General features: G+C 34.2%; 59 protein-coding genes and 1 tRNA gene (2 of these 60 cut by a window edge). 31 read left to right on the top strand and 29 right to left on the bottom strand.

Annotated elements, in window-relative coordinates:
* The 3 genes in view from ES724_RS04075 to ES724_RS04065 are tightly spaced (at most 10 nt apart) and all read right to left on the bottom strand, a layout consistent with a single transcriptional unit that may run on beyond the window.
* On the bottom strand, positions 1–114 hold the start of the coding sequence (locus ES724_RS04075) for an HlyD family secretion protein (protein WP_146929891.1). The gene continues 1,236 nt to the left of window position 1, outside the view; 114 of the gene's 1,350 nt are visible here — the first part of the coding sequence; it begins with the start codon at positions 112–114; the stop codon falls past the left edge of the window.
* Positions 115–124: 10 nt separating this feature from the next.
* Positions 125–1,780, bottom strand: a complete 1,656-nt coding sequence (locus ES724_RS04070) for a peptidase domain-containing ABC transporter (RefSeq protein ID WP_146929889.1) — start codon at positions 1,778–1,780, stop codon at positions 125–127.
* A gap of 1 nt (position 1,781) precedes the next feature.
* The gene (locus ES724_RS04065) at positions 1,782–2,459 is read right to left on the bottom strand and encodes a TetR/AcrR family transcriptional regulator (RefSeq protein WP_146929886.1); all 678 of its coding nucleotides are present in this window, start codon (positions 2,457–2,459) and stop codon (positions 1,782–1,784) included.
* 217 nt (positions 2,460–2,676) lie between these two features.
* Here ES724_RS04065 and ES724_RS04060 point away from each other — a divergent pair, with 217 nt between their 5' ends.
* Positions 2,677–4,716, top strand: a complete 2,040-nt coding sequence (locus tag ES724_RS04060; RefSeq protein ID WP_146929883.1) for an LTA synthase family protein — start codon at positions 2,677–2,679, stop codon at positions 4,714–4,716.
* A 12-nt stretch (positions 4,717–4,728) separates the two neighbouring features.
* Here the strand turns inward: ES724_RS04060 and ES724_RS04055 are convergent, their stop codons facing one another.
* Together ES724_RS04055 and ES724_RS04050 are read right to left on the bottom strand one after the other, a co-directional pair.
* Positions 4,729–5,880, bottom strand: coding sequence for a hypothetical protein (locus tag ES724_RS04055; protein WP_146929880.1), 1,152 nt, complete (start codon positions 5,878–5,880; stop codon positions 4,729–4,731).
* A gap of 2 nt (positions 5,881–5,882) precedes the next feature.
* Positions 5,883–7,238 (bottom strand): YaiO family outer membrane beta-barrel protein, encoded by a 1,356-nt coding sequence (locus ES724_RS04050; RefSeq protein WP_146929877.1) that lies wholly within the window; start codon positions 7,236–7,238, stop codon positions 5,883–5,885.
* 407 nt (positions 7,239–7,645) lie between these two features.
* Between ES724_RS04050 and ES724_RS16590 the strand changes: the two genes are divergently transcribed.
* The 7 genes from ES724_RS16590 (at position 7,646) to ES724_RS04015 (ending at position 12,698) form a co-directional block, all read left to right on the top strand.
* The gene (locus ES724_RS16590) at positions 7,646–7,855 is read left to right on the top strand and encodes a hypothetical protein (protein ID WP_211362743.1); all 210 of its coding nucleotides are present in this window, start codon (positions 7,646–7,648) and stop codon (positions 7,853–7,855) included.
* A 267-nt stretch (positions 7,856–8,122) separates the two neighbouring features.
* Positions 8,123–8,196 (top strand) — tRNA-Pro (locus ES724_RS04040).
* A gap of 397 nt (positions 8,197–8,593) precedes the next feature.
* Positions 8,594–9,997, top strand: a complete 1,404-nt coding sequence (locus ES724_RS04035) for an NAD-dependent succinate-semialdehyde dehydrogenase (RefSeq protein WP_146929874.1) — start codon at positions 8,594–8,596, stop codon at positions 9,995–9,997.
* Positions 9,998–10,161: 164 nt separating this feature from the next.
* Positions 10,162–10,794, top strand: coding sequence for a Crp/Fnr family transcriptional regulator (locus ES724_RS04030; RefSeq protein ID WP_146929871.1), 633 nt, complete (start codon positions 10,162–10,164; stop codon positions 10,792–10,794).
* Between the two features lie 78 nt (positions 10,795–10,872).
* Positions 10,873–11,673: a sulfite exporter TauE/SafE family protein gene (locus tag ES724_RS04025; RefSeq protein ID WP_146929868.1), complete on the top strand. Its 801-nt coding sequence runs from the start codon at positions 10,873–10,875 to the stop codon at positions 11,671–11,673.
* Between the two features lie 11 nt (positions 11,674–11,684).
* Positions 11,685–12,065 (top strand): rhodanese-like domain-containing protein, encoded by a 381-nt coding sequence (locus tag ES724_RS04020; RefSeq protein ID WP_246136812.1) that lies wholly within the window; start codon positions 11,685–11,687, stop codon positions 12,063–12,065.
* 9 nt (positions 12,066–12,074) lie between these two features.
* Positions 12,075–12,698 (top strand): class I SAM-dependent methyltransferase, encoded by a 624-nt coding sequence (locus ES724_RS04015; protein ID WP_146929865.1) that lies wholly within the window; start codon positions 12,075–12,077, stop codon positions 12,696–12,698.
* Between the two features lie 196 nt (positions 12,699–12,894).
* Here ES724_RS04015 and ES724_RS04010 read toward each other — a convergent pair whose 3' ends face one another.
* From ES724_RS04010 to ES724_RS04000, 3 genes are all read right to left on the bottom strand, one after another.
* The gene (locus ES724_RS04010; RefSeq protein ID WP_026838943.1) at positions 12,895–13,323 is read right to left on the bottom strand and encodes a sulfur reduction protein DsrE; all 429 of its coding nucleotides are present in this window, start codon (positions 13,321–13,323) and stop codon (positions 12,895–12,897) included.
* Positions 13,320–13,727 carry a DoxX family protein gene (locus ES724_RS04005; protein WP_146929862.1) on the bottom strand — a complete coding sequence of 136 codons (408 nt, stop codon included), beginning with the start codon at positions 13,725–13,727 and terminating at the stop codon, positions 13,320–13,322. The genes ES724_RS04010 and ES724_RS04005 overlap by 4 nt, the downstream gene beginning before the upstream one ends.
* A 73-nt stretch (positions 13,728–13,800) precedes the next feature.
* Positions 13,801–14,151 carry a hypothetical protein gene (locus tag ES724_RS04000; protein WP_146929859.1) on the bottom strand — a complete coding sequence of 117 codons (351 nt, stop codon included), beginning with the start codon at positions 14,149–14,151 and terminating at the stop codon, positions 13,801–13,803.
* 75 nt (positions 14,152–14,226) lie between these two features.
* On the opposite strand from ES724_RS04000, the gene ES724_RS03995 reads away from it, so the two are divergent.
* The 8 genes from ES724_RS03995 (at position 14,227) to ES724_RS03960 (ending at position 22,371) form a co-directional block, all read left to right on the top strand.
* Entirely contained in the window at positions 14,227–14,925 is a 699-nt protein-coding gene (locus ES724_RS03995) for a nitroreductase family protein (RefSeq protein ID WP_146929856.1), read from the top strand.
* A gap of 139 nt (positions 14,926–15,064) precedes the next feature.
* The gene (locus ES724_RS03990) at positions 15,065–15,961 is read left to right on the top strand and encodes a sterol desaturase family protein (protein WP_146929853.1); all 897 of its coding nucleotides are present in this window, start codon (positions 15,065–15,067) and stop codon (positions 15,959–15,961) included.
* Between the two features lie 14 nt (positions 15,962–15,975).
* Positions 15,976–17,310, top strand: a complete 1,335-nt coding sequence (locus ES724_RS03985) for an MBL fold metallo-hydrolase (protein ID WP_146929851.1) — start codon at positions 15,976–15,978, stop codon at positions 17,308–17,310.
* Between the two features lie 199 nt (positions 17,311–17,509).
* On the top strand, positions 17,510–17,995 hold the full coding sequence (locus tag ES724_RS03980) for an acetyl-CoA carboxylase biotin carboxyl carrier protein subunit (protein WP_146929848.1): 486 nt from the start codon (positions 17,510–17,512) through the stop codon (positions 17,993–17,995).
* Between the two features lie 64 nt (positions 17,996–18,059).
* Entirely contained in the window at positions 18,060–19,502 is a 1,443-nt protein-coding gene (gene accC, locus ES724_RS03975; protein WP_146929846.1) for an acetyl-CoA carboxylase biotin carboxylase subunit, read from the top strand.
* 206 nt (positions 19,503–19,708) lie between these two features.
* Entirely contained in the window at positions 19,709–21,250 is a 1,542-nt protein-coding gene (locus tag ES724_RS03970; protein ID WP_146929843.1) for an acyl-CoA carboxylase subunit beta, read from the top strand.
* Between the two features lie 144 nt (positions 21,251–21,394).
* On the top strand, positions 21,395–21,952 hold the full coding sequence (locus ES724_RS03965) for a YeeE/YedE family protein (protein ID WP_146929840.1): 558 nt from the start codon (positions 21,395–21,397) through the stop codon (positions 21,950–21,952).
* A gap of 2 nt (positions 21,953–21,954) precedes the next feature.
* Positions 21,955–22,371: a DUF6691 family protein gene (locus tag ES724_RS03960; RefSeq protein ID WP_026838933.1), complete on the top strand. Its 417-nt coding sequence runs from the start codon at positions 21,955–21,957 to the stop codon at positions 22,369–22,371.
* Between the two features lie 2 nt (positions 22,372–22,373).
* On the opposite strand, the gene ES724_RS03955 is transcribed toward ES724_RS03960, so the two are convergent.
* Complete coding sequence (locus ES724_RS03955) at positions 22,374–23,012, bottom strand: trimeric intracellular cation channel family protein (protein ID WP_034886417.1); 639 nt, start codon at positions 23,010–23,012, stop codon at positions 22,374–22,376.
* Positions 23,013–23,182: 170 nt separating this feature from the next.
* Between ES724_RS03955 and trxB the strand changes: the two genes are divergently transcribed.
* Positions 23,183–24,163, top strand: coding sequence for a thioredoxin-disulfide reductase (trxB, locus tag ES724_RS03950; protein WP_146929838.1), 981 nt, complete (start codon positions 23,183–23,185; stop codon positions 24,161–24,163).
* Positions 24,164–24,242: 79 nt separating this feature from the next.
* Here the strand turns inward: trxB and ES724_RS03945 are convergent, their stop codons facing one another.
* The 5 genes from ES724_RS03945 to ES724_RS03925 all read right to left on the bottom strand — a co-directional run bounded on the left by ES724_RS03945 (position 24,243) and on the right by ES724_RS03925 (position 28,362).
* The gene (locus ES724_RS03945) at positions 24,243–24,557 is read right to left on the bottom strand and encodes a hypothetical protein (RefSeq protein WP_146929836.1); all 315 of its coding nucleotides are present in this window, start codon (positions 24,555–24,557) and stop codon (positions 24,243–24,245) included.
* A gap of 65 nt (positions 24,558–24,622) precedes the next feature.
* Complete coding sequence (locus ES724_RS03940; RefSeq protein WP_146929833.1) at positions 24,623–25,444, bottom strand: GIN domain-containing protein; 822 nt, start codon at positions 25,442–25,444, stop codon at positions 24,623–24,625.
* A 224-nt stretch (positions 25,445–25,668) separates the two neighbouring features.
* Positions 25,669–27,504, bottom strand: coding sequence for a PspC domain-containing protein (locus tag ES724_RS03935; RefSeq protein ID WP_146929831.1), 1,836 nt, complete (start codon positions 27,502–27,504; stop codon positions 25,669–25,671).
* Positions 27,497–27,841 (bottom strand): PadR family transcriptional regulator, encoded by a 345-nt coding sequence (locus ES724_RS03930; protein ID WP_146929829.1) that lies wholly within the window; start codon positions 27,839–27,841, stop codon positions 27,497–27,499. The genes ES724_RS03935 and ES724_RS03930 overlap by 8 nt, the downstream gene beginning before the upstream one ends.
* Positions 27,838–28,362: a DUF4870 domain-containing protein gene (locus ES724_RS03925; protein WP_146929826.1), complete on the bottom strand. Its 525-nt coding sequence runs from the start codon at positions 28,360–28,362 to the stop codon at positions 27,838–27,840. The genes ES724_RS03930 and ES724_RS03925 overlap by 4 nt, the downstream gene beginning before the upstream one ends.
* A 145-nt stretch (positions 28,363–28,507) precedes the next feature.
* Between ES724_RS03925 and ES724_RS03920 the strand changes: the two genes are divergently transcribed.
* From ES724_RS03920 to ES724_RS16680, 3 genes are all read left to right on the top strand, one after another.
* Positions 28,508–28,984, top strand: a complete 477-nt coding sequence (locus ES724_RS03920) for a DUF4442 domain-containing protein (protein WP_146929823.1) — start codon at positions 28,508–28,510, stop codon at positions 28,982–28,984.
* A 51-nt stretch (positions 28,985–29,035) separates the two neighbouring features.
* A complete protein-coding gene (locus tag ES724_RS03915) occupies positions 29,036–29,836 on the top strand; it encodes a TIGR00266 family protein (protein WP_146929821.1) in 801 nt (266 codons plus the stop codon).
* A 138-nt stretch (positions 29,837–29,974) separates the two neighbouring features.
* Entirely contained in the window at positions 29,975–30,169 is a 195-nt protein-coding gene (locus ES724_RS16680) for a hypothetical protein (RefSeq protein WP_026838207.1), read from the top strand.
* A 24-nt stretch (positions 30,170–30,193) separates the two neighbouring features.
* Here the strand turns inward: ES724_RS16680 and ES724_RS03905 are convergent, their stop codons facing one another.
* On the bottom strand, positions 30,194–31,150 hold the full coding sequence (locus tag ES724_RS03905) for a LysR family transcriptional regulator (protein ID WP_146929818.1): 957 nt from the start codon (positions 31,148–31,150) through the stop codon (positions 30,194–30,196).
* A 76-nt stretch (positions 31,151–31,226) separates the two neighbouring features.
* A complete protein-coding gene (locus tag ES724_RS03900) occupies positions 31,227–31,652 on the bottom strand; it encodes a DUF2141 domain-containing protein (RefSeq protein WP_146929815.1) in 426 nt (141 codons plus the stop codon).
* Between the two features lie 783 nt (positions 31,653–32,435).
* Between ES724_RS03900 and ES724_RS03895 the strand changes: the two genes are divergently transcribed.
* Positions 32,436–35,000 carry a glycoside hydrolase family 3 protein gene (locus ES724_RS03895; protein ID WP_146929812.1) on the top strand — a complete coding sequence of 855 codons (2,565 nt, stop codon included), beginning with the start codon at positions 32,436–32,438 and terminating at the stop codon, positions 34,998–35,000.
* A 411-nt stretch (positions 35,001–35,411) separates the two neighbouring features.
* Here the strand turns inward: ES724_RS03895 and ES724_RS03890 are convergent, their stop codons facing one another.
* Positions 35,412–36,152: a peptidylprolyl isomerase gene (locus ES724_RS03890; protein WP_170249845.1), complete on the bottom strand. Its 741-nt coding sequence runs from the start codon at positions 36,150–36,152 to the stop codon at positions 35,412–35,414.
* Between ES724_RS03890 and ES724_RS03885 the strand changes: the two genes are divergently transcribed.
* Together ES724_RS03885 and ES724_RS03880 are read left to right on the top strand one after the other, a co-directional pair.
* Positions 36,151–36,792, top strand: a complete 642-nt coding sequence (locus tag ES724_RS03885) for an NUDIX hydrolase (protein WP_146929809.1) — start codon at positions 36,151–36,153, stop codon at positions 36,790–36,792. The genes ES724_RS03890 and ES724_RS03885 overlap by 2 nt on opposite strands.
* 62 nt (positions 36,793–36,854) lie before the next feature.
* On the top strand, positions 36,855–37,658 hold the full coding sequence (locus ES724_RS03880) for a lysophospholipid acyltransferase family protein (RefSeq protein ID WP_026838213.1): 804 nt from the start codon (positions 36,855–36,857) through the stop codon (positions 37,656–37,658).
* Positions 37,659–37,738: 80 nt separating this feature from the next.
* Here the strand turns inward: ES724_RS03880 and ES724_RS03875 are convergent, their stop codons facing one another.
* From ES724_RS03875 to ES724_RS03865, 3 genes are all read right to left on the bottom strand, one after another.
* Positions 37,739–38,659, bottom strand: a complete 921-nt coding sequence (locus ES724_RS03875; protein WP_146929806.1) for a sterol desaturase family protein — start codon at positions 38,657–38,659, stop codon at positions 37,739–37,741.
* Between the two features lie 397 nt (positions 38,660–39,056).
* On the bottom strand, positions 39,057–39,692 hold the full coding sequence (locus ES724_RS03870; RefSeq protein ID WP_146929803.1) for a hypothetical protein: 636 nt from the start codon (positions 39,690–39,692) through the stop codon (positions 39,057–39,059).
* Positions 39,693–39,695: 3 nt separating this feature from the next.
* Positions 39,696–40,190, bottom strand: coding sequence for an RNA polymerase sigma factor (locus tag ES724_RS03865; RefSeq protein ID WP_146929800.1), 495 nt, complete (start codon positions 40,188–40,190; stop codon positions 39,696–39,698).
* 185 nt (positions 40,191–40,375) lie between these two features.
* On the opposite strand from ES724_RS03865, the gene ES724_RS03860 reads away from it, so the two are divergent.
* Positions 40,376–41,680 carry an NAD(P)/FAD-dependent oxidoreductase gene (locus ES724_RS03860; RefSeq protein WP_146929797.1) on the top strand — a complete coding sequence of 435 codons (1,305 nt, stop codon included), beginning with the start codon at positions 40,376–40,378 and terminating at the stop codon, positions 41,678–41,680.
* A gap of 114 nt (positions 41,681–41,794) precedes the next feature.
* Here the strand turns inward: ES724_RS03860 and ES724_RS03855 are convergent, their stop codons facing one another.
* Positions 41,795–42,229, bottom strand: a complete 435-nt coding sequence (locus tag ES724_RS03855; protein ID WP_146929794.1) for a hemerythrin domain-containing protein — start codon at positions 42,227–42,229, stop codon at positions 41,795–41,797.
* A 207-nt stretch (positions 42,230–42,436) separates the two neighbouring features.
* On the opposite strand from ES724_RS03855, the gene ES724_RS03850 reads away from it, so the two are divergent.
* From ES724_RS03850 to ES724_RS03840, 3 genes are read left to right on the top strand one after another with little or no spacing between them, the layout of a single operon-like run.
* On the top strand, positions 42,437–43,765 hold the full coding sequence (locus ES724_RS03850) for a 2TM domain-containing protein (protein ID WP_146929791.1): 1,329 nt from the start codon (positions 42,437–42,439) through the stop codon (positions 43,763–43,765).
* 2 nt (positions 43,766–43,767) lie between these two features.
* On the top strand, positions 43,768–44,061 hold the full coding sequence (locus ES724_RS03845) for a 2TM domain-containing protein (protein WP_146929788.1): 294 nt from the start codon (positions 43,768–43,770) through the stop codon (positions 44,059–44,061).
* A gap of 16 nt (positions 44,062–44,077) precedes the next feature.
* On the top strand, positions 44,078–44,833 hold the full coding sequence (locus tag ES724_RS03840; RefSeq protein WP_146929786.1) for a LytR/AlgR family response regulator transcription factor: 756 nt from the start codon (positions 44,078–44,080) through the stop codon (positions 44,831–44,833).
* A 587-nt stretch (positions 44,834–45,420) separates the two neighbouring features.
* Here ES724_RS03840 and ES724_RS03835 read toward each other — a convergent pair.
* The 5 genes from ES724_RS03835 to ES724_RS03815 form a co-directional block, all read right to left on the bottom strand.
* Entirely contained in the window at positions 45,421–46,212 is a 792-nt protein-coding gene (locus tag ES724_RS03835) for an anti-sigma factor (protein WP_146929783.1), read from the bottom strand.
* Positions 46,212–46,742 carry an RNA polymerase sigma factor gene (locus tag ES724_RS03830; protein ID WP_146929780.1) on the bottom strand — a complete coding sequence of 177 codons (531 nt, stop codon included), beginning with the start codon at positions 46,740–46,742 and terminating at the stop codon, positions 46,212–46,214. Before ES724_RS03830 ends, ES724_RS03835 begins: the two co-directional genes overlap by 1 nt.
* Before the next feature lie 95 nt (positions 46,743–46,837).
* Complete coding sequence (locus tag ES724_RS03825; protein WP_146929777.1) at positions 46,838–47,419, bottom strand: superoxide dismutase family protein; 582 nt, start codon at positions 47,417–47,419, stop codon at positions 46,838–46,840.
* 121 nt (positions 47,420–47,540) lie between these two features.
* Positions 47,541–48,758, bottom strand: coding sequence for a bifunctional alpha/beta hydrolase/OsmC family protein (locus ES724_RS03820; RefSeq protein ID WP_146929775.1), 1,218 nt, complete (start codon positions 48,756–48,758; stop codon positions 47,541–47,543).
* Positions 48,759–48,788: 30 nt separating this feature from the next.
* The gene (locus ES724_RS03815) at positions 48,789–49,682 is read right to left on the bottom strand and encodes a diacylglycerol/lipid kinase family protein (RefSeq protein WP_146929772.1); all 894 of its coding nucleotides are present in this window, start codon (positions 49,680–49,682) and stop codon (positions 48,789–48,791) included.
* Between the two features lie 63 nt (positions 49,683–49,745).
* Between ES724_RS03815 and ES724_RS03810 the strand changes: the two genes are divergently transcribed.
* Positions 49,746–50,714 carry an App1 family protein gene (locus ES724_RS03810; protein WP_146929769.1) on the top strand — a complete coding sequence of 323 codons (969 nt, stop codon included), beginning with the start codon at positions 49,746–49,748 and terminating at the stop codon, positions 50,712–50,714.
* Positions 50,715–50,883: 169 nt separating this feature from the next.
* On the opposite strand, the gene ES724_RS03805 is transcribed toward ES724_RS03810, so the two are convergent.
* From ES724_RS03805 to ES724_RS03795, 3 genes are all read right to left on the bottom strand, one after another.
* A complete protein-coding gene (locus ES724_RS03805) occupies positions 50,884–51,717 on the bottom strand; it encodes a 3-keto-disaccharide hydrolase (RefSeq protein WP_146929766.1) in 834 nt (277 codons plus the stop codon).
* A 128-nt stretch (positions 51,718–51,845) separates the two neighbouring features.
* Positions 51,846–53,324, bottom strand: coding sequence for a Gfo/Idh/MocA family protein (locus ES724_RS03800; protein WP_146929763.1), 1,479 nt, complete (start codon positions 53,322–53,324; stop codon positions 51,846–51,848).
* Positions 53,325–53,564: 240 nt separating this feature from the next.
* Positions 53,565–54,548 (bottom strand): sugar phosphate isomerase/epimerase family protein, encoded by a 984-nt coding sequence (locus ES724_RS03795; protein ID WP_146929760.1) that lies wholly within the window; start codon positions 54,546–54,548, stop codon positions 53,565–53,567.
* 142 nt (positions 54,549–54,690) lie between these two features.
* Here ES724_RS03795 and ES724_RS03790 point away from each other — a divergent pair, with 142 nt between their 5' ends.
* From ES724_RS03790 to ES724_RS03780, 3 genes are all read left to right on the top strand, one after another.
* Entirely contained in the window at positions 54,691–56,391 is a 1,701-nt protein-coding gene (locus ES724_RS03790; RefSeq protein WP_146929757.1) for a GMC oxidoreductase, read from the top strand.
* Between the two features lie 10 nt (positions 56,392–56,401).
* Positions 56,402–57,058, top strand: a complete 657-nt coding sequence (locus ES724_RS03785; RefSeq protein ID WP_146929755.1) for a gluconate 2-dehydrogenase subunit 3 family protein — start codon at positions 56,402–56,404, stop codon at positions 57,056–57,058.
* 253 nt (positions 57,059–57,311) lie between these two features.
* Positions 57,312–57,490, top strand: the beginning of a protein-coding gene (locus ES724_RS03780; protein WP_146929752.1) for a SusC/RagA family TonB-linked outer membrane protein. Its footprint extends 2,953 nt past the window's final position; only the first 179 of its 3,132 coding nucleotides appear in the window; it begins with the start codon at positions 57,312–57,314; its stop codon lies beyond the right edge, outside the window.

Here is a 57,490-nt window from a genome sequence, read left to right as displayed (position 1 = left end):
TAACAAAAATCTATTGAAGTATTTGAAATGTCTAACCTGGTGCGCTTTTGCATATGCAGAATACTTAGTGAGATTAACTTTTTTATTCAATTGGTTATAAGATATATTGAGCATTGAATTGGTATTATAATGTGAAACTACCGTTGTTGAGTCTTAAATGTTTATTACATACTTTTTTCCAATTTTCGTTCTGACCAGAAACGATGAGAAGCCAAGGTTTGTCTGGATGAGCCAAATATTCCATCAAACTTAGAGATTCCTTTGCTTCAAAATGTTCTAGAGCATCTTTAAGTATAAGAATTTTGGGATTATGCACTATGGCTCTTGCCAGAAGAATGCGTTTAGAAACCGTATGCGGAATTCTCTGTCCTTGAGGAAAAATTGGGCTATCTATTCCTTTAGGTCTCGTTCTTACAAATTCCTGTAAACCTATTTCTTTTATAATACGGTTTACGCTATCGAGAGTAATATCCTTATTACCAAATGTGATATTTTCGAATATAGTTCCTTCAAAAGGCATTTGCTCTGGAAGCACTTGACCTACTTGAGATCTGTAAGCATTAATGCGCATTCCTTTAAAACTGAAATCATTTATATAGATCGTTCCAGAAGTTGGATCGATGAGACCAGACAGCAATTTGAGCAGCGTGGACTTTCCTGATCCGGACGGTCCTTGAATAAACAATCTATCTTTGGGGTCTATTTCAAGATTTATAGTGTCAAGAATACTACCACCATCAGATTTGGTGTAGGATACGTTTTCTAGGGAAATTGTTGCGGTATCATATAATTCAAATGGATCTACTCCATCTTGAGCTTCCAGTTTTTTATCTACTACCTGCCCAATTTTCTCTAAAGAGGTTAAAACATCATAAAAACTTTCCAGACCCGTGACTAATTTTTCTACGGAGTTAATTACGAGAATTATAATAATCTCTGCCGCGACAAATTGACCTATGTTCATCTCTTGATTAAGAACCAATAAGCCGCCTATTAATAGTAATCCGGCTGTTACTAGAACTTTGAAACCCACCATCTGAATAAATTGTGACATCAATACCCTAAAATGGCTTTCACGAGCTTCTAAATATTTTTCGGTTAATTTATTGTTGCGTTCCATGGCAAGCGACGTTCTACCTGAAAGTTTAAAGCTAGTGAGCGATCTGGCAATTTCTTGTAACCAGTGAGCTACAGCATATTTGCTTTTAGACTCATAGAGACTGGTTTCTAATCCCTTACGAGCGGTAAAATTAAAGACTAAGTAAACTAGAATAACCAATAGAAGACCATAGATTATGAAAAAAGGATGATAAAGTGATAGTAATATTAAACCAAATAAAATCTGCAAAATAGCTGATGGAAAATCTAATAAAATCTTAGATAATCCTTTTTGAACTGTTAGTGTATCAAAAAAGCGGTTAGCAAGTTCTGGGGGATAATGATTGCGAAGATCGCTCCATTTTATTTTGGGAAAACGATATGCAAACTCAAATGAAGATCGTGTAAATATTTTTTGTTGAATGTTTTCAAGAATGCGTATTTGCATTAGTTGTAAAATTCCTTGAAAGGCCACTCCCAGAGTTACAAGGATAACCAGAACAATCCATGATGTAGAGACTTCTGCCCCTTGAATAAGATTAATAATTGCCTGAATACCTAATGGAAGAGTAAGCGCTACAAGGCCAGAAAAAATCGCATAATAGAAGATTTGTCTAATATCACGTTTATCTAGTTTAAGTAGGTTTGTAAAACGTCGCCAAGGAGTAATTTCCTTCTTCATATTATTTGATTTTTAGAGCATTATAAATTAAATCGGAATAAAATTCAGTGGGAGTTACAGCATTACCACAATCTGTTAATGTAGGGAAATGTTCTGAAAGAAAATGTTGATGCAATGAACCTTCTACTAAATTACTTGCTAAAGATGCAGGATATGCATACTCTTTATTAACAGCTATTATAGCCTTTTCAATACGGGAGATAAGCCTTTTGTATATAGAAAAATAACCTTCTTTATTTTCTATATCTACTTCTTTGGTTAAAAAAGATTTTGAGTATTCGTTTATAATAATCCTGTTAAGGAGTTTCTCACTGATGTGTGAAAAATTAGAATCGTTTTCAGTTTTAGAAGTTATTATAGCTATTATTTTATTTAATTTCTTTGAAGGATCGGAAATACTGACAGTCTGTATAACAATTTGATATTCAACCCATACCCAATACCAAGATGTAAGGTAGAGCAATACCTTATGCTTATTTTCAAAATAACGATATATAGAACTTTCGTTTGAAGAGATCTTATTTCCTAGCTTTTTAAAAGTAAAAGCTTCAAATCCAATCTCATTTATTAATACAATACTATGTTCTACGATACGCTTTCCTAATTCGGACGTCTCAGGATCTTTGACATAGGTTTTGTCATTAACTTTTAATTGTAAATTCTTTAATAACTCCTGCATAGCTAAAAATTTAAATTTCAAAAGTAATAGTATTACTATTAATGTGCAATAACTTTACTCTTTAAATTGAAAATAAATGTTTTCTTAACTAACATAGAGTTAGATGATTCTAATTGTTATAAATCCAAAAACTTGTGCGACCTGTTCAAAAATAATTCTATTTTTGAATGTTTAAAAATACGGCTTACCCCAAATCACCTATTTCAAAGATTATAAAATGGCAAAGGATACAAATAGAGTCTCATTAAAGCAAAGATTAATTCATGCCACAAGAACATTTGCGAGTTTTTCACTTATTTGGTTGATATTAATGTTCGTATTTAGTGTTGTAGAATTAACCTTAAATTCCTTTACCAATGGATTACCTAGTGGGTTTTTCAATCTGATGCTTTGGAGCGGGTATTTAGATCTTTTGTTTTGGTTAAAATGGGTACTTATAATCTACATAATATATGTGCCTATTTATTTATTGTCTCCAAGATTGGCGAAGATCACATTTCAGGTATTAATGCTGCTCTTCTTCATTATTCAAATAATATTACTTAATTATTTTAACGCTGCCTTGGTAATGCTGGGAGCAGATCTTTTTGGATATAGCTTAGAAGACATAAAACAAACAGTTGGATCATCTGGTGGTTTAAATGCTATTTCTATTATTATATTCATTGTCCTTATAAGTATTGTTTTAGTTTCTACTCATTTCTTCACAAAAAAGGTGAGACCTTCGCTTTATGTAGCTTTGGGATTGCCTATATTTTCTCTAATATTCATGTCTTTTAGCGGATACAAAGCAGTTGGAAAGATTAATTTAGAATCAGATTTTGCCACCAGTTTGGTAACCAATAAATCCGATCATTTCTATAGCAGCGCGTATACCTATTATAATCCAGTTATTTTTGAAACTGATATTTATTCCGATAATTATATAGGTGATTTTTTCAACAAGTTTAGCGAAGGAATTGCTTTCAATTTTATAGATGAAGAGAATTACCCTTTTTTACATGAGGAGGTCACTAACGATGTATTAACTCCTTTTTTTACTCCAAAAGAGAAAGCACCAAATATTGTAATAATAGTGGTTGAAGGTTTAGGTAGAGCTTTCACTAACGAAGGAGCTTATCTAGGAAATTTCACCCCATTTCTAAGCGATCTAGCCGAAGACGGGATGTATTGGAAAAACTTCTTGAGTCAAGGAGGGCGAACCTTTGCTCTATTACCTTCCTTACTTGGTTCTTTACCTTTTGCAGAGAATGGTTATTTAGGGATGGGAAATGACATGCCTAATCAATTATCCTTATTAAACACACTTAAGTTTAATGGCTATAATACATCTTTCTATTATGCGGGTGATGCCCAATTTGATAACATGGCGCTCTATCTTAATGCGAATAAAATAGATGAATTGAATGATGAGAAAACCTTCCCTTCAGGATACAAGAAATTACCTGAAAACAACGGATTTTCATGGGGATATAACGATAAGGAACTCTACAGGTATTTTCTGAATTCAAGAAAAGAAGTAGAAGAAAAACCTCAACTAAGTGTCCTTCTAACGGTTACTACCCATAGTCCATTTTTAATAGATGAAGTAGATAAATACAATGCTAAGTTTGAGGAACGTTTGGATTACCTGAAGTTTGATGACTCTGAAAAGGAATCACATAGAAATTATTCAAAGCAATATTTGACCATTATGTATGCAGATGATGCTTTGAAAAATTTCTTCGAGGAGTATAAAAAAAGAGCAGATTATGATAATACTATATTCTTAATAACAGGAGATCATAGGATTCCAGAGATCCCAATGAGTACAAAAATAGATAGATATCATGTGCCTTTAATAATCTATTCTCCCTTATTAAAGAGAACAGCAGAAATTGAATCTGTTTCTACTCATTTTAATATCACTCCAAGTATATTGGCATACCTGAAAACCAATCATAATATAAAATTACCAAAATATACAAGTTGGGTAGGGCATGGGCTCGATACTACCAGAAGCTTTCAGAATATCCACAATTTACCATTGATGCAAACCAAAACAAATTTAGATGATTTTATCATGGGAGAATATCATCTAAATGGAACTAATCTTTTTAAACTGAATAAGGAGCTTGGAGAGGATTTAGTTGAAGATCAAACTGAAAAGAATAGATTAAAAGGAGCTTTTGAGCTTTTTAAGCAGCGTAACTCACAGATTATTAGAGGAAAGCAAATAATACCCGATTCAATTTATTCTAACTACACACCAAAATAAACAGGAATCCACTTATTCTTCAATATATTCCTCAAGAATTGTGTTCATTAAAGGACGGTAGTATTTCCAGAAAAAACTGGCTCTTTCTGTAATATCATCTTCATCGTAAAACATGCCTTTAAAATACCCTATTCCTTTAAAATAAGATGAATTATAGTTTATAGGATTATCACTAAAATCTCCGGAAAAGTAAAAGAAGCTATAATCCGAATCTTTATGCATTGTTATTGCCGGGAAGTTATTAGGAATACCATATTTGTTAAGTTCTTTAATTCCCTCCTTATTGGCTCTTATATCAAAAGATGATATTACTTGGTTAACATTTGTGTCAGGTTTCATAACATCAAACCAAAAGGAATATTTAATCTCTTTAGGCAATCCATAATGTTCCTGAGCAAACTGAGTGCTAATAATTTGCGGCATTGGATTAGTAAGATGTGTATCTTCTTCCAGGATCACCACTTGTTCTTTATCATTTACGAATGCAATTCCAGATTTTTTAAAAGGCCATTGATTGTTATGAGCCTTTTTATAATTTTTAATTAACCATTTTGGTAGTTCTTTGTTTACTTCCAGATCTAGATTATCAAAATATCGGGCAGTCCATCCTGTCCATTCTAAGGCAAACGTCTCTTCGAAGACTGTTCTATTTCTGTATTGGGTGGGAGAACCTATCGTATTGAATTCAGTAATTATCAGCTTTTTTTTCTCCTTCATTAAAGCTAATAATTCCAAATCCTTATCACTTAAACCACCATATAGCATTCCAGAACGTTCATTTAGGTTGGTGTGCTGAAACCATTCGTTATTATAAATCCCATAAGTATCTGTAAAATACACCATATCTGCATCATCACTTAATTGATCTAGCTGTTTGGAGGTAAATCGCTCCAGACCTTTTAACTTGTATTCCTCATCTTCCAAAGGAAAAAACCCAAAATAATCATGGTCTATCTCATAAGGATCTATGGATGTTTTTGTATATCTATTATAATTTAGGATCCAGTTAAAAGAGATGTGTTCCTGACCTTGTTTTGTTAGCACTGTCTTATCTATAATAGCTGCTACAAACTTAGTTTTAGGTGTAAACACCCAGGCAAGCCACATAAATAAAGGTAAAAAAAGGAGCAATAAAATAATTGTAAAGACAATGTTCTTTTTCATTTTTAAAACCTTTTGGTAAATCCTGCACCTACGGTGAATTGATATCCTTTTTTATCTAGTGCGTATTCTTGATTTTCTGCTCCTACATCTATAGATAATATATTAGTCTGTTTTATAGATTTTCTATAGCCTAAAGAAATATTGCTAGACTCTAAATTCTCTTGATCAAGAGATCCAATTACCTTGTTATTTTCATCTAACAAAATATAATTTTCAGGTCTATCTGGAGAAAGTCCTGTGCCTATTCTCAAACTTAAATAATCATCTGCTCCAGCTAAATAATACCTCACAGACAGAGAAATAGATTTAGAAAGTGAATTATTAGAGGGTGTTAAATAGGTTCTTAAATTGAACCAATAATTGCTGTAGTATTTCCCTATAGAGGCTGTATATATCCAAGTAGACCGGCTAAAGCTTAGGAATCTAAAGCCTAAATCTGCTTCAAAAGATTTTGGAAGATTGGCATACAAGGAAAAACCAGCACGATATCTAGGGAATATCCCTCCGTTTTCTGAAATCCCTCCACTTACATAAGCATAAAATGTGTCGGAGATCCTTGGGTAAGCATCTACTTCAAATTGTACCCCGTTAGTTGTAAATCTGTTTGCATAGTTAAGTCTTCCGGTAACCGAGCCTATTGGAGTTTGCCTTCCATAACTTACACTTGCCAAATGCCAAGGATCACTAAAACGCTCATCGAAATAGACAAAATCATAATCTACCCCAATTTGATTTTTTGAAGAAAGGTCTTTGATCTTCTGACTAAATGCTCGAGCTTCAGAATCCTTAGGATGAAAAACCAATAATTCTTCAAGAGTCTTATTTGCTTCAGCAAATTCTTCAAGATTATTTTGAATTTTAGCCTTCAACATTAAGAGGCCTTTAGAGTCTGGATTTTTTTCGATTCCTGGCTCAATAACTATTAAAGCTTTTTTTGGATTGTCGTTCCAATATTCTAAATAGCCATAGGCCAGATGTGCATCTTCATACCCAGGATCTGTCTCAATCACTCTGTCGAATTCCTTTCTTGCTAATTCCACTTCATCTGTCCACGTATAAAGTCTTCCCAAAAAAATTCTAATATCAGAGTAATCTGGACTAATCTCCAGAGCTTGTTTTGTAATTCTTATGGCTTTAGGATAATCATCTTCATCAAATGCTGCAGTTCTTGCATTAATGAACAATTCGTCTGAAGATGAAGATAAGGAGTCTTGGGCATTTAAAGATGCAGAAATAACTAGAAAAAATAATAATAAACTGAAGGGTGGATAAAATTTAATTTTTCCAGCAACTAAGTTGGGTAGGTGATATATCACTAAAGGGGCTTTTAGGGTAATTTTAATTAAATGGGTAAACATATTTTGAAATAACTATTGGATATAATGACAGTTATGTAAATGCTTAAACAAATAAAAAAATAAAGATAAATAAATTATAATGTCTCAAAAATTAGTTTGCACTTTATTTGAATCATTTTACACTAACATCAATTAAATTTGAATAGAGACAAAAAATAATTTTTAAAACTTAAACCCCTGTTTATCGTAGTTCTCTGTTTGTTATTTAATCACTGGTAAATAGAAGACGGTTATTTTTAAATCATCATGAATGCTAGACTATTACGCACCCATTCCTACGTAAACAGTTGACATGAGCAGAAAATTATATTGATATCTTGATCAAGCAAAGGGATAGATGGGCTCGGGAACTTTTGGAAACTATGAGATGACAAAAGAATCTGTTCTTTAATAGAAAGTATAGAGATATGGGGTTATTCTATTATCCATATTGGATGTTCTTTGAATTAGGTGCACCTATTGTAGAATTTGTTGGATTATTAAGTTTAATTGTATTTACAATACTGGGTCTTATCAATTGGAATATTGCAATACTCTTTTTTGTATGTGTATATCTTTTAGGTTGTATATTTTCTACTATTTCTATTTTTATATACGTTAAGAATTTTAAACATTAAAATACAGGTAAGGAAGTAGTGGAGCTTTTGCTTGCGGCTTACTTAGAACCTTTTATATATCATCCAATCTTAATTTTAGGGCAAATCCAAGGCTATTATAAAAAGATCTTTGGAGTTAAATCTGGATGGGGTAATATGGATAGAAAAGGTTTTCAAACACTTCCTAAATATAAAGCTGATAGCTTATAAAGCTTCAAATAAGCTGCTATGTTTTTGTTTACCTTATTGATGTTTGAGAATTAATATTAAATTTGAATCAAATAAATTCGGGACGTGGTGCAGTCCGGTAGCATGCACGGCTGGGGGCCGTGTGGTCGCAGGTTCAAATCCTGTCGTCCCGACTAAGTTGAAGATGATTCAGTCTTGACTGGACCATTTTTGTTTCCAACTGCGTCAAAAGCTAAACTTTTGTAAGTGGATGGAAATAAAAAGAGGACGCTGCAAGCGTTCATTTTCTATTTGCAACAAGGGTTTTTAGGATTCTTTAAATCCTGTCGTCCCGACCTCAACAAAAAGCGACACGAAAGTGTTGCTTTTTTTATTTTTGAGCTCTTCAGCTTTATTTATGAATTAAAATCCCCAAACCAGACCTAGTTAAACCTCATAAAAAATCTTAGTCAATTGTTAAATAGCTATTAAAAATTGCTTTTAAATAAAGCTTTAACGTCCATTTAAGAGCCATTACAGTCGCTTTATTTTACTTTTAAGTAAAAGATTGCAAACTTAAAATAAAACGATATGTCTTCAGAAAAAGAGAAAAATAAAGATGAAATAGTAACAATTAACCCTGCTACTGGTGAAAAAATAAATTCCTATAAATTAATGAGTACAAAAGAGGCTGAAGATGCTGTTAAAAAGTGTCATGAAGCCTTTTTAAAATGGAGACTAAAATCTCCTGAGGAAAGAGCAAAGGTAATTAAAGCAATTGGTAAGAGTCTTGGGAAATATAAAGATGAATTGGCTAAGCTAATGACTCAGGAAATGGGGAAATTAGAAACACAAGGTGGTGATGAGGTTGATCTTTGTGTTGGTATTTGTGATTGGACCGCAGCTAACGCTCCAGAAAGTTTAAAATCTGAAGAAAGAGAGCTTCCAGATGGTGGAAAAGGACATGTAACCTATTCTCCAATGGGAGTTGTATACGGAATCCAACCATGGAACTATCCAACTTACCAAGTAATAAGATATGCTATTGCTAGTTTAATGGCTGGGAATGGAGTGTTGTTAAAACATGCCGCTAATGTTACTGGATCCGGGCTTTTAATTGAAAAGGCATTTCTAGATGCCGGATTACCAGAACATCTGTTTACAGTTCTAAGAATCTCTCATGACACTTCAAATAAAATAATCGAAAATGATCTTGTCCGCGGAGTTACCTTAACTGGAAGTCCAACAGCTGGAAAAGTAATTGGTGAATTGGCAGGGAAAAATTTAAAGAAGTCTGTCTTGGAATTAGGGGCTAATGATGCCTATATGGTGCTGGAAGATGCAGATGTTGATTTAGCAATAGAAATGTGCGTGAAAGGTCGCCTTTATAATAATGGAGAGACCTGTATAGCTGCAAAACGTTTTATTGTTGTAGACGCAGTTTACGAGGAGTTTAAAAAAGGCTTTGTTTCTAAGATGAGTGCTATTAAACATGGTGATCCAACAAAAGAAGGTAGTGATATTGGGCCAATGGCAAGAAAAGATCTTCGAGAAGATTTACATGAACAGGTAACTGAAAGTGTGAAAAATGGAGCAGAGATCTTATGTGGAGGAAAAATTCCTGAAGGGAAGGGATATTATTATCCAGCAACTGTTTTAGGAAATGTAAAACCGGGGCAACCAGCCTACAGTGATGAGCTGTTTGGACCTGTGGCATCATTAATCCATGCCAAGGATGATGAAGATGCGATGAGACTTGCTAACGACAGTAGATTTGGACTTGGTGGTGGTATCTTCTCTAAAAATGAAGATAAAGCGATTGAGTTAGCTAGTAAGTACTTTGATACTGGAATGGTATTTATAAATTGCTTTGGATTAGCCATACCTAATATGCCTTTTGGAGGAGTTAAAGATTCTGGATATGGAAGAGAACATGGTGGTTTTGGATTATTCGAATTTGTAAATGTGAAATCTATAATGTTAATGAATAATTAATTTTCTCAAATAATACTGAAGTGAAAAGGTGATGGTAAAACATTACCTTTTTTTTTGTTTTAGTTTAAAAAATTGCTCGTTGGTTATTATAAAATTACTCACTTTGTATAATGCTGGAAATATCAATTAATTAATATTATTTTTAAGCTTTAGAAATATACTACATGTTACAAGAGGTGTTTGATGCATATTCGTTTGTCTTTGAAGAGGAACTTTTAGAAGAAATTTCAGAAGTAGGAATTCTTAAAGAGTTTAAAGAAAATGAAATGATAATAGCAATAGGGGATAGCGTTAGCTCTATGCCTTTATTATTAAGTGGAGCCATTAAAATATTGCGAGAAGATCAAGATGGAGATGAATTGCTGCTTTACTTTCTGGAACGTGGAGATACTTGTGCCATGACTCTTTCATGTTGCCTGGGACATGCCAAAAGTGAGATCCGTGCTGTAGCTGAAATGCCAACTAAGTTGATCATGATTCCCATTGAAAAAATGGAGGAATGGATCTCTAAGTATAAAAGCTGGAGAGATTTTGTTTTTGAAAGTTATCATTCCAGACTTTCAGAAATGCTGGACACTATAGACACCATTGCATTTTTGAATATGGATGAGCGTTTATTGAAATACCTTAGAGATAAAGCCAAGATCAATCAGAATGAATTGGTGCAAACAACGCATCAGCAAATAGCATATGATTTACACACATCAAGAGTTGTAATTTCTAGATTACTGAAGAAATTAGAGTTAAAAGGGACCATTGCACTTAACAGAAATAGTATTGAGGTAATAGACCTTTAAAATGAATTCAATGTGTAACCAATGTTACTGTATAGGGAAAGTAAGTGCAATACATTTGCCGTATTCTAAAAAACAATAATGGGTATTATCGAAATCTTAGGTTACGTTGGCGCTTTAGTAATAGGACTTGTATTAGGTTTAATCGGCGGCGGCGGCTCTATCCTCACAGTTCCAATTTTGGTTTATTTGTTAGCAGTAAATCCAGTGACTGCTACTGCATACTCACTTTTTGTTGTAGGTGCTACCTCTCTGGTTGGAGCAGTCAAAAATATAAGGAAGAAACAGGTAGATCTAAGAACCGCATTTGTATTTGCAGTACCTGCTTTTATTGCGGTATACGCTACTAGAATGTATCTAGTTCCAGCAATTCCAGACACTCTATTTTCTGTTGCGGGGTTTGAAGTAACCAAGAACATTGGTATTATGCTCTTTTTTGCCATTATCATGGTGGTGTCTTCTATTTCCATGATCTTGAATAATAAGGTTGAAAGTGATGTTGAAGAAAAAACAGTTTACAACTATCCATTAATAATTTTAGAAGGAATAGGTGTTGGGTTGCTTACTGGAATAGTAGGTGCCGGAGGAGGATTCTTAATTATTCCTGCTTTAGTGCTATTAGCCAAACTCCCTATGAAAAGAGCGGTGGCAACATCTTTATTGATCATTGCTATAAAATCTTTAATAGGATTTATTGGGGATATTCAGAATATGGATATAGACTGGTTGTTCTTACTTATATTTACTGGCTTGTCTATTGTAGGGATATTTATTGGAATGTATTTGAATAAATTTATAGATGGTAAAAAGCTGAAGAAAGCCTTTGGATGGTTCGTTTTAGTAATGGGAATCTATATTATTTGGAAAGAAATAAGCGCTTAAAAATTTAAGATATGTCAAAATTAAAATTAATTGTTATTATGGGATTCTTCGCTTCAATATTTGGTTTAAATGCTCAAAGCATAAAAGAGATCACTGTTTTAGATGCAACAGAATTCAAGGAGAGAATTTCTGAAGGAAAAGTTGCTTTGGTTGATGTTAGAACCACAAATGAATTTAATGCAGGGAAAATTAAGAATTCGGTAAATATAGATTTTTTCGATCCGCAGTTCATCACCTGTTTTTCAGAGTATGATAAAGATGAACCTATCTATGTGTATTGCCAAAGTGGTAATAGAAGCGGAAAGGCTTCAAGAAAGCTAGCTGCAATAGGCTTCACTAAGATCTACGATCTAAAAGGAGGGTATTCTGGTTGGAAGAATGCTTCAAAATAAATTATAAATATGGATCACGTTGAGTCTAAAAAGAAACATTGGGAAACTATTTATGACACCAAAAAATTAAACGAAGTTAGTTGGTATCAGGCGGTTCCTGAAACTTCTTTAAATTTCATTAACTCTGCTGAAGTATCTAAAGATGCTCAGATTATAGATATTGGTGGAGGAGATAGTTTTTTAGCAGATAATTTAATCAGCATTGGATATACTAACCTAAGTGTATTGGATATTTCAGGAAATGCTATAGAAAGAGCAAAAAAAAGATTGCGTGAAAATGCTGATGAAGTTACTTGGATAGTTTCAGATATCACCGATTTTAAACCAAGCATTTCTTACGATATTTGGCATGATCGCGCTGCATTTCATTTTTTGACCTCATCAGAAGATATTCGGAAATATTTGGATACTATGGAATCTGCGATAACACCAAACGGCTATTTGATACTTGGAACTTTTTCTGAGAATGGACCAACAAAATGCAGCGGTATTGAGATCAAACAATATTCTATAGAAGAACTAAAAACTGCTATCCCAGATACCTTTAAATTTATTGAAGGTAAAAACATAGATCATCCCACTCCTTCTGGAAGTATGCAGAATTTCACTTTTTGTAAATTTCAGAAAATTTAAACAGTAGGATATAATACAAGTTATTTTACAAGTCAAAATTTAAAGCCTCGATGATCTGGGGCTTTTTTCATTTACATTTTTTTTTGAATTATTGTAGAAGTTTCAACCTATAGATTCCCATATTACTATATTATAATTTTGAGTATTAAACTCCCTCAATTTTTATTAAAATGAGGGAGTTATTTTATAATAGTTACTATAATGCTATGTTGTGGTAGCCTTTCTTCTGAAGCTGAAAATCGTAAAGAATTCCATTATCTACAACTTCAATTTGTTCAGATAAATCCTCTTTTGAAACCTTGAATTTTTTAAGAGAAAAACCGCAAGCCACAATGCTTATATGCTGCTTTTTTGCTTGATGTAAAAAATCGTGCATCAATTCTTTGTTTGCCAGATCTTCCACTGTTTTTCCGCAAATAATTACCTGGAAATCCCCATAATTATTTCCGTCTTCATTTGCTAATGCTTCCGCAGCCAAAAATATTGGTTTTAATTGGGCAACTTTTTTGGTTAATACCACGTAGTTATTCTTTGAGCTATCGTGTTGTTTATTTTTTATAGTTTGTGCATTTAAGGATGTAATTCCAATTAATAAAATTAGTGCACTAGTTAAAATAGTTTTCATAAGTTATTTTTTTTATTGTTATTAAAATCGTTTAAAATAAAGAATAGAAGTCCTCCTAAAATGGCTATGTTCTTAAACAAAGGGCCTAGAGTAGTGATTTGTCCTACTTGAATTGTTAATGTAATAGGAATTAATACTGCACAAAGTAAGATTGCTGCCCATTTTGTTTTGTATCCCATTAATAAGCTAATGCCTGCAATAAGCATGACAATTCCAGAGCAAATGACCATTAATTTGGGCTCTCCAAAAAAATGAGCGATTCCTTTAAATCTTGCTTGTTCTATACGTAGTAGTGTTTTTTCTAAGTTTAATAAGTGGCTAAAACTTGCTACTAAAAAAATACCGCTTAACATCACTCTAAATAATACTAAAGAGCGCTTGCTAACCAAAATATCAGTTTTCATTTTATAATGTATTAGTTAAGATCATTAAAAGTGAATTCACTTTTAATGATGAAAAAATGTATTTAAAACTGATTTAAACTTTAGGGGGAGGATAGCGATTATTAAAATAGTCCGACGGAATTGTAGAAATTCTGTAGTCTATTTTTTGTAGATATTTTGGCTGTAATAAATTATCCCAATTGGATAATTCCAAATTGTAAGGGGTGGCACATGCATACTGAAAAGTATCATTTATATCTGACTTCAGTAAAGAATATTGTGCAGTAGCATTGGTAGATTGCAGATTAATTTTTTTACAATGCGGATTTATGTGAGAAACAAAATCAGTTTCTGTAGTAAATTCAATAAATTTAGCATCTATAGAAACTAGTTTTCCTATAAAAACGATAAGTAATATAAAACCTATGTAATTTTTGTACCTCATTCAATCAACAAATATATAATACATGCATAGATTTATATGTTACAATTGTTACAAACTGATTTATAAATCATGAAGATGAGTATAGCAGCAGAAAAAAAGATAGAAATCAACGGGTATAAGCACACACTATTTGAATCTGGCTCATTATCTAAAGAAGAACTTTTGAAGACTTCAATTCAATTTTTTGAACATCTGGATAAACGACGTTCTGTACGAGATTTTTCTGATCGAGAAGTTTCAAAAAAAGCTATAGAGAACTTAATCAAATCGGCTTCTACAGCACCATCGGGAGCTCATAAACAACCATGGACCTTTTGCGCCATTTCAAATTCAGAATTAAAATCTAAGATAAGAGAGGCTGCAGAAGTAGAAGAGCAGGAAAATTATTCTGGCCGAATGAGTGAAAGTTGGCTTAGAGACCTTGCTCCCTTGGGAACTACCATGGAAAAGCCATTTTTAGAAGAAGCTCCTTGGTTAATTGTAGTTTTTAAAAAGGTTTATCAATTGGATGAGACTGGTGCAAAACATAATAATTATTATGTGAATGAGTCTGTTGGAATTGCATGCGGAATGCTAATAACTGCAATCCATAATGCAGGTTTGGTTACCTTAACGCATACTCCAAGTCCTATGAATTTCCTTACTAAAGTATTGGAGCGCCCATCGAATGAGCGGGCTTATTTATTATTGCCGGTAGGTTATGCAAAAGATCCCGCGTATGTTCCAGATATCGAGCGAAAGGAACTTGATGAGGTATCTCAATTTTACGAATAAACTTTAGAAAATAATTACCTAAAAAGAAAACCTCCCAACATTACAAACTCCTTACCAAAATTGAAAATAGGAAGTGTAACATATGTTACTTCCTTAACGCATGCAAATGTTTATTTTTGCCTAGTAAATTTAAAATAAGTTGGAGAAGTATTTAAAAATAATACAAGAATCGTTCTCAGGATATTTTAATTATCTGGTGCAAGAAATAACAAATCCCTCGTGGACCAATTATTTCTATTGGCTAATTGGATTGTCTTTACTGGTATGGACTTTAGAAGTCCTTATACCATGGAGAAAGAATCAAGGTGCATTTAGAAAAGGCTTTTGGTTAGATTCCTTTTATATAGTTTTTAATTTCTTTCTTTTCTCTTTAATTGGGTACAATGCAATATCCAATGTAGGAGTAGAGCTATTCAATGACTTTTTAGGTTTATTCGGGATAGAGAATATGGTAGCCATTAACATTCAGGGTTTACCTGTTTGGAGTCAGCTGCTTATCATGTTTATAATAGCCGATTTTATCCAGTGGAATGTACATAGACAATTGCATAGAATTCCGCAGTTATGGGAATTCCATAAAATACATCACAGTGTAAAGGAAATGGGTTTTGCCGCTCAATTCAGATTTCACTTTATGGAAACCATCATTTATAAATCGGTGCAATATATACCGCTTGCCATGATTGGTTTCGGGATTCAAGAATTCTTCGTGATCTATATGTTTTCTGTTTTTATAGGACATTTAAATCATGCAAATGTGGGATGGAATTATGGAATTTTAGGCTACATATTTAACAATCCTAAAATGCACATTTGGCATCATTCAAAAGAATTACCAGAAGCACATCCCTATGGAATGAATTTCGGTTTGTCCTTAAGCATTTGGGATTATTTGTTTGGTTCGGCATATGTTCCGAAGAATGGAAAAAATATAGAAATAGGTTTTGAGGGAGATGAAGATTTCCCGGAAGACTTTGGGAGCCAAGTTTTGTTCCCGTTTATAAATAGAAGTAAATCAACACAAAAAATTAAATAACAAATACGTAGAAGATGAAAGTAAAACAATTTAACGATGCCCCGTTGGCACATTATTCCTACGCAATTGTAAGTAACGGTAAAATGGCTTTAGTAGATCCTAGTAGAGACCCTATGCCTTACTACAAATATGCTGAACAAGAAAATGCAGAGATCGTTGCGGTTTTTGAATCGCATCCTCATGCAGATTTTGTAAGTAGTCATTTACAGATCAGTGAAGAAACTGGAGCCGATATTTATGTGAGTAAATTATTGGGAGCAGATTATAAGCACAAAGCATTTGATAATGGGGATTCCTTAAAAATGGGCGATGTTACTTTTAAAGCCATAAATACACCTGGTCATTCACCAGATAGTATTACTATAGTTGCTGAAGAAGGAAAAGAAACCATTTTATTTACAGGTGACACCTTGTTCATTGGGGATGTTGGGAGACCAGACCTACGAGAAAATGTTGGGAACATGACAGCAAAAAGAGTAGAACTAGCTAAGGATATGTATCATTCTATCCAAAACAAATTCAATGATCTTCCAGATGATGCTATTGTATACCCGGCTCACGGTGCAGGATCTCTATGCGGAAAGAATATGAGTAGCGATCCTTCCAGTACCTTAGGGAACGAACGAAGAGGAAACTGGGCTTTTCAAAAGCAAACGGAAAAGGAATTTCTTGCTGAAATATTAAAAGATCAACCCTTTATTCCATCTTACTTTGGTTTCAATGTAGATATCAATAAAAAAGGAGCAGAAAACATTAATAGAGCTAAAGGAATAGATCTTAGATTAAATGTGACTGAATTAGATTCCAGTATCGTTAAAGTCGATATAAGAGATCAGGAAAAATTCAAAAAGACGCATCTTTTTAATAGTATCAATATCATGGCAAGCACTCCAACTCAAAAATTTGAGACCTGGTTGGGAGCTATCATCGAGCCAAATGAAGCTTTCTATATTGTTGTAGACAGTGTAGATGAAATAGATGAGACTTTAAGCAGAGTTGTAAAGATTGGATACGAAAAGCAATTAATGGCTTTTGTTACCTTATCTAATGAGGTTTCAAATTCTTCTGATGAATTGGATCTAATAGATTTCAAGAATAATCAAGATAAGTACACCATTGTAGATATTAGAAATGAAGGAGAAATTGCTGAAGGTAAGATCTTCGAGCAGGCGATTGGTTCACCTTTAAATGAATTGAGAGATAATTTAAATGAAATCCCAACAGACAAGCCAATAGTGGTTCACTGTGCAGGAGGATATCGTTCTGCAGCGGGAAGTAGTATTCTTGAAAACAAGTTTAAGAATACCAAGGTCTATGACCTAAGCGATGCTATAAGCGAATTTAGCTAAATAATAAATGGAAGAGAGATGATCTTTTCTAATCGTTTTCTACCCTAACTAGAAGCTTAAAAGCCTTTAAAGTTTAATTACTTTAAAGGTTTTTTTGTTTTTTATACCTAGCAACTTCAATGCGGAATAATTAAATTTTGCTTGGACATTTTTCTATATTTACAACTTTCAATGAAAATTGGCATTCAAACTATGAATAATGGATAAAAAATATAAAGTAAAGGTGAACGACTCTTATGAGCATCAATTCACCGAAAAGGATATTAATTCACTCGATACTCAGGAAGTTTCACCTTCTAAAATTCATGTTTTAAAAGATAGTTCTTCCTTTAAGGCTGAAATAATAAAAGCAGATTTTCTTAAGAAAACTTATTCTATAAAGATCAATGCAAATATTTATGAAGTGCAGATCTCTAATGAGCTGGATCTTTTAATTGAAGAGATGGGATTAACTATAGTTTCCTCTAAAATAGTGAACGATATTAAGGCTCCAATGCCAGGATTGATCCTGGATGTTTTGGTGGAGCAAGGAGCAAGTGTTAAGGAAGGCGACTATTTAGTTGTTTTAGAAGCTATGAAAATGGAAAACACACTTACTGCTCCAAGAGACGGAGTAGTGAAGGCTATTTCAGTTAAAAAAGGCCAAACGGTAGATAAGAATCAGCTTCTTATTGAAATGGAATAGAACAAGTCCTTCGGTTTTTTTTCCGAAGATTTCAAGTTATAATAGATTACAATTCTAGATTTAAATGAAAAAAATATTAGTTGCCAATCGTGGGGAGATCTCATTACGAGTAATGAAGACCGCGAGAAAAATGGGCATTAAAACAGTAGCTATTTTCTCTAAAGCAGATAGAAATGCACCACATGTAAAATTTGCAGATGAAGCGGTTTGTATAGGAGAAGCGCCATCCAATCAATCTTACTTATTGGGGAGCAAGATAATTCAAGTAGCAAAGGAACATGATGTAGATGCTATTCATCCAGGATATGGATTTTTAAGTGAGAATGCAGATTTTGCAGAGGAAGCAGAAAAGAACGGGATTACCTTTATTGGGCCCGGTTCTAAAGCAATTCGAATAATGGGAAGTAAGCTTGCCGCGAAGGATGCGGTAAAAGCTTATGACATTCCAATGGTTCCAGGTATAGATGAAGCCGTCACTGATGTGGAGAAGGCAAAACGAATTGCCAAAGAAATAGGATTTCCAATTCTTATAAAAGCTTCTGCCGGGGGTGGAGGTAAAGGAATGAGAATTGTAGAAAAGGAATCGGAATTAGGAGATCAAATGAAACGTGCAATTAGCGAAGCAGAGTCTGCTTTTGGTGATGGTTCGGTCTTCATTGAAAAATATGTGGGTTCTCCAAGACATATAGAAATTCAGGTATTAGCAGATACTCATGGTAATTTTGTTCACCTTTTTGAACGTGAATGTAGCATTCAAAGACGTCACCAAAAAGTGGTAGAAGAAGCACCTTCTGTAGTTCTAGATGAAAAACTTCGAAAAGAAATGGGAGCGGCAGCAATTAAAGTAGCAAAAGCTTGTGATTATGTTGGGGTTGGTACAGTAGAATTTTTAATGGACGAACAAAAAAAATTCTATTTCCTAGAAATGAATACCCGTTTACAAGTAGAACATCCAGTGACAGAATTTATAACAGGTATAGATCTGGTGGAGCAACAAATTAAAGTTGCAAGAGGCGAGAAATTGGCTTTTGGTCAGGAAGATCTTAAAATAAAGGGACACGCTTTAGAATTACGTGTGTATGCAGAAGATCCTATGGAAGATTTTATGCCTAGTGTTGGAACATTAGAACGCTATAGAACTCCAAGTGGTGAAGGAATTAGATTGGATGATGGTTTTGAAGAGGGAATGGAAGTGCCAATTTATTATGATCCTATGTTGTCAAAATTGATCACTTATGGAAAGACCAGGGAAGAAGCAATCCAAATGATGATTTCCGCAATAGATTCTTATGAAGTTGCAGGGGTAAAGACGACGCTTCCTTTTGGGAAATTTGTGTGTGAACATGAAGCCTTCCGCAGTGGAAATTTCGATACTCATTTTGTGAAGAATTATTATTCTGCAGAAAAGCTAGCTTCCAAGATTGAAGAAGAGTCAGAATTAGCTGGTATCATTGCAATTAAACAATATTTAAAAGATCAGGAAATAACAAGATTACCTCACAATTAATTTACATTTAAATTAAAGGGAGATGTGTAGCTGTTTTATGCAATATATTAGATAATCGTCTAGTCACCCTGTCCCGACGCATCGGGAGTTTCAGGGTCTCCTTAGTTCTTAATAGGATGCTGAAAAAAATCAGATAGCTATCAGAACAGCATGACGAAAAACTTTAAAATAACCAGTGGAAAAAGTATTAAAATCATAATAAAATTATGAGCAAGAATATAGAAATTTTAAATAATAAGATTGCTGAAGCTCATTTGGGTGGAGGTGAAAAACGCATAGCTAAGCAACACGAAAAAAAGAAGTTGACCGCTCGGGAGCGTGTGAATTACTTTTTAGATGAAGGATCTTTTGAAGAGATCGGGATCTTGGTAACTCACCGTGCCACAGATTTTGGAATGGAGAAACAGCAATTTTATGGAGATGGTGTTGTAACCGGATATGGTACCGTAAATGGAAGATTGGTATATGTTTTTGCTCAGGATTTCACCGTTTTTGGTGGCGCTCTTTCTGAAACACATGCCGAAAAGATATGCAAGGTTATGGATCATGCTATGAAAGTGGGAGCTCCAATTATTGGATTGAATGATTCTGGTGGAGCTAGAATCCAAGAAGGAGTACGTTCTTTAGGTGGCTATGCAGATATTTTCTACCGAAATGTTCAAGCCTCCGGAGTTATTCCACAGATCTCGGCTATTATGGGACCTTGTGCTGGTGGTGCAGTGTATTCTCCTGCTATGACAGATTTTACTATAATGGTAGAAGGAAGTAGTTATATGTTTGTTACTGGCCCTAACGTAGTAAAAACAGTGACCAATGAAGAGGTGACTTCAGAAGAATTGGGGGGAGCAAGTACGCATTCCACCAAGTCTGGAGTAACTCATTTAACTTCTAATAATGATATCGCTTGTTTAGAAGATATCAAGCATTTGTTGAGTTATTTACCTCAGAACAATAAGGAAACCACTACTAAGTTACCTTATGAATTGACAGATGAAATAAGAGAAGTTTTGGATGATATGATTCCAGAGAGCGCCAATAAACCTTATGATATGCATGAGGTGATAGAGGGAATTATAGATGAAGACTCTTTCTTTGAGATTCATAAAGATTATGCAAATAATATTATAGTTGGATTTGCCAGATTAGGTGGAAGAAGTATTGGAATTGTTGCAAATCAACCAATGAGCTTGGCTGGTGTTCTGGATGTAGATTCATCTAAAAAAGCAGCCAGATTCACAAGATTCTGTGATTGTTTCAACATCCCACTTTTAGTTTTGGTAGATGTTCCGGGATTCTTGCCTGGTACAGATCAGGAATGGAATGGCATCATTTTACATGGCGCAAAGCTTCTTTATGCACTAAGTGAAGCAACGGTCCCTAGAGTTACAGTTATTACGAGAAAAGCCTATGGAGGCGCTTATGATGTGATGAATTCTAAACATATTGGAGCCGATCTAAACTTTGCCTGGCCAACTGCAGAAATTGCAGTGATGGGAGCAAAGGGAGCCAGTGAGATCATCTTCAGAAAAGAGATACAGGAATCTGAGGATCCAGAGTTGATCCTTTCTGAAAAAGAAGCAGAATATGCAGAGAAATTTGCTAATCCGTTTGAAGCTGCTAAACGTGGATTTATAGATGAGGTGATCATGCCGAGAGATACTAGAAAGAAATTGCTGAAAGCTTTTAGTATGTTAGAGAATAAGAGCGTTCATAGAATAGACCGCAAACACGGTAATATTCCTTTATAATATCATTTATTAGATTATGAGCCGGATCATTCTTTTTGATCCGGCTTTTATTTTTAAGTTTCCTCTATTCTTTCCGAATGTAACATTTGTTACTGTAAACACTCCTAAAAAGACTGTTCTTTGCACTCAATAAAATTTTAAATTATGGAATGGATCTTTGAACCTTGGCCTTGGTATGTGGCCGGACCACTTATAGCTATAATAATGTTTCTCTTGATTTTTATTGGGAAGCAATTTGGAATGTCCTCTAACCTTCGAACTTTTTGTACGATGTGTGGAGCAGACAAAACTGCCGATTTTTTTAATTTCGATTGGAAATCTCAGAGATGGAATTTGGCAGTAGTTGTGGGTGCCGCCCTTGGAGGTTTTATAGGAGCACATTATTTATCTAATGATGTAACAGTTGCAATTAACCCAGATACTATTTCTACCCTAAAAGAATTAGGATTCAATAGTGCGGGATCTGCATATTTGCCAGATGAACTTTTTAGCTTAGAGGCCTTAACAAGTGTGAAGTCTTTATCTCTACTTTTAATTGGTGGACTACTTATTGGATTTGGTGCTAGATATGCAGGAGGATGTACTTCTGGTCATGCAATCTCTGGATTAAGTAATTTACAGTTGCCATCGCTTATTGCCGTAATAGGATTCTTTATTGGAGGATTATTTATGGTTCATGTTTTATTCCCCTTAATATTTTAGAAATGAAAAAAATACTTAGTTATTTATTTATAGGAATGTTCTTCGGAATTGTAATGTATAAATCTGAAGCAGCATCATGGTTTAGAATCTATGAAATGTTTCAGTTTCAATCTTTCCATATGTATGGGATCATAGGATCTGCATTGGTTCTAGGAGTTATTGGAGTGCAATTGATTAAGAGAAATAATCTTAAATCTTTTTATGGGGAGCCAATAAAATTTGTTCCAAAGGATAAAGGGATTACAAGATATTTAGTTGGAGGTACTATTTTTGGTCTTGGTTGGGCATTAGCTGGATCTTGTCCTGGTCCAATTTACACTTTAATTGGTGCTGGATATGTATCAATAATAGTTGTACTCTTAGGAGCTATTTTAGGAACTTTTATCTACGGCTTGATTAAGGATAAATTACCGCACTAAAATTAAGATGCCTTCTCATCTGGAGGATCTATGTAAAAGGATGGAAGTGCGATTTTAAATTTCACCACTACTAGTCGAATACTTATTACTATTAGGGAAGTGACTACGTAAATTACATCATTATCTACATTAAGATCATATAGGATAACATAGGCAAGAGCTCCAATAATACAAGCGGTGGCGTATATTTCCTTTCTAAAAATCACTGGGATCTCATTACAAAGAATATCGCGAATTACACCTCCAAAAGTTCCAGTGATGGCGCCTAGAGCAATAGAAATTATAGGGCTTAGTCCGTTTTCTATTCCTGCTTCTACTCCTGTAATTGTGAAAACCCCTAACCCAATAGTATCAAACAGAAAAAGAGAGGTTTTTAAATGATTGATCTTATGCCTAAATATGATTGCCAAAAAGGTTATGATACTAATTAGGTAGATATAAAATGTGTTTTCCATCCACATTACAGGATTATTGCCAATTAGAATATCTCTAACTGTTCCTCCGCCGGTAGCAGTAACAAAGGCAATTATAAAGATTCCAAATAGATCAAGTTTTCTGGACATAGCAGCCAGTGCTCCAGAAATAGCAAATGCCACGGTACCTAAAAGATCGAAAGTGCTGAAAAGTGAAAAGTCTATCATTGGTGGCAAAGTTAATTCTTAAAATAGTATATACTAATAGGATTTATTAAAATTGCCTTTGTCAAACATTGCTATTCAATAGAATTATAAACAAATAGTAAATCTTAATGAGAAAACCTGTAAGTTTTTGACTAAACTCCCTACTTTTACAGGAATAAATAAATATTGAAATGTCAGATACTGTAGAAAGAATAAAATGTTTGATTATTGGTTCGGGACCTGCTGGTTATACAGCCGCCATATATGCAGCCCGTGCAGATATGCATCCAATTATGTATACCGGAATGGAGCCAGGTGGCCAATTAACCACTACCACCGAGGTTGATAATTTCCCAGGATATCCTGAAGGAATTGATGGGCCAGCTATGATGGTAGATATGCAAAAGCAAGCAGAGCGTTTTGGTACTCAAGTAAGACTTGGGATGGTTACAGAAGTTCAGTTTAATGAAGAGCCGGGTGGTATTCATAAGGCTTGTATAGATAATTCTACTTGGGTAGAAGCCGAGTCTGTTATTATTTCGACAGGTGCTACCGCGAAATATTTAGGATTACCTAGTGAGCAACGCTTGCGTGGAGGTGGAGTTTCTGCCTGTGCAGTTTGTGATGGGTTTTTCTACAAAAATCAGGATGTTGCTATAGTTGGTGGGGGAGATACCGCTGCAGAAGAAGCAACTTATCTTGCTAATATTTGTAGTAAAGTTACCATGTTGGTTCGTAAAGATGAGATGAAAGCTTCTAAAGCAATGCAACATAGGGTTACTAATACCAAGAACATAGATCTTAAATACAACACAGTAATAGATGAGGTACTAGGAGAGCAAGTGGTGGAAGGATTAAGAATGGTGAATAACCAAACCGGAGAAAAAGAAGAAATTGCAATTACCGGATTATTTATAGCTATTGGCCACAAACCAAATACAGATATATTTAAAGGGCAATTGGAGATGGATGATATGGGTTATCTTATCACTAAAGGTAAATCTACTAAAACAAATATTCCTGGTGTATTTGCTTCTGGTGATGTTCAGGATAAGGAATACAGACAAGCAATCACTGCTGCAGGAACAGGTTGTATGGCAGCCTTGGATGCAGAGCGTTATTTAGGTTCTGTTGAAGAATTAAAAGAGAAAAATGTAGAAGCAAATATGTAATCTCTAAAGTATTGCATTATTAATACAACGAAAAAAGCCTCTGCAATTGCAGAGGCTTTTTTTTATTTTTAAATGAGGGCTAGTTATCCGTTTTCACTTTTACCTCACCATCATCAATTTTTATCTTCGATTCAGTTCCGTCTGCTCTGTCTACTTTTTTCTTGTATTCTCCATCATCTTTCTTAATTTTAATTTCGTCGCCCTCAGAGGTCTCAATTTTTATCTTATCTCCATCTTCGCTTATTTCTACCTTATCATCAGAATCTAAGTTCATTTCTTTACGAATAGCACTTTCATCATCCATATCGTCTGTTTCATTTTTTTGGTCTCTACAAGAAACCAATGCTAAAGAAAGCATAGAAAAGATCAAACCGTTTCTTAAAATATTTTTCATTCTATTGTAATTTAGGGGTTAATAGGCGTAAACATAGTCTATTTTTAAGAACGCCCAACTTTGAATTAATTTTTTTTGGAAAGAATTGCTTTTTGTGAAAACTCCACTAAATTAATATCGGGAGAATTATATAGGTCTATCTCACTTTTATCTTTAGCAGATAGTTTTAAGCTTTTAGAAACATTAATACGGTTCTTGGAATTGCCGGTAGTAAAAACTTCTGCAGTTTTAGAAGTTAGTTTCTCTCCATCAAATCTTGCGGATTTTGCCGCACTAAGGTTTAATTCATCAACAGCTCCTTTTAACTTTGCTGAAGATTTATCTAATGCTTTTACAAATAATAGAGGGGATTTTAAAGATCCTTCCAAATCACTAGATTCCTTTAATTCAAGAGATATTTCTTCTGAAGTTATTTCCACAACAACTTTAGCATTTCCAAAATTGTTTAGTTTAAAAGAGTTAGTGGTTGCAGAAAATTCACTTTTTGATTTTCCTTTAGCAATAAATTCAAAATCATTTAAATATAACTCCTGAAGGCTTTCAAACTCGACCTTTCCATCTACTGTGATCTTTGTTAAGCTATCATTAAATGTGATGGTTAATTTTTGAGATTTGCTGTTAGTGATCTTTGTGGATGGTTTTATGTAAAGGACATTATTAACCACTTCAATTTGAATGAGGTCATGTAAGTTATCATCTGCTTCAACTTCTACCATAGATCGACTTCCTTTTAAAAGCCCAACTTCAAATTCTCCATCTAATTCTATAGATGTAAATGGCTTGATATCTGATTGCTTGGTGGTAACATTTCTACTTCCTTTTACTTTTTTTTGTGCTTGAGAGTTTAATCCTATAAAAAGAAAAGCAACAAGTAAATATTTATACATAATTAAATAATTAGATTTCAGGCAAATATAGAAAAAGCCCCCGTACTTCGGAGGCTTAATTTAGTTAACTACATAGGCATTTGAAGACCTTATGAGTGTGTCTATTTTTTGCTGTTGGTATAGTTCTAAAAACTGACTATTTTCAGTTATTTTTTCTTTATTTGGTTCTCCAGAGAAAATGGATAAAATCAATACGATTATAAGTTTAATTAATGCTATCATGACTAGTTCTTTTTAATTTCTATTCCGTTTTCATCTATCTTGATCTTCTCATCATTGTTTTTATTTATTTGAACACCATCAGAGCTAATTCTAACTTTCACATTATCATCGTCATTAAACCTGCTTGATTCTTCCCAGTTATCTTTTTTCTTGTTATTGATCTGTACGCCGTCAGAATTTATACGAACATTAATTTCATCATCGTCATCAAACGAATCTGATTCTTCCCAGTTGTCATCATTGTTCCAGGAGTCATCACTGGAATCTATACTTTCTGCAGGACAGGTTTCACAAATGGTCTCATTTTCAATTACCTTCACAAAGTGCTCTTCTTGGTCATACTTTAAAATTCCACCAGCGTAATCTGAATATCTGTAATAATCACTAACATTATCATTTACAAATAAAACACTTCCTTCTGGGACATATACAGTTACTTTGACCTCTTGATCTCTATAGTATTCATTCAAGTTAGAGGTAAGGTAAGAATCTAGGTAAAGTTTATTTCCAGCAAAACTGGTGTTGTAGCTTATGTTTTTCGCCCTGTTTTTAGCGTCTTTATAATCACTACCATCTGCTGTTTTAATAATTTCGATTTTTCCTATAGAATCTTTTGTAGATTTTACCACCACATTTATATCTGTTATGTACATGATCTTGTTATCATTGTCGTCATACTTAATCTCTACATCTTTTCTCCATGTGTTAGAAGAATAATCTGGATTAGATCTCATAGCTAAATACAATGTGTCTTGAGGTGTGATAGGTAATTTTTCAGTGATTACAATTTCTCCATCAAATGCTCTTAAGGTAGCTTGTTTTACTCCTAAGAACACTAATCCAATTACAGATAACAACCATAGGCCTAATAAAACCATTTTAGCAAGTGTGCCAATAGATTTTAGTTTTCTTACCATTATTTTCAACCCTAAGATAAATAGGAAGAAAAACGGAATTCCTACGGCAAAAAATGTAAGTAAGGACATCACCCAGATTGGTGCCCCAATAGCGGCCATTTCAATATAATCTGTCCAAGGTGCTTCTACAATACCAAAGGTTCCTACAGTGAATAGACCTATAAATAAAGCTATAAGAGTAGATCCTGCAATTAATAGGATTAGTAAACCTATAAATTTCACGAAGATGTTAAGTATTGCTAAGATAGCAGAACTAATCCCTGTAGCAGCAGAACTGGCACCAGATTTTACTTGTCTTCCATATTTATCATAATCTGCATTGCGAACCTTTCCTGCTACATCATCAAAACCTTCTTTGATCTTACGCTCTATATTGGAGATATTAACTTCTTCTCCTCGCATAGAAAGCTTATCTGCCGTGGTTTTAGCTTCAGGAACAAAGATCCATAGTGCTATATAGATAAGGACAAATGCGCCACTAGATGCGACGGTTAAAATAAACCATAATAAACGTACCCAAATGGCTTGTATTCCTAGATAGTGGCCTAATCCTGAAGACACTCCTCCCACATAAGAGTTTTCGGTATCTCTAAAAAGCTGTTTTCCAGTAGTATGAGTAGTTTTAGCGTAAGATGGTTCATCTTCAAAGATCTCGTCGTCTAACATATAATCTTCTGGTTGTCCCATTGTAGCGATCACTGCTTCCACTTCGGTATTTCCTATTACCTGCTTTTTATCTTTTATCTTCTCATTAAAAAGTTCAGCAATACGAGCTTCTATATCAGCAATTATCTCTTCCTTACCTTGAGTGTTGGTAAGCGAGCTTTTAATTGCCTCTAGATAATGTTGAAGTTTAGCGTATGCATCTTCATCAATATGAAAGAAAATGCCGGCGAGGTTTATATTTACTGTCTTATTCATGATTATTGTTTTTTTGAGTGGTTACAACTTTTACAGCGGTTTGTAGTTCATCCCAGGTATGGGTGAGTTCTGTTAAAAATAATTGGCCAGTATCTGTTAAGCCATAATATTTTCTTGGTGGGCCACTGGTAGATTCTTCCCAGCGATAGCTTAATAATCCAGCATTTTTAAGTCTGGTAAGCAAAGGATAAATTGTTCCCTCCACCACTAATAATTTTGCGTCTTTAAGAGTGTCTAAGATCTCTGCCACATAGGCATCGTTATCTCGCAACACCGATAGAATACAATACTCCAGCACTCCTTTACGCATTTGTGCTTTTGTGTTTTCAATCTTCATAGCGTTTGATTTTGAATGTTGTTAAACTGTTCATTTTTTGATTGATTTTTACCAACCTGAGTTGGCCTGATGAAATTGATGGTTAACGGATATTTATATAATTGCCCTTCACTTGCTTTGATGGTAGCAAGAATTACAGCTACAATATCAAGAACGAATAATCCAATAAATAGGAATCCTAGAATTGCTGCAAATACGAACAACGATATTAAATTGTTGGGATGCCCTGTACTTATATAGTTTTCAGATATAATAAAAGGATCTTCTAAATTAAAATGAACTCCCCAAAAAATAACACCTGCAACTCCTATACATACTAATAGTATAAAATACAAGAACATACTTATTTGAAAATTCAAGGCTTGTTTCCCATGATGATCCACGAAAGGATCTTTCTGCTTGGCTGTCCAAAAAATTAAAGGAAGAATAAAATTTCCAAAAGGAAATAGATACTTACTAAATGTAGACAGATGAATAAAAGCAGCTATTGTTTTATCCGGTTGTGATGATGTAGTTTCCATAGTTGATTGATTTTCTTATACAAATATATATCTTTAAAATAGTATTATGCAAAGCAAAGTACTGTATGTTATTTAATTTAAGAAAAGTTTAACATTTCGCTGTTCAATATATTTTAGATACTTTTAAGGAAAATTAATCTCAATAATGAAAATAACGCCCGGAAAACTTAACAAATTTTTAATTCTGAAATTGCCAAGCGCATGGTTGTGCGGAGTAAGAGTTAAAGAGATAAATGAAGAAAGTTGCACTGTAAAAGTTAGGCATAGATGGATCAACCAAAACCCTTTCAATTCAATGTATTTTGCAGTACAGGCAATGGCTGCCGAGCTGAGTACAGGAGCTATGGTTATAGGCCAGATTCAGGATAGTGGTAAAAAGATCTCTATGTTAGTTGCTCAAAATAAAGCACATTTCACTAAAAAAGCCACCGGTAAACTAGAATTTACTTGTAAGGATGGTCATTTGATTTCTGAAGCAATTCAGGAAACTATCAAAACGGGAGAAGGGCAAACTTTCTGGATGAAATCTATAGGTTTAAATGAAGATGGAGTGGAAGTATCCACTTTTGAATTTGAATGGACGGTACGATTAAAGACTAAAAAGCAGGAAATTCCATTATAGGATTGTAACATTTTTGAAATTATACTTACTTATTTCTATAAACAAGTTATTATGAATGCAGACGAAATAGATTATCAGATATTTGGCGAAGAAATGCAATACGTAGAATTGGAGTTAGATCCTAATGAAGCAGTTATTGCAGAAGCAGGAAATTTTATGATGATGGATAGTGGAATTAAAATGAACACTATTTTTGGAGATGGATCAAAACAAAATGAAGGGTTTCTTGGGAAAGTACTTGGTGCTGGAAAGAGGTTACTTACCGGAGAGAGTTTATTTATGACTATTTTTTCCAATGAAGTCTCTGGGAAGAAAAAGGTGAGTTTCGCATCACCTTATCCTGGAAAAATACTCCCTTTAAATCTTAATAAATATGGAGGAAAATTCATTTGTCAAAAAGATGCTTTTTTATGTGCTGCCAAAGGAGTGTCTATAGGAATCGAATTTAGTAGAAAACTGGGCAGAGGGTTCTTTGGCGGAGAAGGCTTCATCATGCAAAAAGTAGAAGGCGATGGAATGGCCTTTGTGCATGCCGGTGGAACTATGGCTCGTAAAGAATTAGGTGTTGGTGAAAAATTATGTGTAGATACTGGTTGTATCATTGGGTTCACACAAGATGTAAATTACGATATTGAATTTATAGGTGGTATTAAAAACACTATTTTTGGTGGAGAAGGATTGTTTTTTGCAACATTAACAGGACCTGGAGTTGTCTATGTACAGTCTTTACCTTTTAGCAGGTTAGCGAACAGAGTGCTTCAAGCTGCGCCTCAAAGTGGTGGAAAAGATAAAGGAGAAGGAAGTATTTTGGGGGGAATAGGTGATATTATTAGCGGGGACAATAGATTCTAATTTTAAAAATATTCAAGATCACGAAATCGTTTTCGAAATAAAATTGTATCTTTAAAATAGTAATTAAAATTAAAGCCTATAATTCACTTCTACTTTTATTTTTTTCTGAATAACAACAACTTAAAATAGTAGCATAATATGGCGAGAGCGATGTTTGAATACACCAAAACAATTCTTTATAAAGTGAGTTTTGATTCTGTGTTATTCTGTAAAGAAGTTAAGAAAGCAATCCAAAGGCTTCTTCCTCATGAAATAGAGGAGTTGAAAATTTGGATAATTTCTTTAACTCGGCAGAATCCCGAACTAAACCAATGTCTAATATATCTAAACTAAAAGATCGGCCAATTGGCCGATCTTTTAGTTTGTAACATTCTTTCTCTTATTTAAAGGACTTATGATCTTTACATTTTGGAAAGCGATAGCTCCTTTTACCACACCTGCAATGGTCGTGCGAAGGGCTTCTATTATCTGCATTTTCAATTCACTTTTAGTGTAAATTAAACTCACTTCTCTGGCTGGTACTGGCTCTTCAAACATTTTTAGTTTCTTATTCTCTTTTTCTCCTAGATCCATGGTATGCAAATAGGGGAGCAACGTCATTCCTAAACCTTCATTAGCCAGTTTTATAAGTGTTTCGAAACTACCGCTTTCTAATTGAAAATGATCTCCATCATAGTTTCTGGAGGCTTTACATAAGTTAATGATACCATCTTTAAAGCAATGCCCATCCTCTAAAAGCAACATATCGTCTATATCTAAATCTTCAACGTTTAAGTTTTTTTCTGCTGCTAAGCGATGTCCTTCAGGAATATAGGCTACGAAAGGTTCGTAATATAACACCTGCTCTTTTATTCCATCTAATTCTAAAGGAGTTGCAGCAATAGCAGCATCTAAATGCCCTTCATTTAAGCGTTCAATAATTGCTTCTGTATTTAATTCCTCGATCTTTAGCTTAACTTTCGGATACTTCTTAATAAAATTAGTAAGAAACATAGGTAAAAGTGTTGGCATTATGGTTGGAATTATACCTAACCTAAATGTACCTCCAATAAAGCCTTTTTCTTGGTCTACTATATCCTGAATACGATCGCTTTCATTCACGATATTCCGTGCCTGATTTACAATTTTTCTTCCGGTCTCGGTTAATTGGATTGGTTTCTTAGTTCTGTCAAAGATCTTAACACCAAGTTCATCTTCTAATTTTTGAATTTGCATACTCAAAGTAGGTTGAGTTACAAAAACCTTTAGCGCTGCTTTAGTAAAATTTTGATGTTCTGCAACCGCTAGAACATATTGAAGCTGAGTTATAGTCATAGCATAGAATTAATACGTACACAAAGGTATTGATTTTTTCTATTATAACTTACAATTCAGCTTTACTTATCTATAGTTAGTTTGTCAATCTAATAGTCATATTTATGGACTTGTCTTCCAGCTCAAATTTTGCGTCTGTCCATTGTGGTGGCCCGTAATAATCAATCTTATTATTAGAAACACCATAAGGTTCTAGAGGCATTCCTGTTGGTTCAAAATCCATTTGCGAATTGCCATTTTTATCGTGGAAGCAAGATATCGCATAGGTTCCCGGTGGAAGATCTTTAAAGGTTGCGCTTGCTACTCCATCTACAATTTCACTTTGGGCTCCAAATTCTGGCGCAGCTTTTAGAAAATTATTTTCAGAATAAATTCCGAATATAATCTTTCCGTTATCATTTTTTATGTTCTCTACACTCACTACAATTTCTGGAGAGGTAGTAGTTTGCGCATAAAATAGTTGACTTAAAAGTAACGCGATTAATACTGCAATCGTTTTCATAATTTAAAGTTTTTAGAAGTTATAAGATCAAATGTAGTCTCTGTTCTATTTTAAAAAACATTTAATTTACTGAAATGTATAGATTTAAAGCTGAATTGAATTTTAATAGAACTATGTTAATATATCATTGTCGTCCGACAAAAGATATAAGATCGCTGCGCTGCTAGATTCAAGACGTAATACTTTATTTCAACTAATTGAAAATCAATATTTTAGCCTGTATAAATTTTTGAAAAAGTAAAAAATAATTCTGTGTTCTAATAGCAAGCTCCTAAACATTGAAAACAGTCTTAATCCGCGTTACTTCTAGCCTCACCGAAATCCTGAATTTTTTTACCGGACAATACTATTAATATATATAAATCCGTTTTGAGACCAATAATCTATTTTCTTCTTTGAAATTGTCACGTCATCATTTCCCCTAATCTTGAGTTTGGGTATAAATAGCACATATAGATAATGAAACAGCTTAAATCCAGTTTTAGCAAATGTGTCACATTTAGAGATAGGTTTACACTTTTCATGTAAAGAAAAGTATGTAGGCGTAAGAAGAAAACAGTTCTACTGTATTCTAAACTGATCTATCAAAGATATATCCATGGTTTTAAGTTTGCATCATTGCAAATATCGAAAGTGGTCAACAATCCATTAATAAAGAACGAAATATGATGTTTCTGGCTCTAGAATTCATAATTAGATAAAGAAATATGTTAACTTATGCCGTAAACTAACAATCTTTATAACTATCTACTATATTTCAATACTACTTAAAAACTCTTCACTATGCATGCTATCAAGTCTTTTTTATCATTCATTTCACTCGTATGCGTTATCTCTATTCTTATTGTAGGCTGCACTCCACTAAAAACTTCTGTAGAATCAGCTAATGGAATAGATGCAGATAAAAAAACGGTGGTAGTTCAATTAACACCAGCAAATAAAGTTAACCCTGAAGATTGGCCAATTATTAAACCGCTACCATTAGATCCAGCTATAGAAGCACAAATAGATGAACTATTGCCTAAACTAACTTTGGAACAAAAAGTAGGTCAGGTTATTCAAGCAGACAATGCATCCATCACTCCAGAGGAGTTGAAAAAATATCGATTAGGGTCTATACTCAGCGGCGGCAATTCAGCACCGGGACCGCTGCCCTACGCAAATGCCAAAACATGGTTGGCAATGGCTGATAAATATTATAACGCCTCAATTGACCCCGAAGGTGTTGAGGTAGCTATCCCATATATATGGGGAATTGATGCGGTACATGGTCACACCAATCTGCGCGGCGCAATTGTCTTTCCACATAACATTGGACTTGGCGCTATGCGCAACCCAGATCTAATCGAAAAAATTGCAGCAGTGACCGCTCACGAACTCACAGTATCTGGTCACGATTGGACTTTTGCACCAACCTTAGCGATACCACAAGACTTACGTTGGGGCAGAAGCTATGAAGGGTTTTCTGAAGATCCAGAAATCGTTAAATCGTACGCAGACCGAATTGTCTATGGGCTACAAGGTCATATTGGAGATCCAGATTTTATGGGTGATGGCCGCGTCATATCTAGTGCAAAACACTTTTTAGGTGACGGAGCCACAGAAAATGGGATCGATCAAGGCGACGCCAAGATTAGCGAAAAAGAATTACGAGAGGTGCATGCTGCAGGATACTACAGCGCTATACCTGCAGGTGTGCAAACTGTGATGGCCTCTTTCTCTAGCTGGGAAGGCAGAAAACTGCATGGTGATAAAGAACTGTTGACGGATGTTTTGAAAGGTAGACTGGGTTTTAATGGTTTTGTTATTGGAGATTGGAACGGTCACGGTCAAGTTCCCGGTTGTACGAATACTGATTGCCCACAGTCTTTAAACGCAGGCCTCGATATGTATATGGCTCCCGATAGTTGGAAAGGCTTATATGAAAGTACCTTAAAGCATGTGAAGAATGGCATTATCCCAATGACTCGCTTAGACGATGCGGTGCGACGTATCCTCCGAGTAAAAATTGCATCCGGTATATTTAGCAAAGGGGCTCCAAGCACGCGTAAAAATGCAGGAGATGAAAGCCTTTTGGGCCTTCCCAAAAATAGAGCCATTGCGCGGCAAGCAGTACGGGAGTCAATGGTTTTACTCAAGAATAACGGTGGAGTTTTGCCATTAGATGCAACTAAAACGATTATGGTAATTGGTGACGGGGCAGATAATATTGCTAAAACCAGCGGTGGTTGGACTCTTTCATGGCAAGGTACAGGACATACAAACGATGAATTTCCGAATAGCCAGTCCATACTTGAAGGTATCAGGGAAGCCGTTAACACCGCTGGCGGCAAAGTAATCTTTTCACCCAATGGCGACTCAAACGAAACAGCTGACGTGGTGATTGCAATATACGGTGAAGACCCATACGCGGAGTTCCAAGGGGACCTAGAAAATCTGGAATTTGTTCCAAACGGTTTTGACACCAACATACTTGAAAAATTTAGCAGTAAAGGAATTCCTGTGATATCGGTTTTTCTATCGGGCCGCCCAATGTGGATCAATCCTGAAATAAATAGATCAGACGCATTTGTCGCTGCATGGTTACCAGGCAGCGAAGGTGGTGGTGTCTCAGACATATTATTTCAAAAAGACCCGTCATATGACTTTACTGGTCGCCTGTCTTTCTCTTGGCCAAACAGCGCAGTAGTGTCAGCAGATCTGGCAGCACGAGAGTCTACAAAGTTGTTTGAGTTAGGTTATGGGCTCACTTATGAGGACGATGTGGTCGTTGACCAACTTTCAGAAGACGCTGGTTTAAAAAATATTGAAGTAGTTTCAACAGGTGTTTTTTTTAGCAAAGGTGCATCTATCGCGCCGTGGAATTTATGGCTAAAAACAGGAGATTTGAACAAACAAATCGGCAGCTTTCCAACCTCTGTAGGAGGCCTGATTGTTAGCAAAACTGACCACACCGCACAAGAAGATGCATTACGCATTAATTGGACGCTACCAGATTATGACCAATTAATTTTAAGTGCGGCTTCGCCGAGTAATATGAGTCGTCAAACGAATGGCGCGATGGAACTGACCTTCTCCGCAAAATCCTTTAACGCCAAGTCCGCGACTGTCAAAATTGGCATGTGTAATCAAGGTGCGACTTGTAATAAAACTGTAAATATAGATATCGCCGCTAATGAGTGGCGAGAATATAGGATAAGCCTAAGTTGCTTTGCTGATCTTGGTGTCGATATGAGTAAAGTTAACAATGCATTCATGGTGACGGCTGATGAAGGCGTAGATATTGGACTTAGTAACATTCGCTTAGAACCAGATATGGATGCTAAGCCTGGATGTAACGGCAAGTAGTACCTTTTCGTTTCATTTAGAACGGAAGAGCCAAGGCGTCTAGTTAACACTTTTCAAACCATAATTTGTTAGAAACATAAACAAAATAGGTTGAAAAATAAAAGGTACTATGCAACAAGAGATTTTATTTATCAAGATTTGGTAATAAAGGAGATTACTAGGTGTCACTGCATTTAGAGCCTAATTTGGAGAATAACTTAGATAAAATAGAAATGCGATAGATAATAATAAACTTACCTTTTTTTTACTTTTATTGTCACTTTAATCTTTAAACACTGGTCAAACATTTCATTATAAGACTTTAAAGCAGATCAATTTACTACATTTCAAAGATCTTAGAATGATGAAAACCATCTCTTATGAAATAGTTAAAAACTATTCACTTGGATAAAAAAAAGCTACAACCAAATTTTATTTTATGATCTCCACTGTCATAGGAATATTGATTAATGGCCATTCTCCTTCTCCAATAGGTTGCTTAGCAATTTCATCTACAACCTCCATTCCTTTTATTACTCTTCCATAAACTGTATGATCGTTATCTAAGTGATGGGCTCCACGTTCGCTTTGAACAATAAAGAACTCAAAAGGGGAAGAAGCTTTACTCACATTTTGTTCTGCATACTTAGCCGCTGAAAATGCCCCCCGACTATGTTTATGACCGGCGTCGAATTCACTTGGAATCAAATAGGAGCCCATGTTATTTCTTTTAATACTGGTTTCTTTATTGTCGGAATTTCCTCCTTGGATTACAAAACCATCGGCAACTCTATGAAAAAAAGTACCATTAAAATATCCTTCTTTAATTAATAAGATCATGTTTGCCCTGTGTAATGGGGTGTCATTATAAAGCAAGACATCAATATCACCAAAGCTGGTACTAATTCTAAACTTGTTTTCAGGATTTTTCTTCCCGTATTCAGTTAAAAAAGGAATTAGTTTTTCTTGGACAAGCATGGGTTCATCATGAAGATATAATTTATCTTTCTTTTTTTTGGAGGTATCAATTTTATCTTCTGTAGAGTCCTTTACCTTAATAGGGGTATTGGTTGAAGGAGCTTTTGTATTATTGATCTTTGATTTTTGTGTATCTTCACAACTTGCAAATAAAAGAATAAGAAAAGCGAAAAGGATAGAAATTTGTCGAGTCATGAATTTTACTGAATTTACATATAAAATTTCAAATTTAAAGAATTTAGAACTTCCAGGCGTGGAGGCGCAGTATAAATTGGCTCCGATATTGCGAATAAATGAATTGTCAAATATAGATATAAAAGCTAAAAAACCCAATAAAGCGGGGGTTATGGCGCTATTTTATCCTAATAAAAAAGAAATTACCCATTTAGTATTAATTTTAAGAAAGACCTATAAAGGTGTTCATTCCAATCAGGTTGGATTTCCTGGGGGTCGCGTAGAAAATTTCGATAAAAATTTAAAGTATACGGCTTTAAGGGAAACTGAAGAAGAAGTTGGGATTCCACAATCTGAGGTGAGGGTTGTAAAAAAATTAACCAAATTATATATTCCTCCAAGCAATTTTTGGGTGCATCCATATGTAGGTCTTATAGATAGAACCCCTAAGCTTATTCCGCAGGAATCTGAAGTGGAAAAAATATTGGAAATAGACTTGGAAGATTTTATGGATGAAAGAAATTTGATCTCTAAGGAATTAACCACTTCTTATGCTAAAAATATTGAAGTCCCTGCATTTTCTTTGAATGGGCATGTAGTATGGGGTGCAACTGCGATGATGCTAAGTGAATTAAAAGATTTAATGAAGTTAGCTCTCTAAAGTTTATTAGTATCTTTGACTTCTTTAAGATAATATTAACAATTCAAGATCAATAATACTACATGGGCTTATTTACAAAAAATCCATTTGGACATTATCTATTTATAAAAAAATGGCTAATTCGTATTTTTGGCGTTTTATCCCATAGGCGCTATAGAGGATTTAATGAATTGAATATTGAAGGCTCCGAGATCATTAAAAATCTTCCAGATACTAAGGTTCTTTTTGTTTCTAATCATCAGACCTATTTCGCTGATGTTACAGCTATGTTCCATGTTTTTAATGCTAGTTTAAGTGGGAGAGTAGATAATATTAAGAATGTGGGATACTTATGGCAACCAAAATTGAATTTGTATTATGTAGCCGCCAAAGAAACCATGCAGGCAGGATTGCTCACAAGAATTATGGCTTATGCAGGAGCTATAACAGTAGAGAGAACCTGGCGATCTAAGGGAAAAGATGTAAAACGAGAAGTAAATAAAGAAGATACAGATAATATTGGAATCGCTTTAAAGGACGGATGGGTGATCACTTTTCCTCAAGGTACAACCAAACCTTTTAAACCAATTAGAAAAGGAACTGCTTACATTATCAAACAGCATAAACCTATAGTAATTCCTATTGTTATAGACGGATTTAGAAGATCTTTTGATAAAAAAGGGATTCGACTTAAGAAAAGAGGGATTCTTCAAAGTTTTCAGATAAAACCCGCTTTAGAATTTGATTATGAAAATGATTCTATAGAAGATATAGTTGAAAAATTAGAATATGCAATAGAGCAACATTCGTCATTTTTAAAGGTTATTCCACAGGAAGAAATTGACGATATGGAGAAACTGAATGAGGAAAGGAAGTGGGAGTATTAAATCAGATTCAAGACTCAAGATTCAAATTCAAGATTCATAATTTTTAAATTTACAACTTCAAGGAAACGAGATTCAAAAAGTTAAGTATCCATTTTTAGTTCTTTCCGAATCTCTTTAACCGTTTTGGTACTCCCATCGTGGCTCCAACCAGGAGGTCCAAAAACATACATGAATTTATGTTTCCAGTTTTTAGTTTTTTTGGTGTCCTCCCAAATATTTTTGTATTCGTGGGTTAGGATCACCCATAAATTATAGGATTCAGGTGGAGTAGAAACCCCATATTCTATATCAATTGAAGGATCCAGCTCTTTCCATGTACCAAAAATTCTGTCAAAAACATTTAAAATACCTCCATGATTTTTATCCATATATTCCAGGTTCTTCGAATGATGCACTTGGTGCATGGTATGGGTATTGAGAAACTTTTCTATAATTCCCATTTTAGGAACATATTTAGTGTGTAACTGGAATTGCCATAAGGCTTCAATTCCAAGACACACTACCACCATTTCAGGGGAAAAACCTATTATGACTATCCACACGTAAAAAAAAGGTTTGTAGAGAATTGTGAACCAGCCATTACGAACCGCTGTTCCAAGATTGAAGTTATCTGAGGAATGATGCACGATATGGGCTGCCCAAAAAAACCGTACCATATGATTTTGCCGATGAAACCAATAATAGCTAAAATCGTCTAATAACATACATAAGATCCAAACATACCATGCATACCCAAAGGATTCCCACCCCATAATATTTGTCCTTACCCCTTCAACAATCGGGTTAAACAATTCATATACAAATTCGAATAAAAGAATGATAGTAACGATTTTTATAAATGCCGCTATTACCGCAGATCCAATACCCATAGAAAGGCTTGAAAAAAGATCTTTCCATTTATATAGGTCTTTGTTGTTATGGGTTTTACTGTAGGTTAGTTCTAATAGAATAAGTCCTAAGAAAGCCGGCACCCCATAAATTAGAGGATTAGTAAATTCCATTTATATAATTTTTTAATAGTGGAGTGTAAAACTAATTTTTGCAAAAATAACGTATTTTAAAGGTTTTTTTTTAAAAAAAGGTTCAAAACATTAATTCGAAAGTCTATATGGAACAATAGCGAGATAGAAATAAGTTCCAAAATCTAGAATGGTAAGATAATAAATATCTAGGCTTAATTTACAATCCCGAGAGCTATTAAGTTAGAAAAAAAGGAATATTTTTATCTTGAATTGATGTTAAAAAAAAGTTTAGGCTAAATAGGAAATTATATTTAGGTTTTAAATAAAAGGATCAGAGCATAAAAATTTGAGATAAAATAAATGACTGGAAACAAAAGTCAAGAACATTAACAATTCAAAATTGATCTGATCTCAATTCTATTATCTAAAATCTGGATTACATTTCTAACTTCTTTAATTCTACATAATTTTTCTTCAGTCTTTTAAGTAAAATCCCATAGAGTAACCTATAAAATAGCCATATAACACCTAATAGTATGCTAAGGACAAGTACACTAACTCCAATAAATTTTAGCCAATCTACTGTATCAAAGGCATATTTGGAGATAGATTCTACATCTTTGTTGCTATGTTTTATTATCATGTATCCAAACATACCAACTACCGTTAATGCTGTAGATATAAGCACATATCCAATATAGAATTTAACCGTTTTTCTTGTCTTTAAAATATTTTTCATTAAAGTAGCAGCATCATCTGTTGTAGAGATCCTTCTGTAATTTTGATAAAACCTAAAGATAAAGTAGAAGGTGATTGCATAGCTTACAATATATAATATGGTAATAATCTCTTCTAAATTGTTCTTTTCTATATCTTCCCAATATTTATCTCCAGAGAAAATTATATTTATAATAGTACCAGCTAATAATTCTATTAAACTTATATAGAATATCCATTTAACTATAGAATGGGAACGCTTCCATATCATTTTATAGATCTGAGCATAGGTTAGCTTAGGATAATTCCCTTGCTGCTTGTTCCAGTCCCTTTTTAATAAATCTAATTCATCCATACTTTACGGATTTAATATTTTTTTTAATTTAGTTTTCACTCTATTCATCTTCACTCGTGCATTCACCTCACTAATACCCATTGTTTCAGAGATTTCTTTATAATTTTTGTCTTCTAGATATAGAAATACTAAGGCTTTATCTATATCATTTAATTCTTTTACTGCATTGTACATTAGTGACAAACGTTGCTCGGTTTCATCATCATATTCATCTACTTTAATTCTAAATTGTACAGAATCGTAGTCTTGAGTCTGAATTCCACGTTTTTTCTTACGATATAAAGTGATGGCGGTGTTCAAAGCCACCCGATACATCCACGTACTAAATTTTGCATCTCCTCTAAATTTTGGATATGCCTTCCAGAGTTGAATCGTTATTTCTTGAAATAGATCGTTATGGGAAGCCTGGTCATTGGTATAAATCCTACAGATTTTGTGAACAATGTTCTGGTCTCTCTCCAGATTTGTTACAAACTGATGTTCTAATTCTTTCTCCACAGATACTATTTACAAATTGTTAGTCTTTGAATACTGTACAGTGTTACATCTAGTAGGGTAAAATCTAAACTGCTTGCTTTTTATATAAAAGCTAAATTATTCTTATTTTCGAAGATATATAAATTGGTGAATAATAGTTTACCTTATTATATATTTATACAATAAAATAAATAATAGTTTGAAAAATGAATATACCTAAGACCAATTTACCACGTGTTGCAATTATAGGAGGAGGATTTGGAGGAATTTCCTTAGCTAAAAAGTTACTTAAACTAAAGGTTCAAACTATATTAATAGACAAGCATAATTATCATACTTTCCAGCCTCTTTTATACCAAGTATCAACATCTGGATTAGAACCAGATTCTATAGCCTATCCCTTAAGAAAAATAATTAGAGACAGCGACCGTGGTTATTTTAGAATGGCTGAAGTCACTAAAATAGATCCTGATAAAAAAATAATTGAATCTAATATTGGAGAACTTACTTATGACTATCTGGTGATTGCCACTGGTTCTAGAACTAATTTCTTCGGGAACGATACTATAGAGCGAAATGGAATGTGGATGAAAACTGTTCCGCATGCCTTGAACATAAGAAGTCTTATTTTAGAGAATTTAGAACAGGCAGTAATTACTAAAGATCCTAAAGAAAGAAAAGCACTTTTAAATTTTGTGATTGCCGGCGCTGGTCCTACAGGGGTAGAGCTAAGTGGAGCAATTGCAGAATTAAGAAATCATATAGTTGCTAAAGATTATCCAGATCTTGATCCTTCGGAAATGGAAATTCATCTCGTAGAAGGAATGGATAGAGTATTACCACCCATGAGTGAGAGTTCTTCAAGAAAAGCAGCTAAATTTCTTGAAGAATTAGGTGTACAACTTCATTTAAATACACAGGTAAAATCTTATGATGGGGATCTTGTTCTTACTAATACATCTAAAAATTTTGAAACTCATACATTTATTTGGAGTGCAGGTGTTACAGGTGCTCCTGTGCAAGGCTTAAATGCATCAGCTCTTATAGAAAAAGCGAATAGGTACGAAGTAAATCGTTTTAACCAAATTAAAGGCTACGATACTATTTTTGCGATTGGAGATATTGCTGTCATGGAAAGTGAAGAGTATCCAAAAGGACATCCAATGGTTGCCCAGCCTGCTATTCAACAAGGAAAGCACCTTGCTAAAAACATTCGTAATATTTTAGATAATAAAAGTCTCGAACCTTTTGATTATTTCGATAAAGGCACAATGGCTACGGTTGGAAGAAATAGAGCAGTAGTAGATCTCGGAAAGTTCAATTTTGGAGGATTCTTTGCCTGGTTTATATGGATGTTTGTGCACCTTTGGTTTCTAATTGGTTTTAGAAACAGATTGGTTACTTTTTTTAACTGGGTTTACAATTATGTGAATTATGATAAGGCGGCCAGATTAATTATTAGACCTTTTAAAGAAAATCAAAAGCAATCTAAATCAGATAAAGCCTTATAATCTTTATTTCTGAAGAAATTTCAGTTTGCCAAGAATCTTTGGATCTTGATACAAATAGAAAATCCGCTTCAATTTGAACTGAAGCGGATTTATATTTTAGTAAAAATTTCGAAATTATCTAGTTTTCGTGATCTCTTTGTTATAATCTGACGCTAATGAGATCTTTTGTTTCTCTGTAAGTGCTTTTCCGGCCATCTGGAAAACTTCATGCTCTTCTTCATCCAGGTGGTGGGTAACCTTATGTTCAAGATCTTTTGCTATTTTTAACCAATTAGAAGCACTCATTTCTGTATCATCCAGTTGTTCCATTAGCTCATCCATTTCGTGGTGTTCTGCAACACTATGTCTGGCTTTTTCTTGAGTAAGATCTTTTTGTATTAAGGGGACATAAAAATGTCTTTCTTCTGCATCTGCATGTATCTTCAACTCGTGTTTTAATTGCTCATAAATTTTCTTTCTTTCCTGAGTATCTCCGTGAGTGGATACAAGTTTTTTTACCAGATCTCTTTGGATTTCATGTTCCTGACGTAAAGCTTCAAAAATATTCATAATTTAGGTTAGATTGTTTTAGATATTGAAGATATAAATTAAAGTGTTAAGAATTATTTAAAAGACAAAATAATAGCGCTATGAATTAAGGTCTCGATAAGATTTTATACAGTTCAACCTAAAATTTTCACAGTTCGGTTCATAAATATTTATGCTAAGCATACTATTAAAGATATTTGAATTGTGATAAAAGATAATAACATAACGATGTATAAGTTAATTTACAGACTAATTAAGATAAGTGTAATAATCACTGTTATAATAATCTTCATAGATATTATATTTAGTAAGTCCACTTCTTTAGAAGGTCTGTTGAGCTTCTCTAATTTTGGGATTTACTTTTTCTACAGTTTTGTTCTTACTAGCGTAAATGGTCTTTTCTTTCATGTTATGAATAAAAGAATTAATTGGGAAGGAAAGGGAGTGCAAAGAGTTGTAATTGGGGTTACTGGGAGTATAGTCTTGACCATAATGACTTTTTTTATATGTCGAATGATACACATAGTTTATTTTGAGAAGATATATAGTTTAGATGAATTTTTAGCAAAAGAGCGTATAGGAAATTATTTATTTCCATTACTTTTTACTGCTATTGTTTCTCTTAGTTTTCACCTATTTTATTTTTACAAAGCTTTACAGGAGGGTAGAGTTGCTGAACAAAAAATAATTGCCGGAACTGCTTCAGCAAAATTTGATGCGTTGAAGAATCAATTAGATCCACACTTTCTATTTAATAGTTTAAATGTTCTGACTTCTCTAATCGAAGAAAATCCAAGTGCTGCTCAAAAATTCACCACTTCTTTATCCAAAACATATAGGTATGTACTGGAGCAAAAGAATAAAGATCTGGTGGAACTTTCTGAAGAAATAAAATTCGCGAAAACTTATATAACTCTCCTCAAAATGAGATTTGAAGACGGGATTAATTGTATTATTCCATTAAAGCTAAATTTAGCGGAAGCTAAAGTAGTTCCTCTATCGCTTCAATTATTACTGGAAAATGCAGTTAAGCACAACAAAGTATCTCCGCAACAGCCTTTACACATAGAGATTTTTGAAGATAAGGATGAATTGGTGGTAAAAAACAACCTTCAGAAAAAAGATATATTAGAAAAAGGCAGTAAGGTTGGCTTGTTCAATATTCAGCAAAGGTATGGTCTGTTAACTAATAGAAAGGTGCAAATAAATAAATCTGAAAATTTTTTCGAAGTAAGATTGCCATTACTAACTAAAAAAACAAGTGTTATGGAAAGAGAAATAGAATGGGATAAAAATAAAAGCTACTTAAATGCAAAAGAAAAAGTTGCAAAACTAAAAGGTTTCTATGGTAACTTAACTTCTTATTGTGTAATTATTCCAGCCTTAGCAATTTTTAATTTGCTTACAAGTGATTTTCCTTGGGTTTTCTTTCCTGCAATTGGGTGGGGGATAGGGGTGCTTTTTCATGGCATGGAAGTATTTGGCTATAATCCTTTACTTGGGAAGGATTGGGAGGATAAGAAAATTAAAGAATTTATGGAACGTAATAAATATTAAAGATGAAAAATTCAGAGAATAATTATCAAAGAGCAAAAGAGCGAGTAGAAGAATTGAAAAAATTCTACAACCATCTTCTTAGCTATATTGTAATTAACATCCTTCTTGCAGGAGTGAATTACTATTCCAATCAATGGGAAAATCCTTGGTTTTTATGGGTTCTCGGCGGATGGGGGATAGGGTTGATATTTGACGCATTAAAAGCGTATCAGATAAATCCTATGTTCAACAAAGATTGGGAAGAAAGAAAGATAAAATCTTTTATGAAGGAAGAGGACAAACAAAGATGGGAATAGTACTAAAATTAGTTGAATGCAAGCAGTAATTATAGAAGACGAAAAACCGTCTGCGAGAAGACTTAACAGGATGCTGAATGGTTTAGATCTGGAAGTTGTAAGTATGTTACATAGTGTAACTGAAGCTGTAGAATGGTTTAAGAACAATGAGCATCCAGAACTTATTTTTTTAGATATTCAACTAAGTGATGGTTTGTCTTTTGAGATCTTCGAGAATGTTGAAATTAAAAGCGCCATTATATTTACTACTGCTTATGATGAATATGCGCTGAAAGCCTTCAAATTGAATAGTGTAGATTATTTATTGAAACCAATAGATGATGAAGAGTTGAAGGAGGCAGTAGATAAATTTCGTTCTAATAGAGTTGAGAAAGATTCTGGCTATATAAAAGCAGAAGACATTCATAAAATGTTTCAGCGATCTAACCAAAGGGAATATAAAAAAAGATTTACTATTCAGGTAGGACAACACTTAAAGATTTTTGAAGTAAATGATGTTTGTTGTTTTTATTCAGAAAATAAGGGTACTTACTTACACACAAATTCTGATAGAAGTTATTTATTAGATCTTAGCTTAGAAAAATTAGAGAAAGATCTAGACCCCGAGAAATTCTTTAAGATTAGCAGGAAATTTATCGTAAACCTTAATGCTATCAAAGATATTATAAGTTATTCCAATTTACGTTTAGAAGTAAAACTGGATTGTTTTAATAAGCATCAGTTAATTGTAAGTAGGGAACGAGTGAAACTCTTTAAGGAATGGTTGGGATGATTTTTCACTAACCAAATGTTAATTATCACAAAAATTAAAACCGTAGCTTATTTATTCTCGTAAGTATAATACAAGAGAGTTGTTGCGGGTAGCTTAACGAATGTAATTTTGCTAATAATTCATTTGAATTGCCTTTAAAATAAAATATTGGTGACCCTACTACATTTTAAATTCTGCTCGCAGAATAATTCTTTTTGATTTTTTTGGTTGGTTAGTGAAGAGTTTGTTTCTTAACGGAGCAGACTCTTTGCATTTATACCGGTATGTAAATATTTGCAATCATTGTCGTCCGACAAAAGATATAAGATCGCTGCGCTGCTAGATTCAAGACGTAAGACTTCATTTCAACTAATTGAAAATCAATATTTTAATCTGTACAAATTTTTAAAAAAGGAAAAAATAATTCTGTGTTCCACTAGCAAGCTCCTAAACATTGAAAACAGTCTTAATCCACGTTACTTCTAACCTCACCGAAATCCTGAATTTTTTTACCGGACAATACTAATTTGCAATAAAGAAAATCACCTTTAAGATCACGACATTTTGTGACCTTAAAGGTGATAATTTATTTAGTAAGAGAGATGTATTTAAGAAGATACAACTCCCAAAGTATACAATTGCTCCATGGTTGGTGTTTTACTTCCACCAGCAGGTTCTAATGTAATACCAAATGCTTCAGAAGGATTCATATTCTTCAAAGCGAATATTTTATTTTCGTCTTCTTCATAAGTATCTAAAATACCAATACTTGTAGGCGTTAATGGTTCTAATTGTAAAGACCATACTTGATATACCATTCCTCTTGGTGGTTCTGGCAGATCTTTCACATCTATATAGGTGATGTTTGTATTCTTATCCCAATACGCAGCTGCGTAGGCATCTGGAGCAACGGCTTGCCCAGCTAAAGGAACTTTTATAATATCCTTATCTCTTATTACAGATAGAAGATCTTTAGATTTATCCGCATCAGATCTAGCTTCAGCAATTTGAGTTTCCATTTGTGCTTTCTCTGCTTGTAAAGCTTGAAGATCTGTTCTAAGTTCTTGGTTCTTATTGAACATTAAAAACAACCCAATTAAGAACAGCAAACTGGCAGCCCATCCAATATACATAGGGATATTAGATCTGCGACTTTCCATTGTTACCATTTTTGGATTATGGGAAAGTTTTTGCTTGATAGCCTGTATTAAATTCTCGGCATCTGCTGGCGCTACCGCAGCGGATAGATGAATAAGCGCTTCTTCAATTTCATCTACTTCAGATTCAATTTCGGGGTATTGTTTTAAAATTCGGGTAACCTCTCTACTCTCTGTTTCAGAAAGCGCACCATATACATATAGCTCAAGAATACCAGATGATATATAATTATTAATATCCATTATTGTAATACTTTAGATCGTAATTTGTCAATACATACCTTGTTCTTTGTCTTTACTGTTCCCAAGGGCATTTGAAGTTCTTCTGCGGTTTCCTTTTGAGTATAGCCTTTAAAGAACAGCAAGTCTATTAAGCTTTTACAGGTCGCTCCCAGAGCATCAATGTATTTTTGTAGGCCAATAGCATCGATTGTTCCGAAAAAGTTAGTTTTAGACTCTAATATATCTACGAAATTATCACTCTTAAGGTTTAGCTTTTTATTTTTAAAATCCTTGGATCTAATTTTATCTATAGAAGCATTCCTTGCAATATTAAGGACCCACGTAAAAAATCGGCCTTTATCGGGGTTGTAGCTCGAAGCATTATTCCATATTTTAATAAAAACATCCTGCAGTATTTCTTCTGAAACAGAGGTGTCTTTTATTATACTATATATGATACCATAGGTACTGTGTGAATAAAGTTCATAAATGCGCTCAAAGGCTTTTTGGTTGCCAGCTTGAAGCTCTTCAATTAACTTATCTTGTTGCATAGGATTGAAATTGTGCTTAAAAATAGAAAATTATTCTCTTAAAATAGAAAAAGCAACCCGAAGGTTGCTTTTATTATAATATCTTAAAAAAATCATTACATTTTAATAGTACCACATCCAACTCTAGTCCCGGCTGCACCAGATGGTTGAGAAGTGAAATCGTCTACTCCATCATGTACTATTACTGCTTTTCCAATAATGTTCTTAGCATCATCATCACAACCAATACACCATTTATCTGTAGTCATAGTGATAGTTCCATTTCCATTACCATCAACTTTGAAATTCCCTATATCTCCTTTATGATATCCTGAGGCATCACCCCATTTCCCGTGTTGTTCAAAAGTTGGATTCCAGTGTCCTCCTGCAGAAGATCCATCATTTGTAGAACAATCTGCACTTTCATGAATATGAATTGCATGCATACCTTCAGCTAAACCATCGATAACCGCAGTCATAGTTACTTCCCCGTTTTCTTGGGTGAAAACAACATTCCCAGATAGTTTACTATCACTTTTTGGTTCTAAAGTAATTTTTACTTTTTTCACTTCAACTTCTTTTTCCTGAGTCATTTCAGTGTCGGAAGTTTTATTTTCATCATTATCTTTTTTGTCATTTTTACATCCAATAATTAAAAGGGATGCACAAAATAGAAGTGTTAAACTAATACGTTTCATAATTAATATAGATTGGTTTTACATTGAGTTCATCTAAATTACTTGTATAATAAGGAATCTCCAAAGATTTAAGGATTGCTTAACACAGATAATTTCTTTCCAAATAGGAATTTTCAACTAGTTATTTTTGATCTACTAAGCTTGTAATAATTTGTGTTTCCGAATGTAGTGTTTTATGAACAGGACATTTATTAGCGATCTCTAATAATCGCTTGCGTTGTTTTTCATCTAAATCTCCTTTAATTATAAGTTCCCGTTTAAAAGTGTCTATTTTAGTACCTTCTTCTTCACATTTTTCACAATCAATGGCATGCTCTCTTCCATAAATAACTTGTGTTTCTACAAAATCTACCACCCAACCTTTTCGTTTAGCATACATCTGTATGGTCATAGAAGTACATGCGGCTAATCCAGCAGATACATATTCGTAAGGATTAGGTCCAAAATTATTCCCTCCTAAATGTTCAGGTTCATCGGCTATTAGATTGTGTCTTCCAGCTTTTATTTGTGTAGTAAAACCTTCTGGACCTAAATGTGCAACGACATTTAAATTGGACTTTAATTCAGTTTCCACAGGAATATCAAGATATCTATTTGCCCATGTTCCAATAACATCACCCACATAATTTGAATCTATTTTATTGGATAATAAATGATCTGCTCCATCAAGAGAGATAAAACTTTTAGGATGTCTGGCAGCAAGATAAATTTCTTCGGCATTATTAATTCCTACGATAGTATCTTGGGGAGAGTGAAGAATTAATAGGGATTTCTCTAATTTTGAAATAATGTCTGGAAGATCATTGTTTTCTAGATCATCTAAAAATTGCTTTTTTATATTGAAGTTTCTGCCTCCAATATTTACTTCTGCGATTCCATTTTTCTGAATATCATCGACATCATTTTTCAATAGATTTTTTACATGTCCAATATGAGAAGGTGCTCCAATGGTTGCAACTGCAGTTACCGAATCTAATAAAGTTGAGGCAAACAGTACCGCTGCGCCACCAAGCGAATGGCCAATTAATAAGGAAGGAGCTCTGTAATTATCTTCTAGATAACTAGAAGCAGAAACAAGATCTTCTACGTTTCCAGAAAAATTAGAATCTGCAAATTCCCCATCACTTTCTCCTAATCCCGTAAAATCGAATCTCAGGATACCAAATCCTTTTGCAGTTAAGGCCTCACTTATATTTTTTACGGCTAAAAAATTTTTATTACAAGTAAAACAATGTGCAAATAAAACAAAATTATGAGGTGTTCTATTTTCAGGCAACTCTATACTCCCTTTTAGGTCTATGCCTTCTTTGTTTTTAAATGTAATTTTTGAAGTGCTCATATTAATATTTTTTTAGAATTAGTTTTAAATTTAAGCGGGATTAAAATGTTCCGACACAGCAATTTTTAACTTTTTGTCTGAAACTTTTACTTTAACTTCCTTTCTCTTTCCAATAAATTCTCCATCAATCTGAAATGCTATGGGTTTTTTACATGTAATTATAGCTTCTTCTGTAGAGATGGCTTCCACGAAATTGGAATCCATTTTGGTGTTTTTAAATAAGGTCTTTATTATTTGAAATAGACTTAGTTTTTTAAAGATAAGAACTTCAAATTTTCCATCATTCAATTTCCCATGCGGATTTATATTAGCTCCTGTTCCAAATTTATTTGCATTGGCAATAGCTAAGAGCACTCCTTTTTTTACATATTTATAATTATTAGCTTCAATAATGAACTTATAAGGATAATTAGACTTAAACAATGTTGGAAAAGATTGGAGGAAATACCCAAACATCCCTCTAAAGTTAGAATGCTCATAATGTCTAATGAGCTCTGCATTTATACCCAAGTCTGAAATATGTAAGCACATTTCTCCATTTAGCTCTAGAGTATCTACGGTAAAGATTTTAGAGCCGACAGCAATTTTAATTTGCTCATTTAGATCATATGGTAGATCAAGGTTAATTGCAAAACCATTTGCAGAACCTGCAGGTAAGATGCCAAGAACAAGATCAAAATCTTTGAGAACTTTTGCTACTAGCTGTATAGTTCCATCCCCACCAGCCACTAATATGCGCTCTGGCTTATGTTCTTTTATTAAGTTGCTAATTGCAATTTTATCTTCTTCACCTTGAGTTTCATAAACTTGAATGTTTATATTTATATTAGCTAGTTGTGTTTCAACTGTTTTAATGAGATTAGCTTTGTCAAAACTTCCAGAAATTGGATTAACAACTAGTAAAATTTTGTTTTTTGGTTCCATGCACTGTAGATTGTTGCTAAAATTAACTATTTTGGAAGTATTCTTTCGTTAATAAACTCTCAATTGACAAAAATTGATTTAAAATTATATCGTGGATATTTAAACGAGCAAGAGCTGGTAGTTTTTGGTCATGTCTTTAAGTCTTGGGCTCCAGACAAATACCGAATAGATAGACGCGGAATTAAACATGCGATGTCTATTATCCATATGTTTAATATTAAACCAATTCCCAATATTCGGGTGACTCTAGAATTTCAAGGTTTGCACGTGCAAACAAAAACATTGGATGATGGATATTTTAGATTTAATATCCCTTTCAATCAAGAATTGCAAGGTGGCTGGCATGAGTATCAGGTATCCTGTGAATTCAATGGCTTTGGTATTGTGGATACCGGAGAAATCCTGAAACCCTTCGAAAGTAAATATGGGATAATATCTGATATTGATGATACTTTCCTTATTTCTTATAGCGGTAATTTTTTCAAGAAACTTTATGTAATGTTACTTAAGAACATTAATAAGAGAAAAATATTTGAAGACGTGGTGCCGCATTATAAAGCATTAAGTTCTTATGGCCAAGATAATGAACAAGCTTTCAACTCCTTTTTTTACGTCTCTAGTAGCGAATGGAACTTGTACGATTTTATTAATGAATTTGCTAAAAGGCATGAGCTGCCCAAGGCGGTAATAAAATTGAAGAAGATCAAAACAGGAATTTCAGATTTTCTAATGACCGGGCGTGGGGGACACGATCATAAATTCGAAAAGATAAAGGATATCATCTCATTTTATCCAAACCTTAAATATGTGCTTATTGGGGACGATTCTCAAAAAGACCCATATATCTATGAGCGTATCTGCAAAATATTTCCATTAAATGTGAAAGCGGTATACATACGTAAAACCAACAAAGTTAAAAAGGAAACCATTGCAACTGTTTTAGATAACATTAATGATATGGGGGTAAGCACCTGTTACTTTATTAACAGCGAAAAAGCAATTGAACATTCTAAAAGAATTGGAATAGTTTAGGAAAAAGATTCAAAATGAATATAATAATTATTTCTAAATCTGCTATTTCTATAATTTAATAGCATAAAATAACAATATTTTTTTTCGGAAAATCATTAAAAAATTCATAAAAAAAAGCTGTAAAAGATAGATATCTAATACAGCTTTTGTGGTTTTATAAAATGATTTATTACAATTTTTTAATTTTTATATTTCTAAACCACACATCGTCTCCATGATCCTGCAACCCAATAAAGCCTTGTTTATCTTCACCACCTGCATTCAGAAAGTTTTCCCAATCCTTGAATTTGCTGTTTTTTACCATTTCCTTCCATTTGTCAGTCCATAAATGATATTCTACTACATTTTCGCCATTTTGGTTGTGCACAACTGTACCACGGTAAACAAGAATAGAAATTTTATTCCATTCACCCACAGGCTTCGCGTTTTGAGGTTTAGCAGGAATAAGATCGTATAAAGACCCTGCTTGGCGATTCCCATCTGTTCCTAACCTTGCATCAGGATGTTTATCATTGTCAAGAATTTGCATTTCTGGCGCTGAGGTATAAATAGGTTCACCTTCTATTTCCTGTGCCAAATAAAAAATACCGCTGTTTCCACCTTCAGATACTTTCCACTCAAGTGTCAGTTCAAAATCCTTAAATTGCTCATCATAAATGATATCGCCAGGACCACCAGCTTCACCGGAACCAGTTCCCTGTACTTTTATAGCACCATCTTCGACCACCCAACCTTGAGAAGGAAACGAATCTTTGTTATATCCCCTCCAACCTTCAGTAGTTTTTCCGTCAAATAATAGCTTCCAGCCTTCGTCTTTTTCCTCTTGGGAAAGTTCGTTCACTTTTGCAGGGACATCAACTTCTGCGACCTCGACCTCTTGATTTTCTTCAGAATCCTTCTTTTTATCACCACAAGAAGTAAAAATGGATCCTATAAAGATTAGTACAATTGGTAATGAATAAATTGTCTTTATAAACTTTGATATCAAAATATTGTTTTTCATTTTCTGTTTTGGTTAAATTTAATCCCTCATTGAGGGTTCAATTCCCCGAGGCTTGCCTCGAATTTTTAAAAGTATTTTTCAATTCATACCTCGTGGGCTTGCCCCGAGGTTCTTGATTCTATAAAAGATTAAGATAATTTCCAGCCTTCTCTATAATTGTGTTTTATATAATCTTCTGAAGCCTGTTTTGCATTTATAGTTTCATACTGAGTATCAAATTTTGGATCACCATTAATAACTGTAAACTTATCTGTAGTCACAATTTTGACTTCCTCATTCTCTCCAATATTTGTAATCTTCATATTTTCACCATCCCAATCTAGTTTTTTCTTAAGACCCTGCAACCTAATGGCGAGATTACCCATTACAACTACTTCATTGAAAGGCCCTGCATAAGCGAAGTTGGAACTTGCTTCTACGCGGCTTGCTTTAGGTTCTTTACAAGCTCGTACCCAATCCATTTCATGACTAAGTTCTACGCGTGGAATTACTTTTTTAACTTGTGGAGGATTGTTTTCCCTTCCTATAATATAAGGATCACGACCGTAAGTACTACATATAATGGTTCCTTTGGTACCAACAACCATGGCGCCTCCGCCACCGTCACCCATAATTTTACCGGGTTCCATTCCTGCAGGCCTTTCAGGCAACAAACCGCCATCATACCAATTGAATTTAAGTGCAGGCATTTTTACTTTATCTAGACTCGCTCTTTCAGGGAAATAATAGGTTACCATTCCTGCGATAGGAGCGCTCTCTGTATTTACTTGTGAAGAACTTCCCTCAAATGCCGTAGGATGACCAAGATTAAGTGCTAAATATACTGGATCCATAAGATGGCATCCCATATCCCCTAATGCTCCTGTTCCAAAATCCCACCAGGCTCTCCAATTCCAAGGTGTGTATGCTGGGTGATAAGGTCTGCTTTTAGCCGGTCCAAGAAATAGATCCCAGTCTAAAGTAGAAGGAACTGCTGGTTGCTCTTCAGGTCTTTCCAAACCTTGAGGCCATATAGGACGATTTGTCCAGGCATGTGCTTCAATTGGATCCCCAATTTCACCATTCTGAATCCATTCTGCGAATAATCTTGTTCCTTCATTTGAATGACCTTGATTTCCCATTTGGGTTGCAACCCCGGTTTGTTCTGCCATTCCGGTTAAATATCTGGATTCATAAATTGAATGGGTAAGCGGTTTCTGAAGATATACATGTTTACCCATGCTCATGCTGGCACCAGCAGTAAGTGCGTGGGTATGGTCTGGAGTTGCAATTACTACTGCATCTATATCCTTGTCCATTTCTTCAAGCATCCTACGGTAATCTAGGTATTTTTTTGCATTGGGATAATCATTAAAAGTTTTTGCTGAATAATCCCAATCAACATCACATAGTGCAACGATATTTTGTCCGGTTATATTTGTCAGGTTTGCCCTTCCCATACCTCCAACACCAATACCAGCTATATTAAGAGTGTCACTGGGGGCTGTAAAACCTACACCACCAAGTACGTGCCTAGGAACAATCATAACTCCGGCGGCGGTCATAGCTGTATTGGCAATGAATTTCCTCCTGGAAAGATTATTCGTTTCTTTTTTGTTTTTCTCCATAATAATAGCTTTTAAATTTTTGATGTTTGAAAAAGTTGGTTGAAATTGGTGGTTTAATTTTGGACTATATATAAAACATGGTCATATAATTAATGAAATTAGAAAAAAAACTGGAAAATGACTGCGAAATCAGAAGTTTATTATTTTTGGCAAATAATCAGTAAATTATATTTATAAATTAACTGTGCTTCATTAGTGGATTGAAAAAGACTCATTTTAATATGTTATTGTTTATAACAATTACAATTTGCTTCCTTCAGCGATTAAAAGTTTTTTTGTTGCAATTATTCCTTCTTCCGCTGTAAGTCCCTGGCCTTCATACTCTACACCTATATAGCCTTTATAGCCAGCATCTTTTACGATTTTAAGAATTTTTTGAAAATCCATGCTTGTTTCCTGACCTTCTTCGTTAAAACTATAAGATTTTGCGCTTACGGCTTTTGCAAAAGGCATCATTTCTTCAATTCCTTGGTATCTTGGATATTCTTCTGTGCATTTAGCATCCCAGCGTTCCCCGCCTTCACGTTTCAGGCAAAAATTTCCAAAGTCTGGAAGGGTTCCAACATTTGAGAGGTTCACGCCTTCCATCACCTCAACAAGAAGTTTGGCATTGGAGGATAAATAGCCGTGGTTTTCTACCAAAACATTTATGCCTTTGGTTGAGGCATATTCTCCTAATTTTTTAAGACCATCAATTGAATTGCTTTTCCATATTTCTGCATCATTGCTTCCAAAAAGATTTACTCTTATAGAATGACTGTCTAAAAACTGAGCGGCATCCACCCATTTTTTATGATTTTCAACAGCCTTGTTTCGCTCTGCTTTATCTGAAACGGCAAGATCTCCCTCACCATCTATCATAATCAAAACATTTTCAACATTATATCGTTCACTTCTGGCTTTTAAAGTATCCAAAACAGTTTGAAGGCCCATCTCTTCAACTTTTGAAGCATAAAGTCCGCTAACATATTCAATACCGGAGAATCCCATCTCATGGGCTTTTTGAGCAAAATTCATAGGATCCATTTCACCTTCAATAATTGGTTTGCTAAGGGACCATTGGGCTAGGGAAATTTTGAAAAACAATTCCTGATTCTCGGTTTGGCTCAGGTTAGTTTCAATAGTTTCCTTTGCTTCATGATTATTTTTACATGAGACCAAACTTGCCATAAAAAATAAAGCAAGTACAAATAAATGAGTAATCTTAAGGGATTTTCGTGTCATGAATTTTTGTTTAAAGGTTTTTATTTTGGTAGTAACTTTAAGAATCTTAAAAGTATACCTTCTTCAAAGATGTAAAAAAATAAACATAATTCGATATATTTGACAATATACCTCAAACGAAAAATTAATTAACCCCAGAACTGTGAGTAAGATTTATGAAAATGAAACCTATGATGCAATAGTAGTAGGTACAGGAATTAGCGGCGGATGGGCTGCCAAAGAATTGTGTGAAAAAGGCTTTAAAACCCTAGTCCTTGAACGAGGACGTATGGTAGAACATATTAAGGACTACCCAACTATGAATGACGATCCTTGGGACTATAAATTTAAAGGACAGGTTCCCAGAGAAGAGGTAAAAAAACAAGAAAAACAGGCCAGAACTGGTTATACGGTTAATGAAGCATCCAAACATTGGTTTGTGAATGACATTAAACATCCATATAATGAGACCAAAAGATTTGACTGGATTCGTGGATATCATGTTGGAGGGAGATCAATAATGTGGGGAAGACATAGTTACAGGTTAAGCGATCTAGATTTTGAAGCAAATAAAAAAGATGGTATAGCTGTAGATTGGCCTGTACGATATAAAGATGTAGCCCCTTGGTATGATTATGTAGAATCTTTTATAGGAGTAAGCGGCGAGAATCTCGGACTTCCACAATTGCCGGATGGTAAATTCTTACCAATGATGGGATTAAATTGTGTGGAAGATCATCTTAAAAAGAATATGGCTGAGAATTTTACCGACAGGGTGCTTACAGCCGGTCGCGTAGCACATATTACCAATAACGATAAATTTGAAGGCCGGGCTCCTTGCCAGTACAGGAATCGTTGTATAAGAGGTTGTCCTTATGGAGCATATTTCAGCAGTAATTCATCCACCTTACCTGCGGCAGAGCGTACAGGTAATATGACCTTGCGGCCAAATTCAATTGTGAGTGAAGTGATCTATGATCCTAATTCTAAAAAAGCTACTGGGGTTAAGGTTATTGATGTGGATTCTAAGGAAGTTCATGAATTCAAAGCAAATGTTATTTTCTTATGTGCTTCTACAATAGCATCTGCCAGTATTTTGATGCAATCCAAATCGGACAGATTCCCTAATGGAATGGGAAATGATAGCGGGGAACTTGGACATAATGTTATGGATCATCACTTTAAGGCCGGAGCTTATGGTAAATATGATGGTTTTGAGAGCAAATATTATAAAGGAAGGAAACCGAACGGAATTTACCTTCCACGTTTTAGGAATCTTTCAGAAAATGAAAATCTTGATTTTATACGTGGATACGGATATCAGGGTGGAGCAAGCAGGGATAATTGGAATGAGACTATTGCCGAAGCCAGCTATGGAAAAGAATTAAAAGAAGCGATTTCCAAACCAGGAGGTTGGACCATGGGATTGATGGGATTTGGAGAAACCCTTCCATATCACGAAAATAAAATGACCCTTAATTATGAAAAATTGGATGAATGGGGACTTCCAACCATAACCTTTGACGCCGAATTTAAAGAAAATGAATTGAAGATGCGTAAGGATATGGTAGAACAGGCTGTGTTAATGCTTGAAAAGGCAGGTTTCAGGGATGTTCAGGGCTATGATAGTATAGGAGCTCCTGGACTCGGAATCCACGAGATGGGAACAGCTAGGATGGGAAGGGATCCAAAAACTTCTGTTTTAAACGGAGACAATCAGTTGCATTCTGTGTCCAACGTTTATGTAACGGATGGTTCTTTTATGACTTCGGCGGCCTGTCAAAATCCATCCTTAACATATATGGCAATGACCGCAAGAGCTGCAGCTCACGCAGTTAAAAATTTCAAAAAATCAGAAGCTTAAATTTTTAATTATGAATAGAAGACAAGCTTTAAAAAACTTTGGTCTGGGCGCCGGAATACTTATTATAGGACCGAGTACCTTGAGTTTATTACAAAGTTGTAAAAGCGAACCTAAAAACAATTGGGAACCAAACTTTTTAAGCATTTCAAACGGTTTTGCGCTAAAACAAGTACTGAATATAATACTCCCAACGACAGATACCCCAGGTGCAGGAGATTTAAATATAGCTCAATTTATAGATTCCTACATGCATGAAGTGGCTACTAAAAAACAACAAGAGAGTTTTAATCGAAAAGCAGCTGCTTTTGCGGAAGTGTTTGAAAAGCAATATGACAAAGAGCTAAGCGAAGGTTCAGCAGAAGAATACGAGGAGATAATAGCTAAGTATTTGAGAGCAGCCCCAGAAAAGATAGAGGAATACGCAAAAAGAAACACAGAAACACAAGATCCTCAAGATAAAGATCTTAATATTAATGAAGATATAGATCTAAATATAGATGTTGGTAGTTATAGTTATCTTACTATAATTCGGGAGATGGGGATTTGGGCATGGAAAACAAGTGAAGAGGTAGGGGAAAATGTACTTTGGTATGATCCTATTCCAGGACAATATATTGCTTGTGGCTCAGTGGAAGAATTAGGAAATGGAAAGACAATGGCATTGTAGATTTAAGCTAGATATTTATTATTTCTCAAATGTTGTTTAAATAGTTATAAACATTTTGAGATTATATAGTTAATTCTATTAAATTAGATTAAGACATAATATTGAGGTTAGTTAAAGGCGACTTTTTTCGTTTTTAAACGAAAACGTTTTCGTAGATTGAACTCGGTCCTTGTTGTTATATTAACAATATTTTACCTAAGTTTATAACTTCTTAATATTTGATTAAGACAATTTCAACTAAAAACCAATTCTTATGAAAAAAATTACTTTCAGGAGCTTTTTGTTTGCTGTTGCTTTTCTGTGTTTCAGCATGGTGAACGCTCAACAAACTGTTTCCGGAACTGTTACGGATGAAAGCGGACCCATGCCCGGCGCTACTGTTGCTATTAAAGGAACATCAACAGGGACCACTACCGACTTTGATGGAAATTA

The organism is Gillisia hiemivivida (assembly GCF_007997295.1).
In the GTDB taxonomy this organism is placed as follows: Bacteria; Bacteroidota; Bacteroidia; order Flavobacteriales; family Flavobacteriaceae; genus Gillisia; species Gillisia hiemivivida.
The sequence above is the reverse complement of the archived record's forward strand: the minus strand, read 5'-3'. Positions and strand labels throughout refer to the sequence as shown.

What these genes read in the sequence shown, in the direction of transcription:
- ES724_RS04070 (WP_146929889.1), bottom strand. Translation starts at nt 1,780, where the DNA reads ATGAAGAAGGAAATTACTCCTTGGCGACGTTTTACAAACCTACTTAAA.
- ES724_RS04065 (WP_146929886.1), bottom strand. Translation starts at nt 2,459, where the DNA reads ATGCAGGAGTTATTAAAGAATTTACAATTAAAAGTTAATGACAAAACC.
- ES724_RS04060 (WP_146929883.1), top strand. Translation starts at nt 2,677, where the DNA reads ATGGCAAAGGATACAAATAGAGTCTCATTAAAGCAAAGATTAATTCAT.
- ES724_RS04055 (WP_146929880.1), bottom strand. Translation starts at nt 5,880, where the DNA reads ATGAAAAAGAACATTGTCTTTACAATTATTTTATTGCTCCTTTTTTTA.
- ES724_RS04050 (WP_146929877.1), bottom strand. Translation starts at nt 7,238, where the DNA reads ATGTTTACCCATTTAATTAAAATTACCCTAAAAGCCCCTTTAGTGATA.
- ES724_RS16590 (WP_211362743.1), top strand. Translation starts at nt 7,646, where the DNA reads ATGGGGTTATTCTATTATCCATATTGGATGTTCTTTGAATTAGGTGCA.
- ES724_RS04035 (WP_146929874.1), top strand. Translation starts at nt 8,594, where the DNA reads ATGTCTTCAGAAAAAGAGAAAAATAAAGATGAAATAGTAACAATTAAC.
- ES724_RS04030 (WP_146929871.1), top strand. Translation starts at nt 10,162, where the DNA reads ATGTTACAAGAGGTGTTTGATGCATATTCGTTTGTCTTTGAAGAGGAA.
- ES724_RS04025 (WP_146929868.1), top strand. Translation starts at nt 10,873, where the DNA reads ATGGGTATTATCGAAATCTTAGGTTACGTTGGCGCTTTAGTAATAGGA.
- ES724_RS04020 (WP_246136812.1), top strand. Translation starts at nt 11,685, where the DNA reads ATGTCAAAATTAAAATTAATTGTTATTATGGGATTCTTCGCTTCAATA.
- ES724_RS04015 (WP_146929865.1), top strand. Translation starts at nt 12,075, where the DNA reads ATGGATCACGTTGAGTCTAAAAAGAAACATTGGGAAACTATTTATGAC.
- ES724_RS04010 (WP_026838943.1), bottom strand. Translation starts at nt 13,323, where the DNA reads ATGAAAACTATTTTAACTAGTGCACTAATTTTATTAATTGGAATTACA.
- ES724_RS04005 (WP_146929862.1), bottom strand. Translation starts at nt 13,727, where the DNA reads ATGAAAACTGATATTTTGGTTAGCAAGCGCTCTTTAGTATTATTTAGA.
- ES724_RS04000 (WP_146929859.1), bottom strand. Translation starts at nt 14,151, where the DNA reads ATGAGGTACAAAAATTACATAGGTTTTATATTACTTATCGTTTTTATA.
- ES724_RS03995 (WP_146929856.1), top strand. Translation starts at nt 14,227, where the DNA reads ATGAGTATAGCAGCAGAAAAAAAGATAGAAATCAACGGGTATAAGCAC.
- ES724_RS03985 (WP_146929851.1), top strand. Translation starts at nt 15,976, where the DNA reads ATGAAAGTAAAACAATTTAACGATGCCCCGTTGGCACATTATTCCTAC.
- ES724_RS03980 (WP_146929848.1), top strand. Translation starts at nt 17,510, where the DNA reads ATGGATAAAAAATATAAAGTAAAGGTGAACGACTCTTATGAGCATCAA.
- accC (WP_146929846.1), top strand. Translation starts at nt 18,060, where the DNA reads ATGAAAAAAATATTAGTTGCCAATCGTGGGGAGATCTCATTACGAGTA.
- ES724_RS03970 (WP_146929843.1), top strand. Translation starts at nt 19,709, where the DNA reads ATGAGCAAGAATATAGAAATTTTAAATAATAAGATTGCTGAAGCTCAT.
- ES724_RS03965 (WP_146929840.1), top strand. Translation starts at nt 21,395, where the DNA reads ATGGAATGGATCTTTGAACCTTGGCCTTGGTATGTGGCCGGACCACTT.
- ES724_RS03960 (WP_026838933.1), top strand. Translation starts at nt 21,955, where the DNA reads ATGAAAAAAATACTTAGTTATTTATTTATAGGAATGTTCTTCGGAATT.
- ES724_RS03955 (WP_034886417.1), bottom strand. Translation starts at nt 23,012, where the DNA reads ATGATAGACTTTTCACTTTTCAGCACTTTCGATCTTTTAGGTACCGTG.
- trxB (WP_146929838.1), top strand. Translation starts at nt 23,183, where the DNA reads ATGTCAGATACTGTAGAAAGAATAAAATGTTTGATTATTGGTTCGGGA.
- ES724_RS03945 (WP_146929836.1), bottom strand. Translation starts at nt 24,557, where the DNA reads ATGAAAAATATTTTAAGAAACGGTTTGATCTTTTCTATGCTTTCTTTA.
- ES724_RS03940 (WP_146929833.1), bottom strand. Translation starts at nt 25,444, where the DNA reads ATGTATAAATATTTACTTGTTGCTTTTCTTTTTATAGGATTAAACTCT.
- ES724_RS03935 (WP_146929831.1), bottom strand. Translation starts at nt 27,504, where the DNA reads ATGAATAAGACAGTAAATATAAACCTCGCCGGCATTTTCTTTCATATT.
- ES724_RS03930 (WP_146929829.1), bottom strand. Translation starts at nt 27,841, where the DNA reads ATGAAGATTGAAAACACAAAAGCACAAATGCGTAAAGGAGTGCTGGAG.
- ES724_RS03925 (WP_146929826.1), bottom strand. Translation starts at nt 28,362, where the DNA reads ATGGAAACTACATCATCACAACCGGATAAAACAATAGCTGCTTTTATT.
- ES724_RS03920 (WP_146929823.1), top strand. Translation starts at nt 28,508, where the DNA reads ATGAAAATAACGCCCGGAAAACTTAACAAATTTTTAATTCTGAAATTG.
- ES724_RS03915 (WP_146929821.1), top strand. Translation starts at nt 29,036, where the DNA reads ATGAATGCAGACGAAATAGATTATCAGATATTTGGCGAAGAAATGCAA.
- ES724_RS16680 (WP_026838207.1), top strand. Translation starts at nt 29,975, where the DNA reads ATGGCGAGAGCGATGTTTGAATACACCAAAACAATTCTTTATAAAGTG.
- ES724_RS03905 (WP_146929818.1), bottom strand. Translation starts at nt 31,150, where the DNA reads ATGACTATAACTCAGCTTCAATATGTTCTAGCGGTTGCAGAACATCAA.
- ES724_RS03900 (WP_146929815.1), bottom strand. Translation starts at nt 31,652, where the DNA reads ATGAAAACGATTGCAGTATTAATCGCGTTACTTTTAAGTCAACTATTT.
- ES724_RS03895 (WP_146929812.1), top strand. Translation starts at nt 32,436, where the DNA reads ATGCATGCTATCAAGTCTTTTTTATCATTCATTTCACTCGTATGCGTT.
- ES724_RS03885 (WP_146929809.1), top strand. Translation starts at nt 36,151, where the DNA reads ATGAATTTTACTGAATTTACATATAAAATTTCAAATTTAAAGAATTTA.
- ES724_RS03890 (WP_170249845.1), bottom strand. Translation starts at nt 36,152, where the DNA reads ATGACTCGACAAATTTCTATCCTTTTCGCTTTTCTTATTCTTTTATTT.
- ES724_RS03880 (WP_026838213.1), top strand. Translation starts at nt 36,855, where the DNA reads ATGGGCTTATTTACAAAAAATCCATTTGGACATTATCTATTTATAAAA.
- ES724_RS03875 (WP_146929806.1), bottom strand. Translation starts at nt 38,659, where the DNA reads ATGGAATTTACTAATCCTCTAATTTATGGGGTGCCGGCTTTCTTAGGA.
- ES724_RS03870 (WP_146929803.1), bottom strand. Translation starts at nt 39,692, where the DNA reads ATGGATGAATTAGATTTATTAAAAAGGGACTGGAACAAGCAGCAAGGG.
- ES724_RS03860 (WP_146929797.1), top strand. Translation starts at nt 40,376, where the DNA reads ATGAATATACCTAAGACCAATTTACCACGTGTTGCAATTATAGGAGGA.
- ES724_RS03855 (WP_146929794.1), bottom strand. Translation starts at nt 42,229, where the DNA reads ATGAATATTTTTGAAGCTTTACGTCAGGAACATGAAATCCAAAGAGAT.
- ES724_RS03850 (WP_146929791.1), top strand. Translation starts at nt 42,437, where the DNA reads ATGTATAAGTTAATTTACAGACTAATTAAGATAAGTGTAATAATCACT.
- ES724_RS03845 (WP_146929788.1), top strand. Translation starts at nt 43,768, where the DNA reads ATGAAAAATTCAGAGAATAATTATCAAAGAGCAAAAGAGCGAGTAGAA.
- ES724_RS03840 (WP_146929786.1), top strand. Translation starts at nt 44,078, where the DNA reads ATGCAAGCAGTAATTATAGAAGACGAAAAACCGTCTGCGAGAAGACTT.
- ES724_RS03835 (WP_146929783.1), bottom strand. Translation starts at nt 46,212, where the DNA reads ATGGATATTAATAATTATATATCATCTGGTATTCTTGAGCTATATGTA.
- ES724_RS03830 (WP_146929780.1), bottom strand. Translation starts at nt 46,742, where the DNA reads ATGCAACAAGATAAGTTAATTGAAGAGCTTCAAGCTGGCAACCAAAAA.
- ES724_RS03825 (WP_146929777.1), bottom strand. Translation starts at nt 47,419, where the DNA reads ATGAAACGTATTAGTTTAACACTTCTATTTTGTGCATCCCTTTTAATT.
- ES724_RS03820 (WP_146929775.1), bottom strand. Translation starts at nt 48,758, where the DNA reads ATGAGCACTTCAAAAATTACATTTAAAAACAAAGAAGGCATAGACCTA.
- ES724_RS03815 (WP_146929772.1), bottom strand. Translation starts at nt 49,682, where the DNA reads ATGGAACCAAAAAACAAAATTTTACTAGTTGTTAATCCAATTTCTGGA.
- ES724_RS03805 (WP_146929766.1), bottom strand. Translation starts at nt 51,717, where the DNA reads ATGAAAAACAATATTTTGATATCAAAGTTTATAAAGACAATTTATTCA.
- ES724_RS03800 (WP_146929763.1), bottom strand. Translation starts at nt 53,324, where the DNA reads ATGGAGAAAAACAAAAAAGAAACGAATAATCTTTCCAGGAGGAAATTC.
- ES724_RS03795 (WP_146929760.1), bottom strand. Translation starts at nt 54,548, where the DNA reads ATGACACGAAAATCCCTTAAGATTACTCATTTATTTGTACTTGCTTTA.
- ES724_RS03785 (WP_146929755.1), top strand. Translation starts at nt 56,402, where the DNA reads ATGAATAGAAGACAAGCTTTAAAAAACTTTGGTCTGGGCGCCGGAATA.